The 40888-nt window shown below is 67.1% G+C and carries 51 protein-coding genes, 1 tRNA gene and 1 pseudogene (1 of these 53 cut by a window edge); 51 read left to right on the forward strand and 2 right to left on the reverse strand.

Annotated features, from left to right (window positions below; all coding sequences use genetic code 11):
* Window positions 1-363: the final stretch of a SpoIIE family protein phosphatase gene (locus ACGFI7_RS01990; protein ID WP_393398061.1), read on the forward strand. It extends 1713 nt beyond the left edge of the window; 363 of the gene's 2076 nt are visible here — the last part of the coding sequence; its start codon lies beyond the left edge, outside the window; the stop codon is at window positions 361-363.
* 4 nt (window positions 364-367) lie between these two features.
* Here the strand turns inward: ACGFI7_RS01990 and ACGFI7_RS01995 are convergent, their stop codons facing one another.
* Window positions 368-1576, reverse strand: coding sequence for a pyridoxal phosphate-dependent aminotransferase (locus ACGFI7_RS01995; RefSeq protein ID WP_393398063.1), 1209 nt, complete (start codon window positions 1574-1576; stop codon window positions 368-370).
* 158 nt (window positions 1577-1734) lie between these two features.
* Between ACGFI7_RS01995 and ACGFI7_RS02000 the strand changes: the two genes are divergently transcribed.
* The 50 genes from ACGFI7_RS02000 (at window position 1735) to truA (ending at window position 39832) form a co-directional block, all read left to right on the forward strand.
* Window positions 1735-1807: transfer RNA gene (locus tag ACGFI7_RS02000), tRNA-Trp, on the forward strand.
* Window positions 1808-1883: 76 nt separating this feature from the next.
* Window positions 1884-2123, forward strand: coding sequence for a preprotein translocase subunit SecE (gene secE, locus ACGFI7_RS02005; RefSeq protein ID WP_393398065.1), 240 nt, complete (start codon window positions 1884-1886; stop codon window positions 2121-2123).
* A 67-nt stretch (window positions 2124-2190) separates the two neighbouring features.
* Window positions 2191-2955 (forward strand): transcription termination/antitermination protein NusG, encoded by a 765-nt coding sequence (gene nusG / locus ACGFI7_RS02010; RefSeq protein WP_393398067.1) that lies wholly within the window; start codon window positions 2191-2193, stop codon window positions 2953-2955.
* Between the two features lie 118 nt (window positions 2956-3073).
* Window positions 3074-3505 (forward strand): 50S ribosomal protein L11, encoded by a 432-nt coding sequence (gene rplK, locus ACGFI7_RS02015; RefSeq protein ID WP_393398069.1) that lies wholly within the window; start codon window positions 3074-3076, stop codon window positions 3503-3505.
* Window positions 3506-3564: 59 nt separating this feature from the next.
* A complete protein-coding gene (rplA, locus tag ACGFI7_RS02020; protein WP_393398071.1) occupies window positions 3565-4287 on the forward strand; it encodes a 50S ribosomal protein L1 in 723 nt (240 codons plus the stop codon).
* A 164-nt stretch (window positions 4288-4451) separates the two neighbouring features.
* Window positions 4452-5279, forward strand: coding sequence for an LppX_LprAFG lipoprotein (locus ACGFI7_RS02025; RefSeq protein ID WP_393398073.1), 828 nt, complete (start codon window positions 4452-4454; stop codon window positions 5277-5279).
* Window positions 5280-5519: 240 nt separating this feature from the next.
* A complete protein-coding gene (gene rplJ / locus ACGFI7_RS02030; protein WP_393398075.1) occupies window positions 5520-6044 on the forward strand; it encodes a 50S ribosomal protein L10 in 525 nt (174 codons plus the stop codon).
* Between the two features lie 69 nt (window positions 6045-6113).
* Window positions 6114-6509 (forward strand): 50S ribosomal protein L7/L12, encoded by a 396-nt coding sequence (rplL, locus tag ACGFI7_RS02035; RefSeq protein ID WP_148036772.1) that lies wholly within the window; start codon window positions 6114-6116, stop codon window positions 6507-6509.
* 193 nt (window positions 6510-6702) lie between these two features.
* Window positions 6703-7191 (forward strand): hypothetical protein, encoded by a 489-nt coding sequence (locus tag ACGFI7_RS02040; protein WP_393398077.1) that lies wholly within the window; start codon window positions 6703-6705, stop codon window positions 7189-7191.
* A complete protein-coding gene (locus ACGFI7_RS02045) occupies window positions 7188-7682 on the forward strand; it encodes a hypothetical protein (RefSeq protein ID WP_393398079.1) in 495 nt (164 codons plus the stop codon). Before ACGFI7_RS02040 ends, ACGFI7_RS02045 begins: the two co-directional genes overlap by 4 nt.
* Before the next feature lie 437 nt (window positions 7683-8119).
* Window positions 8120-11599, forward strand: coding sequence for a DNA-directed RNA polymerase subunit beta (rpoB, locus tag ACGFI7_RS02050; protein ID WP_393398081.1), 3480 nt, complete (start codon window positions 8120-8122; stop codon window positions 11597-11599).
* Between the two features lie 17 nt (window positions 11600-11616).
* Window positions 11617-15492: a DNA-directed RNA polymerase subunit beta' gene (locus ACGFI7_RS02055; RefSeq protein ID WP_393398083.1), complete on the forward strand. Its 3876-nt coding sequence runs from the start codon at window positions 11617-11619 to the stop codon at window positions 15490-15492.
* A 458-nt stretch (window positions 15493-15950) separates the two neighbouring features.
* Window positions 15951-16325 (forward strand): 30S ribosomal protein S12, encoded by a 375-nt coding sequence (gene rpsL, locus ACGFI7_RS02060; RefSeq protein WP_049572713.1) that lies wholly within the window; start codon window positions 15951-15953, stop codon window positions 16323-16325.
* A 2-nt stretch (window positions 16326-16327) separates the two neighbouring features.
* Window positions 16328-16798 carry a 30S ribosomal protein S7 gene (gene rpsG, locus ACGFI7_RS02065; RefSeq protein WP_055505082.1) on the forward strand — a complete coding sequence of 157 codons (471 nt, stop codon included), beginning with the start codon at window positions 16328-16330 and terminating at the stop codon, window positions 16796-16798.
* Between the two features lie 90 nt (window positions 16799-16888).
* Window positions 16889-18937 carry an elongation factor G gene (fusA, locus tag ACGFI7_RS02070; RefSeq protein ID WP_393399573.1) on the forward strand — a complete coding sequence of 683 codons (2049 nt, stop codon included), beginning with the start codon at window positions 16889-16891 and terminating at the stop codon, window positions 18935-18937.
* 110 nt (window positions 18938-19047) lie between these two features.
* A complete protein-coding gene (gene tuf, locus ACGFI7_RS02075; RefSeq protein ID WP_270158950.1) occupies window positions 19048-20241 on the forward strand; it encodes an elongation factor Tu in 1194 nt (397 codons plus the stop codon).
* A gap of 261 nt (window positions 20242-20502) precedes the next feature.
* Window positions 20503-20811 (forward strand): 30S ribosomal protein S10, encoded by a 309-nt coding sequence (gene rpsJ / locus ACGFI7_RS02080; protein WP_030912931.1) that lies wholly within the window; start codon window positions 20503-20505, stop codon window positions 20809-20811.
* Between the two features lie 14 nt (window positions 20812-20825).
* Window positions 20826-21479 carry a 50S ribosomal protein L3 gene (gene rplC / locus ACGFI7_RS02085; RefSeq protein ID WP_393398086.1) on the forward strand — a complete coding sequence of 218 codons (654 nt, stop codon included), beginning with the start codon at window positions 20826-20828 and terminating at the stop codon, window positions 21477-21479.
* Window positions 21476-22132, forward strand: a complete 657-nt coding sequence (gene rplD, locus ACGFI7_RS02090; protein WP_393398088.1) for a 50S ribosomal protein L4 — start codon at window positions 21476-21478, stop codon at window positions 22130-22132. Before rplC ends, rplD begins: the two co-directional genes overlap by 4 nt.
* A gap of 35 nt (window positions 22133-22167) precedes the next feature.
* Entirely contained in the window at window positions 22168-22470 is a 303-nt protein-coding gene (gene rplW, locus ACGFI7_RS02095; RefSeq protein ID WP_393399575.1) for a 50S ribosomal protein L23, read from the forward strand.
* A 224-nt stretch (window positions 22471-22694) separates the two neighbouring features.
* Window positions 22695-23528: a 50S ribosomal protein L2 gene (gene rplB, locus ACGFI7_RS02100; protein WP_393398090.1), complete on the forward strand. Its 834-nt coding sequence runs from the start codon at window positions 22695-22697 to the stop codon at window positions 23526-23528.
* Window positions 23529-23539: 11 nt separating this feature from the next.
* Window positions 23540-23818 carry a 30S ribosomal protein S19 gene (gene rpsS, locus ACGFI7_RS02105; RefSeq protein WP_030451498.1) on the forward strand — a complete coding sequence of 93 codons (279 nt, stop codon included), beginning with the start codon at window positions 23540-23542 and terminating at the stop codon, window positions 23816-23818.
* 29 nt (window positions 23819-23847) lie between these two features.
* A complete protein-coding gene (gene rplV / locus ACGFI7_RS02110) occupies window positions 23848-24201 on the forward strand; it encodes a 50S ribosomal protein L22 (RefSeq protein ID WP_020542306.1) in 354 nt (117 codons plus the stop codon).
* Complete coding sequence (rpsC, locus tag ACGFI7_RS02115) at window positions 24201-25037, forward strand: 30S ribosomal protein S3 (RefSeq protein ID WP_393398093.1); 837 nt, start codon at window positions 24201-24203, stop codon at window positions 25035-25037. The genes rplV and rpsC overlap by 1 nt, the downstream gene beginning before the upstream one ends.
* A 2-nt stretch (window positions 25038-25039) precedes the next feature.
* On the forward strand, window positions 25040-25459 hold the full coding sequence (rplP, locus tag ACGFI7_RS02120) for a 50S ribosomal protein L16 (protein WP_393398095.1): 420 nt from the start codon (window positions 25040-25042) through the stop codon (window positions 25457-25459).
* Window positions 25460-25541: 82 nt separating this feature from the next.
* Window positions 25542-25778 (forward strand): 50S ribosomal protein L29, encoded by a 237-nt coding sequence (gene rpmC / locus ACGFI7_RS02125; RefSeq protein ID WP_393398096.1) that lies wholly within the window; start codon window positions 25542-25544, stop codon window positions 25776-25778.
* On the forward strand, window positions 25771-26055 hold the full coding sequence (rpsQ, locus tag ACGFI7_RS02130; RefSeq protein ID WP_393398097.1) for a 30S ribosomal protein S17: 285 nt from the start codon (window positions 25771-25773) through the stop codon (window positions 26053-26055). The genes rpmC and rpsQ overlap by 8 nt, the downstream gene beginning before the upstream one ends.
* 262 nt (window positions 26056-26317) lie before the next feature.
* Window positions 26318-26689, forward strand: coding sequence for a 50S ribosomal protein L14 (gene rplN / locus ACGFI7_RS02135; RefSeq protein ID WP_270155256.1), 372 nt, complete (start codon window positions 26318-26320; stop codon window positions 26687-26689).
* An 8-nt stretch (window positions 26690-26697) separates the two neighbouring features.
* On the forward strand, window positions 26698-27009 hold the full coding sequence (gene rplX, locus ACGFI7_RS02140) for a 50S ribosomal protein L24 (protein ID WP_393399578.1): 312 nt from the start codon (window positions 26698-26700) through the stop codon (window positions 27007-27009).
* Window positions 27009-27584 carry a 50S ribosomal protein L5 gene (rplE, locus tag ACGFI7_RS02145; RefSeq protein ID WP_270155258.1) on the forward strand — a complete coding sequence of 192 codons (576 nt, stop codon included), beginning with the start codon at window positions 27009-27011 and terminating at the stop codon, window positions 27582-27584. Before rplX ends, rplE begins: the two co-directional genes overlap by 1 nt.
* Before the next feature lie 4 nt (window positions 27585-27588).
* A complete protein-coding gene (locus ACGFI7_RS02150; protein ID WP_132337023.1) occupies window positions 27589-27774 on the forward strand; it encodes a type Z 30S ribosomal protein S14 in 186 nt (61 codons plus the stop codon).
* Between the two features lie 184 nt (window positions 27775-27958).
* Window positions 27959-28357, forward strand: a complete 399-nt coding sequence (gene rpsH, locus ACGFI7_RS02155; RefSeq protein ID WP_270155259.1) for a 30S ribosomal protein S8 — start codon at window positions 27959-27961, stop codon at window positions 28355-28357.
* Between the two features lie 16 nt (window positions 28358-28373).
* Window positions 28374-28916: a 50S ribosomal protein L6 gene (rplF, locus tag ACGFI7_RS02160; protein WP_393398101.1), complete on the forward strand. Its 543-nt coding sequence runs from the start codon at window positions 28374-28376 to the stop codon at window positions 28914-28916.
* Between the two features lie 2 nt (window positions 28917-28918).
* The gene (gene rplR, locus ACGFI7_RS02165) at window positions 28919-29302 is read left to right on the forward strand and encodes a 50S ribosomal protein L18 (RefSeq protein ID WP_393398103.1); all 384 of its coding nucleotides are present in this window, start codon (window positions 28919-28921) and stop codon (window positions 29300-29302) included.
* 25 nt (window positions 29303-29327) lie between these two features.
* Window positions 29328-29957, forward strand: a complete 630-nt coding sequence (gene rpsE, locus ACGFI7_RS02170) for a 30S ribosomal protein S5 (RefSeq protein WP_393398105.1) — start codon at window positions 29328-29330, stop codon at window positions 29955-29957.
* A gap of 2 nt (window positions 29958-29959) precedes the next feature.
* Entirely contained in the window at window positions 29960-30142 is a 183-nt protein-coding gene (gene rpmD, locus ACGFI7_RS02175) for a 50S ribosomal protein L30 (RefSeq protein ID WP_080043226.1), read from the forward strand.
* Between the two features lie 2 nt (window positions 30143-30144).
* Complete coding sequence (rplO, locus tag ACGFI7_RS02180) at window positions 30145-30600, forward strand: 50S ribosomal protein L15 (protein WP_393398107.1); 456 nt, start codon at window positions 30145-30147, stop codon at window positions 30598-30600.
* Window positions 30601-30768: 168 nt separating this feature from the next.
* Window positions 30769-32079, forward strand: a complete 1311-nt coding sequence (gene secY / locus ACGFI7_RS02185; RefSeq protein ID WP_393398109.1) for a preprotein translocase subunit SecY — start codon at window positions 30769-30771, stop codon at window positions 32077-32079.
* Entirely contained in the window at window positions 32079-32729 is a 651-nt protein-coding gene (locus tag ACGFI7_RS02190; RefSeq protein ID WP_393398111.1) for an adenylate kinase, read from the forward strand. Before secY ends, ACGFI7_RS02190 begins: the two co-directional genes overlap by 1 nt.
* Window positions 32730-32843: 114 nt before the next feature.
* A complete protein-coding gene (gene map, locus ACGFI7_RS02195; RefSeq protein ID WP_393398113.1) occupies window positions 32844-33647 on the forward strand; it encodes a type I methionyl aminopeptidase in 804 nt (267 codons plus the stop codon).
* Between the two features lie 23 nt (window positions 33648-33670).
* Complete coding sequence (locus tag ACGFI7_RS02200; protein ID WP_393398115.1) at window positions 33671-34096, forward strand: DUF1707 domain-containing protein; 426 nt, start codon at window positions 33671-33673, stop codon at window positions 34094-34096.
* Between the two features lie 111 nt (window positions 34097-34207).
* Window positions 34208-34627, forward strand: a complete 420-nt coding sequence (locus ACGFI7_RS02205) for a hypothetical protein (RefSeq protein WP_393398117.1) — start codon at window positions 34208-34210, stop codon at window positions 34625-34627.
* A 310-nt stretch (window positions 34628-34937) separates the two neighbouring features.
* The gene (gene infA / locus ACGFI7_RS02210) at window positions 34938-35159 is read left to right on the forward strand and encodes a translation initiation factor IF-1 (protein ID WP_012887858.1); all 222 of its coding nucleotides are present in this window, start codon (window positions 34938-34940) and stop codon (window positions 35157-35159) included.
* A 23-nt stretch (window positions 35160-35182) separates the two neighbouring features.
* Window positions 35183-35296, forward strand: a complete 114-nt coding sequence (gene rpmJ / locus ACGFI7_RS02215; RefSeq protein ID WP_003956441.1) for a 50S ribosomal protein L36 — start codon at window positions 35183-35185, stop codon at window positions 35294-35296.
* 218 nt (window positions 35297-35514) lie between these two features.
* Window positions 35515-35895 carry a 30S ribosomal protein S13 gene (gene rpsM, locus ACGFI7_RS02220; RefSeq protein ID WP_393398119.1) on the forward strand — a complete coding sequence of 127 codons (381 nt, stop codon included), beginning with the start codon at window positions 35515-35517 and terminating at the stop codon, window positions 35893-35895.
* Window positions 35896-36006: 111 nt separating this feature from the next.
* Entirely contained in the window at window positions 36007-36411 is a 405-nt protein-coding gene (rpsK, locus tag ACGFI7_RS02225; protein WP_020542285.1) for a 30S ribosomal protein S11, read from the forward strand.
* A 19-nt stretch (window positions 36412-36430) separates the two neighbouring features.
* Window positions 36431-37057, forward strand: coding sequence for a 30S ribosomal protein S4 (rpsD, locus tag ACGFI7_RS02230; protein WP_393398121.1), 627 nt, complete (start codon window positions 36431-36433; stop codon window positions 37055-37057).
* A 105-nt stretch (window positions 37058-37162) separates the two neighbouring features.
* Complete coding sequence (locus ACGFI7_RS02235) at window positions 37163-38179, forward strand: DNA-directed RNA polymerase subunit alpha (RefSeq protein ID WP_055506403.1); 1017 nt, start codon at window positions 37163-37165, stop codon at window positions 38177-38179.
* Window positions 38180-38328: 149 nt separating this feature from the next.
* The gene (gene rplQ, locus ACGFI7_RS02240; RefSeq protein WP_393398123.1) at window positions 38329-38865 is read left to right on the forward strand and encodes a 50S ribosomal protein L17; all 537 of its coding nucleotides are present in this window, start codon (window positions 38329-38331) and stop codon (window positions 38863-38865) included.
* Between the two features lie 109 nt (window positions 38866-38974).
* On the forward strand, window positions 38975-39832 hold the full coding sequence (gene truA, locus ACGFI7_RS02245; protein ID WP_393399580.1) for a tRNA pseudouridine(38-40) synthase TruA: 858 nt from the start codon (window positions 38975-38977) through the stop codon (window positions 39830-39832).
* A gap of 76 nt (window positions 39833-39908) precedes the next feature.
* Here the strand turns inward: truA and ACGFI7_RS02250 are convergent.
* Window positions 39909-40888 (reverse strand): annotated as a pseudogene (locus tag ACGFI7_RS02250) (hypothetical protein); the annotation flags it as partial.

The following is a 40888-nucleotide window of genomic DNA, read 5'->3' on the forward strand; positions in this document are numbered from 1 at the left end:
CTCAGTTTCTCGGTGGCCGGGCACCCGCCCCCGCTGCTGGTCACCGAGGACGGCGAAGGGCGGTTCCTGGAGGCGGCGGTCAACCCCATGCTGGGCGTGCCGTACCTCCAGTCGTTCACCTCCGCGCGCGAGCCGCTGCCCCCGCGCGGCACCCTGCTCTTCTACACCGACGGCCTGGTGGAACGGCCGGGCGAGGACATCGGCGACGGCCTGCTCCGCCTGCGCGACCAGGCCGTCGTGCTGGCCCGCGCCCCGCTGGACGAGTTCTGCGACGAACTGCTGAACGGCATGCCCGTCACGCGGGCCGACGACGTCGCCATGATCGCCCTGCGCGTCTCCGGCGGTCGATCCGCCGGCGCGTGACCCGTCAGTGCGCCTCGGCCAGCAGCTTGCCCAGCCGGCTGACGCCCTCCGCCAGGTCGTCGTCGCCCAGGGCGTACGACAGCCGGAAGTAGCCCGGCGTGCCGAACGCCTCGCCCGGCACCACGGCCACCTCCGCCTCCTCCAGGATCAGCTCGGCCAGCTCCGCCGACGACGCCGGGCGGCGGCCGCGCAGCTCCTTGCCGATCAGGTCCTTGACCGCCGGGTAGGCGTAGAACGCGCCCTTCGGCTCCGGGCAGAGCACGCCCGGGATGTCGTTGAGCATCCGCACCATCGTCTGCCGCCGCCGGTCGAACGCCTCGCGCATCCGCGCCACCGCCGACAGGTCGCCCGAGACCGCCGCCAGCGCGGCCATCTGCGAGACGTTGGCGACGTTGGACGTGGCGTGGGACTGCAGGTTGGCCGCCGCCTTGACCACGTCGGACGGCCCGATCAGCCAGCCGACCCGCCAGCCCGTCATCGCGTACGTCTTGGCCACGCCGTTGAGGATCACGACCCGGTCGCCCAGCTCGGGGACCGCCGTGGCGATGCTGGTGAACTCGGCTCCGCCGTACGTCAGATGCTCGTAGATCTCGTCCGTGATCACCCACAGGCCGTGCTCGGCGGCCCAGCGGCCGATCTCCACCGTCTGCTCGCGCGAGTGGACGGCGCCCGTCGGGTTGGACGGCGAGACGAACAGCAGCGCCTTCGTGCGCTCGGTGCGGGCCGCCTCCAGCTGCTCGACGCCCGCGAGGTAGCCCGTGGTCTCGTCGGTGACGACGTCCACCTGGACGCCCCCGGCCAGCTTGATCGCCTCGGGGTAGGTCGTCCAGTAGGGGGCCACGACCAGCACCTCGTCGCCCGGGTCGAGCAACGTGGCGAACGCCTCGTAGACGGCCTGCTTGCCGCCGTTGGTCACCAGCACCCGCGACGCGTCGACCTCATAGCCGGAGTCGCGCCGCGTCTTGGCGGCGATCGCCTGCTTCAGCTCGGGCAGGCCGCCGGCCGGGGTGTACTTGTGGAAGCGCGGGTCGCGGGCCGCCGCCACAGCTGCCTCGACGATGTAGTCGGGCGTCGGGAAGTCGGGCTCGCCCGCGCCGAAGCCGATGACCGGCCGGCCGGCCGCCTTCATGGCCTTCGCCTTGGCGTCCACGGCGAGAGTCGCGGACTCGGAAATCGCGGATATACGTGTGGAGACACGGCGTCGGGTGGACATGCCTCCATGCTTTCACGCGCGGGTTGACCTGGGCGATCGGGTTTGGGTTCGACGTGGCGGGCAATCTTCCGTACACTTTCGCCAGGTCCTGCAGCCGCATGTCGACGCGGCGTTCGGTCCAGGCAGTGAGTCGGCCAGGGTAATGTGGTTGACGACATAGGGCACTGGCGCAATTGGTAGCGCACCGGTCTCCAAAACCGGCGGTTGGGGGTTCGAGTCCCTCGTGCCCTGCGAGTGCGGTCCGCGCAATAATGGCGTGTAGGCGCCGCAAAGCTGCGTTGGATACGACTGATTTCAGGTGAGGACTGTGGCGATCGACACGCGCGGCGAGACCGCAGGCAAGCCCAGTGGTGAGAAGAAGCGGACTTCTCCGGCCCTCTTCTACCGTCAGGTCGTCGGCGAGCTCCGCAAGGTCATCTGGCCGACCCGCAAGGATCTGGTCACGTACACCACGGTGGTCCTGGTGTTCGTGTTGATCATGGTCGGCATCATCTACGGCCTCGACGCCGGATTCGGCTGGGCCGTCCTGCAGATCTTCGGCGGCTGATCCTGATCGCTTACGGTGCCCGCCTGGCGGAGTCGCCGTTCGATACGACGAAAGAGGAAGAGTCACCGTGTCCGAGTCTTCAGTGCCGGCCGACGAGCCCCGCGAGGAGTGGGACGCCGAGCTGGAAGAGGCCTCCTCCGAGGTCGCTGAGGAGACCGTCGAGGACGTCGCCGACGGCGACGAGGGCGACGAGACCGCAGAGGCGGCCGTGGCCGAGGACGACGGTGACGTCGAGCCCGACGTCGACCCGGTCGAGGAGTTCAAGCGTTCGCTCCGCGGCCTTCCCGGCGAGTGGTACGTGATCCACTCCTACGCCGGTTACGAGAACCGCGTGAAGTCCAACATCGAGAGCCGCAACGTGTCGCTCAACATGGAGGACTACATCTACCAGGTCGAGGTGCCCACGCACACCGTCCAGGAGTTCAAGAGCGGCAAGAAGGTGCCGGTCAAGGAGCGCGTGCTGCCGGGCTACGTCCTGGTGCGCATGGAGCTGACCGACGAGTCCTGGGCCGCGGTGCGCAACACCCCCGGCGTGACCGGCTTCGTCGGCCTGTCCAACAAGCCCAGCCCGCTCAGCCTCGACGAGGTCGCCAAGCTGCTCGCCCCGGAGCCCACCGAGGAGAGCAAGAAGGCCGCCGCCAAGACGCCCTCCGGCCCCGCCGTCGAGTTCGAGATCGGCGAGTCGGTCACCGTCATGGACGGCCCGTTCGCCACGCTGCCCGCCTCGGTCAGCGAGATCAGCCCCGAGTCGCAGAAGCTCAAGGTGCTGGTCTCGATCTTCGGTCGCGAGACCCCGGTCGAGCTGTCGTTCAACCAGGTCTCGAAGATCTGAGCGATCACCTACAATTAAACGTTCGGCCGGCCGCCTGTCGCGAAGGGCGGCCTTCCGACATGTCCGGGCGCACCCGCGTTCCGGAAGGCATCACCCATCAGGACCCGGAGAAGGACACATGCCTCCGAAGAAGAAGATTGCGGCTCTGGTCAAGGTCCAGCTCCCCGCTGGCCAGGCCACGCCCGCCCCGCCGGTCGGTACCGCGCTCGGTCCGCACGGCGTCAACATCATGGACTTCGTCAAGCAGTACAACGCCGCGACGGAGGCCCAGCGGGGCAACATCATCCCCGTTGAGATCACCATTTTCGAAGACCGCAGCTTCACCTTCGTCACGAAGACGCCCCCGGCGCCCGAGCTGATCAAGAAGGCGCTCGGTCTCGACAAGGGCAGCGCCACCCCGCACAGCGCCAAGGTGGGCAAGCTCAGCCGTGAGCAGCTGCGCAGCATCGCCGAGACGAAGATGCCCGACCTCAACGCCAACAGCATCGAGCAGGCCGAGAAGATCATCGCCGGCACCGCCCGGTCCATGGGCATCACCGTCGCCGACTGACACCTTCCCCACCCGTGGGAGGGCCGCTCGCCGGCCCGCACACCACTAGGAGCACAGAAATGCAGCGCAGCAAGGCGCACAAGGACGCGGCCGCCAAGGTCGACCGCGACAAGCTCTACACCCCGGCCGACGCCGCCAGGCTGGCCAAGGAGACGTCCACCACCAAGTTCGACGCCACCGTGGAGGTGGCGCTGCGGCTGGGCGTCGACCCTCGCAAGGCCGACCAGATCGTGCGCGGCACGGTCAACCTCCCGCACGGCACCGGTAAGACCGCCCGGGTCCTGGTCTTCGCGACCGGTGACCGTGCCGAGGCGGCCCGCGAGGCGGGCGCCGACATCGTCGGCGCCGACGAGCTGATCGACGAGATCTCCAAGGGCAACCGGCTCAACGAGTTCGACGCCGTGGTGGCCACGCCGGACCTCATGGGCAAGGTCGGCCGTCTGGGCCGCGTCCTCGGCCCGCGTGGTCTCATGCCCAACCCGAAGACCGGCACCGTGACGCCCGACGTCGCCAAGGCCGTGACGGAGATCAAGGGCGGCAAGATCGAGTTCCGCACCGACCGGCAGGCCAACCTGCACTTCATCATCGGCAAGACGTCGTTCGGCGAGCGCCAGCTCCTGGAGAACTACGCGGCCGCGCTGGACGAGGTGCTGCGGCTCAAGCCGTCGGCGGCCAAGGGCCGTTACATCAAGAAGGTGACGTTCTCCACGACCATGGGCCCCGGTGTCCCGGTCGACCCCAACGTCACCCGCGGCATCGTGGCCGAGCTCGACTCCGCCTGACGATCGTCGAGAAAGGCCCCGGCGCACATCGCGCCGGGGCTTTTCCATGTCCGGACTTGTCCGGGCCTTCCTCGTACGGAATGCCCTCAGGGACATCCCTGGGTTTTCCATGAGAACGTCAGGGAAAGCGCTACGACGAGTCTCCCGACACGTAGGGTCGAAACATGCTGAAGCGCAGGTTTTCTCTTGCCATCGCCGCGACCGCGGCCGCTCTGGCCGCGACAGCGGTCGCCGGCTGTGGAACGAACGCGCAGCCTATTCAGGTGAATCTCGCCGCCTCCGAGGTCCTGGCTCAGACGGCGCAGAAGACGACAGAGGTCAGCTCCTACACGGTCGACGCCGTCGTCGACGTCTCGCACCCGCAGGAGGGCAGCGGCAAGGTCCAGGGCCGCATGCTCTACCAGAGCCGGCCGCAGCTCGCCCTCGATCTGACGATCGACGCGGCCGACCTGGGCGGCCGTGAGCTGCCCGGCGGCGCGCGGGTGATCCTCCAGGGCGACACGGTGTACGTCAAGGTCGAGACACTCAACAAGGTGCTCGGCGCCACCAAGCCGTGGATCAAGGTGTCGCTGACCGAGGCGGGCGACCGCGACCAGGTGAACCAGGTGCTCGCCCAGGTGCAGCAGTTCGATCTGGCCAGCGTGACCAAGATGATCACCACGTCGCAGGACGTCAAGTCCGTCGGCACCGAGAGCGTGGGCGGCACCGACACCACCCACTACAGCGGCACGTTCCCGGTCGAGGCGGCCGTGCAGCAGCTCCCCGCCGACAAGCAGGAGCAGGCCCGGCAGAACCTGGCCGAGCTGAAGGACGTCACGTTCGACATCTGGGTCGCCGCCGACGGCCTGCCCCGCAAGCTCTCCATGAGCGGCGCCAAGGAGGGCGGCAAGCTCGACGCGACGCTGATGTTCAAGGGCTACAACGAGCCTGTCGACATCCAGGCCCCGGCCGCCGACCAGGTCGGTGAGCTGCCGAAGGGCACCACCAACTGAGAACGATTTGGAAACTCGGCGGCCAGCCCGTACTCTGGTCGTTGCCGAAGACCGCCGGTCGTCGCCAGGTGCCTCAAAGCCTGGCGACCGAAGGCTCCACGTCAGGTGGACGACCCGCGCAGGTGTGATGCGAGTTTCCCATATGGTGCATTCCATGTGTGCGAGCCCCGTGTGCGCCCTGCGCCCGGGGCTGTTCTCATGTCAGGGACCTTCACCGGTGGCACCACTGGAAGGAGGCCCATGGCGAGGGCGGATAAGGCGACAGCGGTTGCCGAGCTCAAGCGCGAGTTCGAAGGCAGCGCCGCCGCCGTTCTGACCGAGTACCGCGGTCTCACCGTCGCCCAGCTCAAGCAGCTGCGCACCTCTCTCGGTGAGAATGCGAAGTTCGCCGTGGCGAAGAACACCCTGACCAAGATCGCGGCCAACGAGGCCGGCTACGCGGGTCTCAGCGACCTGCTCACCGGGCCGACCGCGATCGCCTTCGTCAACGGTGACGTTGTCGAGGCCGCCAAGGGTCTGCGTGACTTCGCCAAGGCCAATCCCCTTCTGGTGATCAAGGGCGGCGTCCTCGACGGCAAGACGCTGGACGCCACCGAGATCACCAAGCTCGCCGACCTCGAGTCCCGCGAGGTCCTCCTCGCGAAGCTTGCTGGCGCGATGAAGGCGAAGCAGAGCGCTGCTGCCGCGATGCTCGCCGCGCTGCCCACCAACATGGCTCAGCTGGCCGAGGCCCTTCGCGCCAAGCGCGAAGAGTCGGGCGAGTAGCTCGGGGATTGCCGCAACACCCGCGGTCCCGTTCCTAATTTTTCGCAAGTTCCATACGGAGGAAACATCATGGCGAAGCTCAGCACCGACGAGCTGCTCGACGCGTTCAAGGAGATGACCCTCCTCGAGCTTTCCGAGTTCGTGAAGCAGTTCGAGGAGACCTTCGACGTCAAGGCCGCCGCCCCGGTCGCGGTCGCCGCCGCTCCGGCCGCCGCCGGTGGTGGCGAGGCCGCCGCCGCTGCCGAGGAGCAGGACGAGTTCGACGTCATCCTCGAGGCCGCCGGTGACAAGAAGATCCAGGTCATCAAGGAGATCCGCGCCCTCACGTCCCTCGGCCTGAAGGAGGCCAAGGACCTGGTGGACGGCGCTCCGAAGAACGTCTTCGACGGCAAGGTCAACAAGGAGCAGGCGGAGAAGGCCAAGGCTGCCCTGGAGGGCGCCGGCGCCACCGTCACGGTCAAGTAAGACCGAGCGCTTCGAAAGGGGCGGTCACACCCTGGTGCCGGGTGTGCCGCCCCTTTCGCATGCCCGGGGTCTGTCCGGGCGATCGGCGGCGCCATACCTTTCGGGTCCGGTTCGTACGGTGTGGGGGCGAATGGCGGGTCCCACCGGAAACCCGCGGGTTATGATCCGGCGACCGGCCGGGAGGGGTGAGGCGATGTCACGGGAGTCCCGTGCGGCCGTGCCCGTGCTGGCCGTCCTGGCGGCCCTGCTCGGGGCGGCGGCGGTCTGGCTCGGCGCGCAGGAGCGCGACGCGCAGGCCAGGGCGGACGAGCGCGGGGCCGCGCTGCGGGCCGCGAGCACGCACGCGATGAACCTGCTCTCGCTCCACTACGAGACCGTCGACTCCGACGTGCACCGCATCCTGACCAGCTCCACCGGCGCCGCCAGGACCGCCTACGAGGCGGCCGCCGGCGAACTGGTTCGGACCACCCGCAAGAACAAGGTCGTCCAGGAGGGCGTGGTCCGCGCCGCCGGGCTGGAGTCGATCTCCGGGGACACCGCCAAGGCGCTCGTCGTCGCGGACGTGGTGATCCGCTGGGACGGCTCCGACGACGCCCCCCAGGAGCGCTTCTACCGGTGGCGGATGGACCTGGCCAAGGTTCGGGGCGTCTGGCTGGTGTCGAAGGCGGAGCAGGTCTCGTGAGGGCGGTGACGGCGGTGCTCGGCGTCCTGGTGCTCGCCCTGGGCGTCGCGACGGGCGTGCTCTGGTTCGACTGGCGGGCGCTGCGCGGCGGCGAGGCCGCCGGGGCCGAGGCGATGGCCGCGGCCAAGGCCGTCGCTCCTGAGCTGCTCTCGTACGACTACCGCACGGTCGATCGCGACCTGGCGCGCGCGGGGCAGCACACGACCGGGGCGCTCACCCGGCAGTACGCGGAGCTGTCGGGCTCGCTGGCGACCCGGGCCAAGGAGCGCAAGATGGTCCAGACCGCGTCCGTGGTGGCCGCGGCGGTCGAGCGCGCGGACCCGGGGAGGGTGGAGGTTCTGCTGTTCGTGAACACGGGTACGATCACGGAGGCCGCGGGCAGCGCAGGACCGCGCCAGCAGGTGAGCCGGACCCGTGCCAGGTTCGTCATGATCAAGCAGGGTGACAGGTGGCTGGTCTCGGACCTGTCGACCCTGATCGGGACCGCGTGACCGGTTCGGGCGCGTCACGACCTTCAATTGTTACCAAAAATCAGGTTTAGCGAGTCCTTTGCCACGGGTACTTCCGTCACAGCTACACCGGTTGTCGGCCTGGGTTCGACCCTCGGTGTGACGGAGCGTTAACCGCCCCCGTTCGCGGGTATCGTCTTGGGCCTGGCGGTAGGCGATCAGTCACACAGGGGAGAAAACCCAGCGTCTGAGCCCCTAGACGGCTAAAAGTCGGGCTTGCGGGCTTGACGTATTCGTTCGAACGAGCGATGCTGCGACCAACGTGAAGCATGCAGCGAGAGCGAAGTGGACAGGCGTGTGCCGTTCGGCTACACTGCCCCTTTGCGCTGCCCTTTGACGACCCGCTCCGCTTGCTCACGTTGCGAGGTTGTCTGGCGTGCGTGTAGTCAGTCCGCCGCGAGCCCTCGGAAGGACATCTGTTGGCAGCCTCGCGCAACGCCTCCGCCGTACCCGCCGGTCCCCGTCGCGTCTCTTTTTCGCGTATCCAGGAGCCGCTCGAAGTTCCTGACCTTCTCGCCCTGCAGACCGAGTCGTTCGACTGGTTGCTGGGCAACGAGAAGTGGAAGGCCCGGGTCGAGGCGGCTCGCCAGGCCGGGCGCAAGGACGTCCCGACCCAGTCGGGTCTCGAAGAGATCTTCGAAGAGATCAGTCCGATCGAGGACTTCTCGGGGACCATGTCCTTGTCGTTCCGCGATCACCGGTTCGAGCCGCCCAAGTACTCAGTCGATGAGTGCAAAGACAAGGACATGACCTTCTCCGCCCCGATGTTCGTGACGGCGGAGTTCATCAATAACACCACTGGTGAGATCAAGAGCCAGACGGTGTTCATGGGCGATTTCCCGCTCATGACGCCGAAGGGCACGTTCATCATCAACGGCACCGAGCGGGTCGTGGTCTCGCAGCTGGTGCGTTCGCCGGGGGTCTACTTCGACCGCAGTGTCGACAAGACCTCCGACAAGGATCTGTTCGGCTGCAAGGTGATCCCCTCGCGGGGCGCCTGGCTGGAGTTCGAGATCGACAAGCGCGACAGCGTCGGTGTGCGCATCGACCGCAAGCGCAAGCAGGCCGTGACCGTGCTGCTCAAGGCGCTGGGCTGGACCAGCGAGCAGATTCTGGAGCGGTTCGGCCAGTACGAGTCGATGCGGGCCACGCTGGAGAAGGATCACACCGCCGGTCAGGACGACGCCCTGCTCGACATCTACCGCAAGCTGCGGCCGGGTGAGCCGCCGACCAAGGAGTCGGCGCAGACCCTGCTGGAGAACCTGTACTTCAACCCCAAGCGGTATGACCTGGCGAAGGTCGGCCGCTACAAGATCAACAAGAAGCTCGGCGTCGGCGCCGACATCACCCAGGGCACGCTGACCGAAGAAGACATCGTCGCCACCATCGAGTACATCGTCCGCCTCCACGCGGGCGAGGAGTCGATGCCGGCCGCCCCCGAGGCGCCGATCGACACGGTGATCGTCGAGACCGACGACATCGACCACTTCGGCAACCGCCGCCTGCGCAGCGTCGGCGAGCTCATCCAGAACCAGGTCCGCCTGGGCCTGGCCCGCATGGAGCGCGTCGTCCGCGAGCGCATGACCACGCAGGACGTCGAGGCGATCACGCCGCAGACCCTGATCAACATCCGCCCGGTGGTGGCGTCGATCAAGGAGTTCTTCGGCACCTCCCAGCTGTCGCAGTTCATGGACCAGACCAACCCGCTGGCCGGCCTGACGCACAAGCGGCGGCTGTCCGCGCTCGGCCCCGGTGGTCTGTCCCGTGAGCGGGCCGGCTTCGAGGTCCGCGACGTGCACCCGTCCCACTACGGCCGGATGTGCCCGATCGAGACCCCTGAAGGCCCCAACATCGGCCTCATCGGCTCGCTCGCCTCGTACGGCCGGATCAACGCGTTCGGCTTCGTCGAGACGCCTTACCGCAAGGTCGTCGACGGCAAGGTGACCGAGCAGATCGACTACCTGACCGCCGACGAGGAAGACCGTTACGTCAAGGCGCAGGCCAACACCGCGCTCAACGCCGACGGCTCGTTCGCCGAGTCCCGGGTGCTCGTCCGCACCAAGGGCGGCGAGACCGAGCTGGCCAGGGCCGAGGAAGTCGACTACATCGACGTGTCGCCGCGCCAGATGGTGTCGGTGGCCACCGCGATGATCCCGTTCCTGGAGCACGACGACGCCAACCGCGCGCTCATGGGCTCCAACATGCAGCGTCAGTCGGTGCCGCTGCTCAAGAGCGAGGCGCCGCTGGTCGGCACCGGCATGGAATACCGTGCCGCGACCGACGCCGGTGACGTCATCAGCGCGGAGAAGGCCGGTGTGGTGGAGGAGGTCTCCGCCGACTACATCACCGTGGCCAACGACGACGCCACCCGCACCACCTACCGGGTGGCCAAGTTCAAGCGCTCCAACCAGGGCACCTCGTTCAACCAGAAGCCGATCGTGGCCGAGGGCGACCGGGTCGAGGTCAACCAGGTCATCGCCGACGGCCCCTGCACCGACTCCGGTGAGATGGCGCTGGGCAAGAACCTCCTGGTGGCGTTCATGCCGTGGGAGGGCCACAACTACGAAGACGCGATCATCCTGTCGCAGCGGCTGGTGCAGGACGACGTGCTGTCCTCGATCCACATCGAGGAGCACGAGGTCGACGCCCGTGACACCAAGCTGGGCCCGGAGGAGATCACCCGGGACATCCCGAACGTGTCGGAGGAGGTGCTGGCGGATCTCGACGAGCGCGGCATCATCCGGATCGGCGCCGAGGTGGTGCCCGGCGACATCCTGGTCGGCAAGGTCACCCCGAAGGGTGAGACCGAGCTGACGCCGGAGGAGCGGCTGCTGCGGGCGATCTTCGGGGAGAAGGCCCGGGAGGTCCGTGACACCTCGCTGAAGGTGCCGCACGGTGAGCAGGGCAAGGTCATCGGCGTGCGGGTGTTCTCCCGTGAGGAGGGCGACGAGCTGCCGCCGGGGGTCAACGAGCTGGTGCGCGTGTACGTGGCGCAGAAGCGTAAGATCACCGACGGTGACAAGCTGGCCGGCCGGCACGGCAACAAGGGCGTCATCTCCAAGATCCTGCCGGTGGAGGACATGCCGTTCCTGGAGGACGGCACGCCGGTCGACATCATCCTCAACCCGCTGGGCGTGCCCGGCCGGATGAACGTCGGCCAGGTGCTGGAGACCCATCTGGGGTGGATCGCCGCCCGCGGCTGGGACATCTCCGGCATCGAGGAGGCGTGGGCCGAGCGGCTGCGCGAGAAGGGCTTCGAGAAGGTCGAGGCGCGCACCAACGTCGCCACCCCGGTCTTCGACGGCGCCAACGAGGAAGAGATCGTCGGTCTGCTGCGCAACACCGTCGCCAACCGCGACGGCGACCGGATGGTGGAGGAGACCGGCAAGGCCCGGCTCTTCGACGGCCGGTCCGGCGAGCCTTTCCCGTACCCGATCTCGGTCGGCTACATCTACATCCTCAAGCTGCTCCACCTGGTCGACGACAAGATCCACGCCCGCTCGACCGGCCCGTACTCCATGATCACTCAGCAGCCGCTCGGCGGTAAGGCGCAGTTCGGCGGCCAGCGCTTCGGTGAGATGGAGGTGTGGGCGCTGGAGGCGTACGGCGCCGCCTACGCCCTGCAGGAGCTCCTGACCATCAAGTCCGACGACGTTCTCGGCCGGGTGAAGGTCTACGAGGCCATCGTCAAGGGCGAGAACATCCCCGAGCCCGGTATCCCGGAGTCCTTCAAGGTCCTCATCAAGGAGATGCAGTCGCTCTGCCTCAACGTCGAGGTGCTGTCCAGCGACGGCATGTCGATCGAGATGCGCGACACCGACGAGGACGTCTTCCGCGCCGCGGAGGAGCTCGGTATCGACCTGTCCCGGCGTGAGCCGAGCAGCGTGGAAGAAGTCTGAGGGGGAGATCGCACATAATGCTGGACGTCAACTTCTTCGACGAGCTTCGGATCGGGCTGGCGACGGCCGACGACATCCGTCAGTGGTCGCACGGCGAGGTCAAGAAGCCAGAGACCATCAACTACCGCACCCTCAAGCCGGAGAAGGACGGGCTCTTCTGCGAGAAGATCTTCGGTCCGACCCGCGACTGGGAGTGCTACTGCGGCAAGTACAAGCGCGTCCGGTTCAAGGGCATCATCTGTGAGCGCTGCGGCGTCGAGGTGACCCGGGCCAAGGTGCGCCGTGAGCGGATGGGCCACATCGAGCTGGCCGCCCCCGTCACGCACATCTGGTACTTCAAGGGCGTCCCGTCGCGTCTGGGCTACCTGCTCGACCTGGCCCCGAAGGACCTGGAGAAGGTCATCTACTTCGCGGCCTACATGATCACGCATGTCGACACCGAGATGCGTGAGCGTGACCTGCCCTCGCTGGAGGCGAAGATCTCCGTCGAGCGGCAGCACATCGAGCAGCGCCGCGACGCCGACGTCGAGGCCAGGCAGAAGAAGCTCGAGGGCGACCTGGCCGAGCTCGAGGCCGCCGGCGCCAAGGGCGACCAGCGCCGCAAGGTCCGCGAGGGCGCCGAGCGCGAGATGCGCCAGCTCCGCGACCGGGCCCAGCGTGAGCTGGACCGGCTCGAGGAGGTCTGGAGCAGGTTCAAGAACCTCAAGGTCCAGGACCTCGAGGGCGACGAGCTGCTCTACCGCGAGATGCGCGACCGCTTCGGCCGCTACTTCAAGGGCGGCATGGGCGCGCAGGCCATCCAGGACCGGCTCGCCAGCTTCGACCTCGACGCCGAGGCCGAGAACCTCCGCGAGACGATCCGCAGCGGCAAGGGCCAGAAGAAGGCCCGCGCGCTCAAGCGGCTCAAGGTGGTGTCGGCGTTCCTCAACACCACCAACTCGCCGCGCGGCATGGTCCTCGACTGCATCCCGGTCATCCCGCCGGACCTGCGCCCGATGGTGCAGCTCGACGGTGGCCGGTTCGCGACCTCCGACCTGAACGACCTGTACCGCCGGGTCATCAACCGGAACAACCGCCTCAAGCGTCTGCTCGACCTCGGCGCGCCCGAGATCATCGTGAACAACGAGAAGCGGATGCTGCAGGAGGCCGTCGACGCGCTGTTCGACAACGGCCGTCGCGGCCGTCCGGTCACCGGTCCCGGCAACCGTCCGCTCAAGTCGCTCAGCGACATGCTCAAGGGCAAGCAGGGCCGGTTCCGTCAGAACCTCCTGGGCAAGCGCGTCGACTACTCCGGCCGTTCGGTCATCGTCGTCGGCCCGCAGCTCAAGCTCCACCAGTGCGGCCTGCCCAAGCAGATGGCGCTGGAGCTGTTCAAGCCGTTCGTGATGAAGAGGCTCGTGGACCTCAACCACGCGCAGAACATCAAGTCGGCCAAGCGGATGGTCGAGCGCGCCCGCCCTGTGGTGTGGGACGTGCTCGAAGAGGTCATCACCGAGCACCCGGTGCTGCTCAACCGCGCGCCCACGCTCCACCGTCTGGGCATCCAGGCGTTCGAGCCGCAGCTCGTGGAGGGCAAGGCCATCCAGATCCACCCGCTCGTCTGCACCGCGTTCAACGCGGACTTCGACGGCGACCAGATGGCCGTGCACCTGCCGCTGTCGGCTGAGGCCCAGGCCGAGGCACGCATCCTGATGCTCTCGACCAACAACATCCTCAAGCCGGCCGACGGCAAGCCCGTGACGATGCCCACCCAGGACATGGTCATCGGCCTCTACTGGCTGACCACCATGAAGGAAGGCGCGCGGGGCGAGGGCCGCGTGTTCGGCTCCGTCGCCGAGGCGCAGATGGCCTTCGACCGTCACGAGCTGGAGATCCAGGCGAAGATCCAGATCCGGCTCAAGGACGTCCTGCCGCCGCGTGACTGGGTCGCTCCCGAGGGCTGGGAGCAGGGTGACCCGATCCGCCTGGAGACGACGTTCGGCCGCTGCCTGTTCAACCAGACGCTGCCGATGAGCTACCCGTTCGTCAACTTCCAGGTGGGCAAGAAGCAGCTGTCCACGATCGTCAACGAGCTGGCCGAGACCTACCCGAAGATCGAGGTCGCCAACTCGCTCGACGCGCTCAAGGACGCCGGCTTCCGCTGGGCGACCCGCTCCGGCGTCACGATCTCGATCGAGGACGTCGTCGCGCCGCCGAACAAGACCGAGATCATGGAGAACTACGAGCGCCGCGCCGACAAGGTGCAGCGTGAGTACGAGCGTGGTCTGATCACCGACGAGGAGCGCCGTCAGGAGCTCATCGAGATCTGGACCCACGCCACGGCCGACGTCGAGACCGACATGGTCAACGCCTTCCCGGCGACCAACCCGGTCTGGATGATGGTCAACTCCGGCGCCCGCGGTAACAAGATGCAGGTGCGTCAGATCGCCGGCATCCGCGGCCTGGTCTCCAACACCAAGGGTGAGACGATCCCGCGGCCGATCAAGGCCTCGTTCCGCGAGGGCCTGTCGGTGCTGGAGTACTTCATCTCCACCCACGGTCAGCGGAAGGGTCTGGCCGACACCGCGCTGCGCACCGCCGACTCGGGTTACCTGACCCGTCGTCTGGTGGACGTCGCGCAGGACGTCATCGTCCGCGAGATCGACTGCGGCACCGACCGCGCCGTCCCGCTGGCCGTCGGCGAGCGTGACATGTCCGGCAACCTGGTCAAGGCGGAGAACGCCGAGTCCAACGTGCACGGTCGCATCCTGGCCGAGGACGTCGAGGTCGACGGCAAGGTCATCGTGGCCGCCGGCGCCGACATCAACGACATCCACGTCACCAAGCTGGTCGAGGCCGGCGTGGAGACGGTCCGCACCCGCAGCGCGCTCGTCTGCGAGGCGAAGATCGGTGTCTGCGCCACCTGCTACGGCCGCTCGCTGGCGACCGGCAAGCTGGTGGACGTCGGCGAGGCGGTCGGCATCATCGCCGCCCAGTCGATCGGTGAGCCCGGCACGCAGCTGACGATGCGTACCTTCCACACCGGTGGTGTGGCGGGCGCCGACATCACCCACGGTCTGCCCCGAGTCCAGGAGCTGTTCGAGGCGCGCATCCCCAAGGGTGTCGCCCCGATCTCCGAGGCGGAGGGCCGGGTCCGCATCGACGAGACCGACAAGGCGCGCAAGATCGTCATCGTTCCGGACGACGGCTCCGAGGAGATCGCCTACCCGGTGTCGATGCGTTCGCGCCTGCTCGTCTCCGAGGGTGAGCGGGTGAAGGTCGGCCAGCAGCTGGTGGCCGGTGCGGTCAACCCCAACGAGGTGCTGCGCATCCTCGGCCCGCGGGCCGTGCAGCTGCACCTGGTGGCGGAGGTCCAGCAGGTCTACCGCTCGCAGGGTGTGTCGATCCACGACAAGCACATCGAGATCATCGTGCGGCAGATGCTCAAGCGCGTGAACGTGCTGGAGTCCGGTGACACCGACCTGCTGCCCGGCGAGCTCGTCGAGCGGCCGCGGTTCGAGCAGCTCAACCGCGAGACCGTCGCCGAGGGCGGCGGCCCCGCGGCCGGTCGCCCGGTGCTCATGGGCATCACGAAGGCGTCGCTGGCCACCGAGTCCTGGCTGTCGGCGGCCTCCTTCCAGGAGACCACCAGGGTCCTGACGGACGCGGCGATCCACGCCAAGTCCGACTCGCTCCTGGGCCTAAAGGAGAACGTCATCATCGGTAAGCTCATCCCGGCCGGTACGGGCATGCCCCAGTACCGCAACATCCGGGTCGAGCCGACCGAGGAGGCCAAGGCTGCCATGTACACCGTGGGCGGCTACGACGGCTCCGCGGCCGACTATACGTTCGGCACCGGCAGCGGCGAGGCTGTGCCGCTGGAGGAGTACGACTTCGGTCAGTACAACCGGTAACGCGTCACGGACGAGCGCCCGGCCCCTCGCAGGAGGGTCCGGGCGCTCGCTCGTTCCGGTCTCCGCCCGGGGTGATGTTCCTCGTATGGTCGGCGGCAGACCGGATCTGGCTATATCATGAGGCGCGAGCAGTAGCCGGGCCTCGATGAGGATGGGGCCGTGCGACTCCCGGAGCGAGAAGGCTTACCAGCCTTGTCGCGCCGTTTTGACGTGTCGCGGGGTCCTGGTAACCTAGACCATCGTGCCCGTAGTTTGCGGGCTCTCGACCGTGCGCTCTTTCACGGCAGCGCAGGTCGGCTTCCTAGCTCGTAGTCCTCACGGATGTGTCAGTGCGTAGAGCGCGCGACACGCCCGAGCGCGGGGGCGCGGAAGCAAGGACAATGCGCAGGTCATGACACCGGCAGAACCTGCGAATTGCTAACTGACGTAACACCGGCCAGGCACGAAACGGAGTGGCAGTGCCCACTATTCAGCAGTTGGTCCGCAAGGGCCGGCAGGACAAGGTCTCAAAGACCAAGACTCCTGCCCTCAAGGGGAGTCCGCAGCGGCGCGGCGTGTGCCAGCGCGTTTACACCACGACTCCGAAGAAGCCCAACTCGGCACTGCGCAAGGTGGCCCGTGTGCGGCTCACCAACGGCATCGAGGTCACGGCCTACATCCCCGGTGTGGGTCACAACCTGCAGGAGCACTCCATCGTGCTCGTGCGTGGCGGTCGTGTGAAGGACCTGCCGGGTGTTCGCTACAAGATCATCCGAGGTTCGCTGGACACCCAGGGCGTCCGCAACCGCAAGCAGGCCCGTAGCCGTTACGGCGCGAAGAGGGAGAAGAGCTAACTATGCCTCGCAAGGGTTCTCCTGGCCGTCGTCAGCTCATGGCTGACCCGGTTTACAGTTCGCCGCTGGTCACCGCCCTGATCAACAAGGTGCTTCTGGACGGCAAGCGCTCCATCGCGCAGTCGATCGTCTACGGCGCCCTCGAGGGCTGCAGGGACAAGACGGGCAACGACCCGGTCGTCACCCTCAAGCGCGCGCTCGACAACGTCAAGCCGACCCTCGAGGTCCGCAGCCGTCGCGTCGGTGGCGCGACCTACCAGGTGCCGGTCGAGGTGCGCGCCGCGCGCAGCACCACCCTGGCGCTGCGCTGGCTGGTGCAGTACTCCCGCGCCCGCCGCGAGAAGACCATGACCGAGCGCCTCATGAACGAGCTCCTCGACGCCAGCAACGGTCTCGGGGCGAGCGTGAAGAAGCGCGAGGACACCCACAAGATGGCCGAGTCCAACAAGGCCTTCGCCCACTACCGCTGGTAACCCCGGCGGGTTCGACGAGACGACGAGGACGCGAAGAAAGTGGCCACCACGACCGCTCTTGACCTGGCCAAGGTCCGCAACATCGGGATCATGGCCCATATCGACGCGGGCAAGACAACCACGACCGAGCGCATCCTGTTCTACACCGGCATCAACTACAAGATCGGTGAAGTCCACGAGGGCGCTGCCACGATGGACTGGATGGAGCAGGAGCAGGAGCGCGGCATCACGATCACGTCCGCCGCGACCACCTGTAGCTGGGACGGTCACACCATCAACATCATCGACACCCCGGGCCACGTCGACTTCACCATCGAGGTGGAGAGGTCGCTGCGTGTCCTCGACGGTGCCGTCGCCGTGTTCGACGGTGTGGCGGGTGTCGAGCCGCAGTCGGAGACGGTGTGGCGTCAGGCTGACGGCTACAACGTCCCCCGCATCTGCTTCGTGAACAAGATGGACCGCGTCGGCGCGGAGTTCCACCGCTGCGTCGACATGATGATCAGCAGGCTGGCGGCGACGCCGGCGGTCGTCCAGCTTCCGTGGGGCGTCGAGGCCGACTTCAAGGGCGTCATCGACCTCATCAAGATGAAGGGGCTCATCTGGAGCTCCGAGGCGGCCAAGGGCGAGATGTACGACGTCGTCGACATCCCCGCCGACCACGCCGAAGCCGCTCGCGAGTGGCGTGACCGCCTCATCGAGACCGTCGCCGAGAACGACGACGAGCTGATGGAGCTCTTCCTGGAGGGCACCGAGCCCACCGAGGAGCAGCTGGTGGCGGGCCTGCGCCGCGCCACGCTGGCGAGCGCCATCAACCCGGTCCTGTGTGGCACCGCGTTCAAGAACAAGGGCGTCCAGCCCCTGCTCGACGCGATCGTCGCCTACCTCCCGGCGCCGACCGACATCCCGGCCATCAAGGGCCACGCGGTCGGCGACGAGAGCACCGCGGTCGAGCGGCACGCCGACCCGTCGGAGCCGTTCTCCGCGCTGGCCTTCAAGATCGCCAGCGACCCGCACCTGGGCAAGATCACCTACATCCGCATCTACTCGGGCACGCTCGAGGCCGGTTCACAGGTCATCAACTCTGTGAAGGGCAAGAAGGAGCGGATCGGCAAGATCTACCAGATGCACGCCAACAAGCGCGAAGAGCGCCCGTCGGCGATCGCCGGTCAGATCGTCGCCGTGATGGGTCTGAAGGACACCACCACCGGCGACACCCTGTCCGACCCGACCAAGCAGGTCGTGCTCGAGTCGATGACGTTCCCGGCTCCGGTCATCAACGTCGCCATCGAGCCCAAGACCAAGGGCGACCAGGAGAAGCTGTCCACGGCCATTCAGCGGCTGGCCGAGGAGGACCCGTCCTTCCAGGTCCGTCGTGACGAGGAGACCGGTCAGACGGTCATCTGGGGCATGGGCGAGCTTCACCTGGAGATCCTGGTCGACCGGATGCGCCGCGAGTTCAAGGTCGAGGCGAACGTCGGTCGTCCCCAGGTCGCCTACCGCGAGACCATCCGCCGCAAGGTGGAGAAGGTCGACTACACCCATAAGAAGCAGACCGGTGGTTCCGGTCAGTTCGCGCGGGTGATCATCGACGTCGAGCCGCTGGGTGAGGGCAACGACGGTTACGAGTTCGAGAACAAGGTCACGGGTGGCCGCGTGCCGCGGGAGTACATCCCGTCGGTCGACGCGGGCGCCCAGGAGGCCGCCGAGTTCGGCGTGCTGGCCGGCTACCCGATGGTGGGCGTGAAGGTGACGCTCCAGGACGGTGCCGCGCACGACGTCGACTCCTCCGAGATGGCGTTCAAGATCGCCGGCTCGATGGCCTTCAAGGAGGCCGCGCGCAAGGCTGACGCCGTGCTCCTCGAGCCGATGATGGCCGTCGAGGTCACCACGCCCGAGGACTACATGGGTGACGTCATCGGTGACCTCAACGGTCGCCGGGGGCAGATCCAGGCGATGGACGAGCGGGCCGGCGCCCGTCTCGTCAAGGCGCTCGTCCCGCTGTCTGAGATGTTCGGCTACGTGGGTGACCTGCGTAGCAAGACGCAGGGGCGGGCGAGCTACAGCATGCAGTTCGACTCCTACTCGGAGGTGCCCCCGGGCATCGCCAAGGAGATCGTCGCGAAGGCCCGGGGCGAGTAGTTCCCGGTCCCTGGCGGGACGGTGCGAGCCGTCCCGCCGCCTAGGGGTTCGGGAACACCCGGGCCCGAGTGTGCAGACGAAAGTCAGTCAGATTCTCAAGGAGAGAACCAGTGGGCAAGGCCAAGTTCGAGCGGACAAAGCCGCACATGAACATCGGCACCATTGGGCATATCGACCACGGTAAGACCACGCTGACCGCGGCGATCACCAAGGTGCTCCACGACCGTTTCCCCGAGCTCAACGCGGCTACGCCGTTCGACAAGATCGACAAGGCGCCCGAGGAGAAGGCCCGCGGCATCACGATCTCGATCTCGCACGTCGAGTACCAGACCGACAAGCGCCACTACGCCCACGTGGACTGCCCCGGTCACGCCGACTACGTGAAGAACATGATCACCGGTGCCGCTCAGATGGACGGCGCCATCCTCGTGGTCGCCGCCACCGACGGCCCGATGCCGCAGACGAAGGAGCACGTCCTCCTGGCCCGCCAGGTCGGCGTCCCCTACATCGTCGTGGCCCTCAACAAGGCCGACATGGTCGACGACGAGGAGATCCTGGAGCTCGTCGAGCTCGAGGTCCGCGAGCTCCTGTCCGCGCAGGAGTTCCCCGGCGACGACCTGCCCGTGGTGCGCGTCTCCGCTCTCAAGGCCCTCGAGGGCGACGAGAAGTGGGCCGACAGCATCATCGAGCTGATGAACGCCGTCGACGAGAACGTGCCCGAGCCGCCGCGTGAGACGGAGAAGCCGTTCCTCATGCCGGTCGAGGACGTGTTCTCGATCACCGGTCGCGGCACCGTCGTCACCGGTCGTATCGAGCGCGGCGTCGTCAAGGTCAACGAGCAGGTCGACATCATCGGCATCAAGCCGGAGAAGACGACCACCACCGTCACCAGCATCGAGATGTTCAACAAGATGCTCGACACCGGTGAGGCCGGCGACAACGCCGCCCTGCTGCTCCGCGGCATCAAGCGCGACGAGGTCGAGCGCGGCCAGTGCATCATCAAGCCGGGCACGACCACTCCGCACACCGAGTTCGAGGGCCAGGTCTACATCCTGTCCAAGGACGAGGGCGGCCGCCACACGCCGTTCTTCAACAACTACCGCCCGCAGTTCTACTTCCGTACGACTGACGTGACCGGTGTGGTGAACCTCCCCGAGGGCACCGAGATGGTCATGCCGGGCGACAACACCGAAATGCGCGTTGAGCTGATCCAGCCCATCGCCATGGAGGAAGGCCTGAAGTTCGCGATCCGTGAGGGTGGCCGCACCGTCGGCGCCGGTCGGGTCACGAAGATCCTCAAGTAGCACGACCGCGGGGCGGCGGTCGGCCCCCGAAAGGGGCCGGCCGTCGTACCACGACCGGGGCGGTCCGCCACGAGGCGGGCCGGTCCGGGCCCCACGGGGACAGCCGTGATCCAGCAGTCACTTCGGGACTAGGACCGAAGTTACTGCCGGATCACGGAAGAAAAGACAGATCGAATACGTCTGTCACGTGGGGCACGACCCAACAGCGGCACAAGCCGCACGATACTTTTTCTGACGACAGCGAAGGACACCGAGGCCACTATGGCGGGACAGAAGATCCGCATCCGGCTTAAGGCCTATGACCACGAGGTCATCGACGTTTCGGCCAAGAAGATCGTCGAGACGGTGACGCGGACTGGCGCGAAGGTCGCAGGCCCGGTGCCGCTGCCGACCGAGAAGAACGTGTACTGCGTCATCCGCTCGCCGCACAAGTACAAGGACAGCCGCGAGCACTTCGAGATGCGCACGCACAAGCGGTTGATTGACATCATCGACCCGACGCCCAAGACCGTCGACTCGCTCATGCGGCTCGACCTCCCCGCGGGCGTCGACATTTCGATCAAGCTCTGAGGGAACGCACTGACATGGCTAAGACGATCAAGGGCGTCCTGGGCAAGAAGCTCGGCATGACCCAGGTCTTCGACGCGGACAACCGACTGGTTCCAGTCACCGTGGTCGAGGCCGGTCCGTGCGTGGTGACCCGCGTCCGCACCGCCGAGAAGGACGGCTACTCCGCCATCCAGCTCGGCTTCGGGCAGGTCGACCCCCGGAAGGTCAACAAGCCGCTCGGCGACTACCTGCGTAAGCACGACATCACCCCGCGCCGTTACTTCGCGGAGATCCGCACCGACGACGCGAGCGACTACACGCTCGGCCAGGAGCTGCTGGCCGACACCTTCGAAGCCGGCCAGTTCGTCGACGTGACGGGCAAGAGCAAGGGCAAGGGCTTCGCGGGCGTCATGAAGCGGCACGGCTTCGGTGGTCTGGGCGCGTCGCACGGTACGCAGCGCAAGCACCGGTCGCCGGGTTCCATCGGTGGCTGCGCCACCCCGGGCCGCGTATTCAAGGGCCTGCGCATGGCGGGGCGGATGGGTAACGTCCGCACGACTGTGCAGAGCCTCAAGGTTCACGCCGTGGACGCCGAGAAGGGTCTCATCCTGATCAAGGGTGCGATTCCCGGCGCCAACGGCAGCCTGGTCCTCGTCCGCACCGCTGCCAAGAAGGGGGCCGCGAAGTGACCAGCATCGACGTGCTCGACGCGAGCGGCGCCAAGGCCGGCTCCGTCGAGCTGCCCGAAGACATCTTCGGCGCGAAGGTCAACATCCCGCTGATCCACCAGGTCGTGGTGGCCCAGCAGGCCGCGCGCCGGCAGGGCACGCACAAGGCCAAGACCCGTGGTGAGGTCTCCGGCGGCGGCAAGAAGCCGTACCGGCAGAAGGGCACCGGCCGCGCCCGTCAGGGCTCGACCCGTGCGCCGCAGTTCACCGGCGGTGGCGTCGTCCACGGCCCGGTGCCGCGCGACTACTCGCAGCGGACGCCCAAGAAGATGAAGGCCGCCGCGCTCCGCGGCGCCCTGTCCGACAGGGCGGCCGCCGGCCGCGTGCACGTGGTGAGCAGCCTGGTCGACGGCGAGACGCCGAAGACCCGGGCCGCCCTCCAGGCGCTGCGGGCCATCACCCAGGTCAGGAGCGTCCTCGTCGTGGTCGACGCGGACGACGAGCTGACCTGGATGAGCCTGCGCAACGCGCCTGAGGTCCACCTGCTGGACTCCGGGCAGCTCAACACCTACGACGTGCTCTGCAACGACGCCGTGGTCTTCACGCAGGAGGCGTACGACCAGGTCGTGGCCCGGCTGTCTGCGGGCGCTCGCACTGAGAAGGAAGACGCCTGATGGACAACGCTCAGCCGGTCGCGCGCAAGACGACCATGACGCGGATCGTCGATCCGCGTGACGTCATCATCAAGCCGGTGGTCTCCGAGAAGAGCTACGGCCTGATCGACGAGAACAACAAGTACACGTTCCTGGTGCGGAACACCGCGAACAAGACGCAGATCAAGATCGCGGTGGAGAAGATCTTCGGGGTCAAGGTCACCGGGGTGAACACGATCAACCGGCAGGGCAAGCGCAAGCGCACCCGGACCGGTTTCGGCAAGCGTCCCGACACCAAGCGCGCGATCGTGAGCTTGGCCGAGGGCGACCGGATCGACATCTTCGGGCAGATCGGCTGACGAAGGAAGGCTCCGCCTTCTCTTACCAGCCGCGCGGGGGGTTCTGCCCCCCGCGATCCCCCCGGCCAGGCCGGCGAGGGTTTCGCACGACGGTCAATCCGGCACCTGCGGGTTCGGGCCCCGAAGCCTGGCGGCTTCGAGGTCCGATACGCGGGGGCGCTTGACAGTGAAACTAGAGATCCGGTTCTCCGGAACCGGATTCCGACGAAGGATGAACGAAAAAGATGGGCATCCGTAAGTACAAGCCGACGACTCCGGGTCGTCGCGGCGCGAGTGTCTCGGACTTTTCCGAGATCACCCGCAGCACGCCGGAGAAGTCGCTGCTTGCACCCCTTCACGGCAAGGGCGGCCGCAACGTACACGGCCGGGTCACCGCTCGCCACCAGGGCGGCGGTCACAAGCGCGCCTACCGGATCATCGACTTCCGTAGGCATGACAAGGACGGCATTCCGGCCAAGGTCGCTCACATCGAGTACGACCCCAACCGCACCGCCAACATCGCGCTGCTGCACTACGCCGACGGCGAGAAGCGTTACATCATCGCGCCGACCGGTCTCAAGCAGGGCGACCGCATCGAGAACGGCCCCGCGGCCGACATCAAGCCGGGCAACTGCCTGCCGCTGCGCAACATCCCGACCGGTACCTTCATCCACGCGGTGGAGCTCCGTCCGGGCGGTGGCGCCAAGCTCGGCCGCTCCGCGGGCGCGCAGATCCAGCTGCTCGCCAAGGAGGGCCAGTACGCCACGCTGCGTATGCCCTCGGGCGAGATGCGCATGGTCGACGTGCGCTGCCGCGCGACCGTGGGTCAGGTCGGCAACGCCGAGCAGGCCAACATCAACTGGGGCAAGGCCGGCCGCATGCGCTGGAAGGGCAAGCGCCCGACCGTCCGCGGTGTCGCCATGAACCCCGTCGACCACCCGCACGGTGGTGGTGAGGGCAAGACCTCCGGTGGTCGCCACCCGGTGAACCCGAAGGGCAAGCCCGAGGGCCGCACCCGCCAGCCCAACAAGGCCAGCGACCGCCTGATCATTCGCCGGCGTAGCAAGAAGAAGCGGTAGGAGCAGCCAGAATGCCACGTAGCCTTAAGAAGGGCCCTTTCGTCGACGATCACCTTCAGAAGAAGGTGGACGCGCAGAACGAGAAGGGCACCAAGAACGTCATCAAGACGTGGTCGCGGCGCTCCATGATCGTGCCCGACATGCTCGGTCACACGATCGCCGTGCACGACGGCCGCAAGCACGTCCCGGTGTTCGTCACCGAGTCGATGATCGGTCACAAGCTCGGAGAGTTCGCCCCGACGCGGACGTTCCGCAGCCACGTCAAGGAAGACCGCCGCAGCCGGCGATAGACAGCCTTCAGAAGTAAGAGGAGTAAGCGATGGAAGCCAGGGCTCAGGCGCGGTTCGTCCGCGTCACGCCCCAGAAGGCCCGCCGTGTGGTGGACCTTATTCGCGGGCTGCCCGCTTCGGAGGCGCAGGCCGTGCTGCAGTTCGCTCCCCAGTCGGCGAGCGAGCCGATCTACAAGGTGCTCTCGTCCGCGATGGCGAACGCCGAGCACAATTTCGATCTCGACCCCCAGACGCTGGTCGTCAGCCGCGCGTGGGTCGACGAGGGCCCGACACTGAAGCGGTTCCGTCCGCGTGCTCAGGGTCGTGCCTATCGGATCAACAAGCGGACGAGCCACATCACCGTGATCGTGGAGTCCCGCGAGCCGAAGGGAAGGACCCGATAGTGGGCCAGAAGGTTAACCCGCACGGGTTCCGCCTCGGCATCACGACCGACTTCAAGAGCCGGTGGTACGCCGACAAGCTGTACAAGTCGTACGTCGCCGAGGACGTGGCGATCCGTCGCATGCTGCAGAAGGGCATGGAGCGGGCCGGCATCTCCAAGGTCGAGATCGAGCGTACGACCGACCGCGTCCAGGTCGACATCCACACCGCGCGTCCGGGCATCGTCATCGGCCGCCGCGGCGCGGAGGCCGACCGCATCCGCGGCGACCTGGAGAAGCTGACCAAGAAGCAGGTCCAGCTCAACATCCTCGAGGTGAAGAACCCCGAGACCGACGCCCAGCTCGTCGCGCAGGGCGTGGCCGAGCAGCTCTCCAGCCGTGTCTCGTTCCGTCGGGCCATGCGCAAGGCGATGCAGTCGGCCATGAAGAGCGGCGCCAAGGGCATCCGGGTGCAGTGCTCGGGTCGTCTCGGCGGCGCCGAGATGTCGAGGTCGGAGTTCTACCGCGAGGGCCGGGTGCCGCTGCACACGCTCCGCGCGGACATCGACTACGGCTTCTACGAGGCCCGTACCACCTTCGGCCGGATCGGCGTGAAGGTGTGGATCTACAAGGGTGAGGCCGCGACCAGCCGCGCCGAGCGTGAGGCCGCCGCTGCCGGCGCCCGCGCCGGTCAGCGCCGGGAGCGGGACGACCGGAGGGGCGGCGGCGACCGTCCGCGCCGTTCCGGTGGTGCCCGCCGCGGCGGTGGTCGTGGCGACCGCGCCCCCAGGACTGAGGCGGCCGCGCAGGCCGCCCCCGAGACCGGCCCGGCCGCGCAGCCGGGTGCTGAAGGGAGCTGACCATGCTGATCCCGCGCAGGGTCAAGCACCGCAAGCAGCACCGGCCCACTCGCAGCGGAGCCGCCAAGGGCGGCACCAGGGTCGTGTTCGGCGAGTACGGCATTCAGGCGCTTGAGCACTCCTACGTGACCAACCGCCAGATCGAGTCGGCCCGTATCGCCATGACCCGTCACATCCGCCGTGGTGGCAAGGTGTGGATCAACATCTACCCCGACCGCCCGCTCACCAAGAAGCCGGCCGAGACCCGCATGGGTTCCGGTAAGGGTTCGCCGGAGTGGTGGATCGCCAACGTCAAGCCCGGACGCGTGATGTTCGAGCTGTCAGGCGTGGCGGAGTCGGTCGCGCGTGAGGCACTTACGCGCGCGATCCACAAGCTGCCGATGAAGTGCAAGATCGTTAAGCGCGAAGTGGGTGAGGCGTGATGTTCGCTTCGCGAACCACAAGCCGCCGATGCCGCGCTGATTCAAGCTGCAAGATCGATAAGCGTGAAGTGGGTGAGGCGTGATGGCTAAGGGCCTGACCGCCGGAGAGCTGCGGCTCGAGGACCAGGACACCCTGGTCCAGAAGCTCAAGGAGGCGAAGGAGGAGCTGTTCAACCTCCGCTTCCAGTCGGCGACCGGTCAGTTGGAGAGCCACGGGCGGCTGCGTGCCGTCCGCCGCGAGATCGCCCGTATCTACACCGTGATGCGCGAGCGTGAGCTCGGCATCGTCACGGTCGAGAAGGAGACGAGCGATGGCTGAGACCGAGACCACTGAGACGAACGAGCAGCGGAACTTCCGCAAGGTTCGTGAGGGCCTGGTCGTGAGCGACAAGATGGACAAGACCGTCGTCGTCGCTGTCGAGGACCGGGTCAAGCACCGGCTGTACGGCAAGGTCATCCGCCGTACGACCAAGTACAAGGCGCACGACGAGTCCAACGCCTGCGGCGTGGGCGACCGTGTGCTTCTGATGGAGACCCGCCCCCTCTCCGCCACCAAGCGGTGGAGGGTCGTGGAGATCCTCGAGAAGGCCAAGTAAGGCTTTCTCGGATATACCGCGCCTCGTGGGGGTCGCTCCCCATGACGGCGTCCAAGGACGCGGGGCCGCGAGGCCTCGCGTCGCCTGCGGTGCGGCCCCAGGAGGCGACTCCTCAGGGCTCCCGGTGCCTTCGGGCCCCGGGGGCGTGAGGCGGAGCCTCCTGGCGGTGTGTGGCCGGGGGACCAAGACCATATCGGGTTCCGCCAGGCTCACGAGGAAGCGCGCTTCCCCGTGAGAACCGGCGCGACTAACAGGAGTCAACGTGATCCAGCAGGAGTCGCGGCTCAAGGTCGCCGACAACACGGGTGCCAAGGAGATCCTTTGCATCCGCGTGCTCGGCGGCTCGGGCCGACGCTACGCCGGTATCGGCGACATCATCGTCGCCACTGTCAAGGACGCTCTGCCGGGCAGCACGGGCGTCAAGAAGGGCGATGTCGTCAAGGCCGTCATCGTCCGCACCGCCAAGGAGCGCCGCCGGCCCGACGGCTCCTACATCCGCTTCGACGAGAACGCCGCCGTCATCATCAAGGACAGCGGCGACCCTCGTGGCACCCGTATCTTCGGCCCGGTCGGCCGTGAGCTGCGCGACAAGAAGTTCATGCGCATCATCTCGCTCGCCCCGGAGGTGCTGTAATGCCGAAGCTGCATGTGAAGAAGGGTGACCTCGTCACCGTCATCGCCGGCAAGGACAAGGGCGCCAAGGGCCGGATCATCGCCACGCTGCCGCGCGAGGACCGTGTGGTGGTCGAGGGCGTCAACATGATCAAGAAGCACTCCAAGGAGACCAACCAGGGTCCGCGCGGCGCCAAGAGCGGCGGTGTGCAGACCATGGAGGCTCCCATCCACGTGAGCAACGTGAAGAAGCTCAAGGACGACAGCCCCAAGGACAAGGCCGCCGACAAGCCCGCCGACAAGAAGGCTGACAAGGCCGACGAGACGGGTGAGGACAGCTGATGACTGCTACGACCACTGAGACCGAGCGCCCGACGCCGCGCCTCAAGACGAAGTACCGCGAGGAGATCGCGGCGAAGCTTCGCGAGGAGTTCGGCATCGAGAACGTGATGCAGATCCCCGGCCTGGTGAAGATCAAGGTCAACATGGGTGTCGGCGAGGCGGCCCGTGACTCGAAGCTGATCGAGGGCGCCGTCCGCGACCTCACCGTGATCACCGGTCAGAAGCCGGCCGTCGTCCGGGCCCGCAAGTCCATCGCCCAGTTCAAGCTGCGCGAGGGCATGCCGATCGGCGCGCACGTCACGCTCCGCGGTGACCGCATGTGGGAGTTCCTGGACCGTCTGCTGGCGCTGGCCCTGCCGCGCATCAGGGACTTCCGGGGCCTGTCGCCGAAGCAGTTCGACGGCAACGGCAACTACACGTTCGGCCTGACCGAGCAGGTCATGTTCCACGAGGTCGACCAGGACAAGGTGGACCGGCCGCGGGGCATGGACATCACGATCGTGACCACCGCGAAGAACGACGACCAGGGCCGGGCGCTGCTCAAGCTCCTCGGCTTCCCCTTCAAGGAGGCCTGATCCAATGGCGAAGAAGTCGCTGATCGCCAAGGCGGGGCGCAAGCCGAAGTTCCAGGTGCGCGCCTACACCCGCTGCTCGCGCTGCGGGCGCCCGCGCGCCGTCTACCGGAAGTTCGGCCTGTGCCGCGTGTGCTTCCGCGAGATGGCTCACCGGGGCGAGCTGCCTGGCATCACCAAGTCCAGCTGGTAGTTACCCTTGGGGGGCGGCGTTCGTCGTCCCCCGTCGGGTGACCGACCGTCCCACATATCTGTAAATCGAAAACCGGGAGCTCTCGCCGAGAGCTCCCATGACCGCGCCGAAGGTCCACCGGCAGAGCAGTGCACTCCACTGACACTCGGCCGACTGGAAACCGCGGCGAGGAAGGCCACTGGCCATGACGATGACCGACCCGATCGCAGACATGCTCACGCGTCTGCGTAATGCGAACTCGGCGTACCACGACAGCGTGTCGATGCCGTACTCGAAGATCAAGGCGCACATCGCCGAGATCCTCCAGCAGGAGGGCTACATCCAGGCCTGGACCGTCGAAGACGCCAAGGTCGGGAAGAACCTCGTGGTGGAGCTCAAGTTCGGGCCGAGCCGTGAGCGTTCGCTGGCGGGCCTGCGCCGGGTTTCCAAGCCCGGCCTGCGGGTCTACGCGAAGAAGGACAACCTGCCTCGAGTCCTGGGCGGACTGGGCGTCGCGATCATCTCGACGTCCCACGGTCTCATGACTGACAAGCAGGCCGGCAAGCGTGGTGTGGGCGGGGAAGTCCTCGCCTACGTCTGGTAGAGGGGAGGAACCCAGCATGTCGCGTATCGGACGGCTGCCCATCCCTGTGCCCGGCGGCGTAGACATCACGATCGACGGCCAGGATGTCCAGGTCAAGGGCCCGAAGGGCACGCTCACTCACAAGGTCGCCGACCCCATCAAGGTGGGTCGCGACGACGACGGGGCCATCGAGGTGACCCGTCCCAACGACGAGAACAAGGTCCGTGCTCTGCACGGGCTGTCCCGGACGCTGATCGCCAACATGGTGCAGGGCGTCACGCAGGGCTACTCCAAGTCCCTGGAGATCGTCGGCGTCGGTTACCGCGTCCAGGCCAAGGGCCCGACGCAGCTGGAGTTCTCGCTGGGCTTCAGCCACCCGGTCATCGTGGACGCCCCCGAGGGCGTCACCTTCCGCGTCGAGAAGCCGACCCTGTTCCACGTGGACGGCATCGACAAGCAGAAGGTCGGCGAGGTCGCCGCCAACATCCGCAAGCTGCGCAAGCCCGACCCGTACAAGGGCAAGGGCGTGCGCTACCAGGGCGAACAAATCCGCCGCAAGGTCGGAAAGGCTGGTAAGTAGGCATGGCTCCGAAGACTGCGTTCGGCAAGCACACGGCTGCCCGCACCGTCTCGCGGGCCCGCCGCCACCGCCGCGTCCGCAAGTCGGTCGTCGGTACGGCCCAGCGTCCGCGCCTGGTCGTCAACCGCTCGACCCGCCACATGTTCGTCCAGATCGTGGACGACACGGTCGGGCACACGCTGGTGAGCGCGTCCACCATGGACCCCTCGCTGCGTGCGCTGGAGGCGGACAAGACCGAGAAGGCCAAGAAGGTCGGCGAGCTCCTCGCTCAGCGGGCCAAGGAAGCCGGGATCACCGCTGTCGTGTTCGACCGTGGTGGCAACCGCTACGCCGGGCGCATCGCGGCCCTGGCGGACAGCGCCCGCGAAGGCGGGCTCGAGTTCTGATGGCAACTGAGAAGAGGAACCACTGATGGCTGCAGCTCCGCGTCGCGGTGGCGGCACCGGTGGCGAGCGGCGGGACCGTCGTGACGATCGCCGCGGTGGCGCCGCAGACAAGGGCGTCTCGTACATCGAGCGCGTAGTGAAGATCAACCGAGTGGCCAAGGTCGTGAAGGGTGGTCGTCGCTTCAGCTTCACCGCCCTCGTCGTCGTCGGCGACGGCAACGGCATGGTCGGCGTCGGCTATGGCAAGGCCAAGGAAGTCCCGGCCGCCATCGCCAAGGGCGTCGAAGAGGCGAAGAAGCACTTCTTCAAGGTGCCCCGGATCCAGGGCACGATCCCGCACACGGTGCAGGGCGAGGAGGCGGCCGGTGTCGTCTTCCTGCGTCCGGCGTCCGCCGGTACCGGCGTCATCGCCGGTGGCCCGGTGCGTGCGGTCCTGGAGGCGGCCGGCATCCACGACGTGCTCTCGAAGTCGCTCGGCTCCGACAACCCGATCAACATCGTGCACGCCACCGTGGCGGCTCTGAAGGGCCTCTCCCGGCCCGAGGAGATCGCCGCCCGCCGTGGCCTGCCGATCGAGGACGTGGCTCCGGCCCGGATGCTCAAGGCCCAGCGCGAGGGCATCGCCGAGGCCGCGGCCGCTAAGGCGGTGAGCTAGTCGTGGCACGCCTGAAGATCACTCAGGTTCGCTCGAAGATCGGTGGCAAGCAGAACCAGCGTGACTCGCTGCGCTCGCTTGGCCTGAAGCGAATCGGCGACGTCGTCGTCAAGGAGGACCGCCCCGAGATTCGCGGGATGGTCTCCGTGGTGACGCACCTCGTCGAGGTGGAAGAGGTCGACTAGTCATGACTGACAAGGCTCCGCTCAAGATTCACGACCTGCGTCCCGCCCCCGGCGCCAACAAGCCGAAGGTCCGTAAGGGCCGCGGCGAGGCGTCGAAGGGCAAGACCGCCGGTCGCGGCACCAAGGGCAGCCACGCCCGCACGACGGTCCCCCTCGGCTTCGAGGGTGGCCAGGTGCCGCTGCAGAGGCGTCTGCCGAAGCTCAAGGGCTTCTCCAACGCCATGTTCAAGACGACCTACCAGGTCGTCAACCTCGACAGGCTCGGCGAGCTGTTCCCCGAGGGTGGCGACGTCACCGTCGAGGCGCTGGTCGCCAAGGGCGCTGTCCGCAAGAACCAGCCGGTCAAGGTCCTGGGCACCGGGGAGATCTCGGTCGCGGTGAACGTGCAGGCGCATGCCTTCTCGAACGCCGCGAAGGAGAAGATCGCCGCTGCCGGCGGTTCCGTGACCGAGCTGTAAGAGCAATTACGCGGCGTGGGGGCTCTGACAATGGGCCCCCACGCACGTAGTGCGTTAGAGTTCGCGAGACGGCAGGATTCTGTCCTGCTCGATTTGACCTGAGACTCAGATGGCAGATCCCCGCACCATCGCATACTCACATCGCCTCATAGGCGCGCAGGAGGGACCGTGCTGACCGCGTTTACCCGGGCGTTCCGGACGCCGGACCTGCGCAAGAAGTTGCTCTTCACCCTGGGCATCATCGCGCTGTTCCGTCTCGGCTCGGTTCTTCCGACTCCGGGCGTTCACGTGCAAAACCTGGCGGCCTGCTTCGACCAGGCCCGCGACGGCGCCAACGGAAACGTCTACGGAATGGTGCAGCTGTTCAGCGGCGGCGCCCTGTTGAAACTTTCGGTGTTCGCGCTGGGCATCATGCCCTACATCACCGCGAGCATCATCCTTCAGCTGCTGGTCGTCGTCATTCCGCGACTCGAAGCGCTCAAGAAGGAAGGCCAGGCCGGTCAGGCCAAGATCACGCAGTACACGCGTTACCTGACCATCGCACTCGGCATTCTCCAGTCGACCGCATTCATCGCGCTGGCCCGCTCCGGGCAGTTGTTCCCGAACTGCCAGCAGGACGTGCTGCTCGACCCCGACAACGTCTTCCAGATCGTGACCATGGTCGTCATCATGACCGCGGGCACCTCTGTGATCATGTGGCTGGGCGAGCTCATCACCGACCGCGGCGTCGGCAACGGCATGTCCATCTTGATCTTCACCTCGGTCGTGTCGATCTTCCCGTCCGAGATGGCCAACATCTTCCAGGCGAACAAGTTCACCTTCGCCGCCGTGCTCGTGGTCGGCGTGTTCCTCGTCGCCGCCGTGGTCTTCGTCGAGCAGGCGCAGCGCCGCATCCCGGTGCAGTACGCCAAGCGGATGGTCGGGCGCCGGATGTACGGCGGCACGTCCACCTACATCCCGCTGAAGGTCAACCAGGCCGGCATCATCCCGGTCATCTTCGCCTCGTCGCTGCTCTACCTGCCGCAGCTGATCACGTCGCTGTTCGCGAACGCCGAGAACCCCAACGCGGTCATCCAGTGGATCTCGCAGAACCTCGCCACCGGCGACACGCCGATCTACATGGCGACGTTCTTCCTCCTGATCGTCTTCTTCACCTACTTCTACGTGTCCATCACCTTCAACCCCACTGAAGTCGCCGACAACATGAAGAAGTACGGTGGGTTCATTCCGGGCATCCGTCCGGGCCGGCCGACGGCTGAGTACCTCAACTTCGTGCTCACCCGCCTGACCACGCCCGGTGCGCTCTATCTGGGTCTGATCTCCATGGTCCCGATCGTCGCGCTCGCGGTGGCCGGAGCGAGCCAGAACTTCCCGTTCGGAGGGACGAGCATTCTGATCATGGTTGGTGTCGGCCTGGACACGGTCAAGCAAATCGAGAGCCAGCTGCAGCAGCGTAACTACGAAGGCTTCCTGCGGTAGTGCGTCTCGTTCTCGTCGGGCCCCCTGGAGCGGGTAAAGGGACTCAGGCCCAGTACATCGCATCGAACCTGTCCATCCCGAAGATTTCGACAGGTGACATTTTCCGTGCCAACGTCTCCGGGGGCACGGAGCTAGGCAAGCTCGCCAAGACCTACATGGACCGTGGTGACCTGGTGCCCGACGAGGTCACCATCGCCATGGTCCGTGACCGCCTCTCGGAGGACGACGCGCAGGACGGTTTCCTGCTCGACGGATTTCCTCGCAACGTGCCTCAGGCCGAGATTCTCAAGAAGATGCTCGCCGACTGGGGTCAGGGGCTCGACCTCGTGCTGGAGCTCGTGGTCGACGACGAAGAGGTGGTCAGGCGACTGGCGGGGCGGCGCACGTGCAGCCAGTGCGGGCGCATCTGGCATGTGGAGTTCGACGACAAGCAGGACGACCGGTGCGACGCCTGCGGCGGCACGTTGTTCCAGCGTGACGACGACAAAGAGGAGACCGTCAGGCACCGCCTGGAGGTCTACCAGGAGCAGACCGCACCACTGATCTCCTACTACGCCGACGAGGGCATCCTGGTCGGCGTGGACGCCACGGGGCCGGTGGAGGAGGTCACCCAGCGGGCCATGAACGCTATCAGGCCGTTCCTGGGGTAGTTGGTTCTGCATATAGTTCGCGGAGGTGGCACGGAAGTCTGTGCCACCTCGCGGCTATTGTGGGGGGAATTGGGCTCCCATGTTTGCCCGTTGAAGCCCTTGGGGGTGCCGTACGTGTTCAAAAGAAACAGGCATGGAATTCAGATCAAGTCGCCTGAGCAGCTGGAGAAGATGCGTGCCGCGGGCCTGGTCGTGGGGCGCACGCTCGACCTGCTGAGGCGGTCCGTCGAGCCCGGCATGACGCCGCTCGACCTGGACGTCATCGCGGAGAAGGCGATCAGGGACGAAGGGGCCGTCCCGTCCTTCAAGGGCTATCAGGGCTTTCCCGCCACGATCTGCGCCTCGGTCAACAACGAGGTGGTCCACGGCATCCCGACCGGCGCGCGCAAGCTGCGCGAGGGCGACATCATCTCGATCGACTGCGGCGCCATCCTCGACGGCTGGCACGGCGACTCCGCCGTCACGGTCCCGGTGGGTGAGGCGGACCCGAAGCTGCTGAACCTGATCCGGATCACCGAAGAGGCGATGTGGGCCGGCATCAGGGCGCTCCAGCCGGGCCGGCACCTCTCCGACATCGGCAACGCGATCGAGCGCTACGTCAAGTCGCAGGGCAGGTTCGGCATCCCACCGGAGTACGGAGGCCACGGCATCGGCACGGAGATGCACATGGACCCGTGGATCGCCAACCACGGCAAGGGGGGCCGGGGCCCGATCCTGGAAGCCGGCATGTGCCTGGCCATCGAGCCCATGGTCAACCTCGGGTCGGAGCGGACCCGGGTGCTGGCGGACGACTGGACCGTGGTCACGGTCGACGGCAAAGCCTCCGCACACTTCGAACACAGCGTCGCGGTGACACATAATGGTCCTTGGGTGCTAACTGCTCTTGATGGGGGCAAAGAGCGCCTACCGCAGCATTAGCCGCAAGTCCGGGAGTGGTGGGTATGGCGCAGAGCCCCGAGATGCGAGCGTCCGACGTCGATCGTGATCGGGTGGCCGCCGTGTTGCGCGAGCACACCGCCGAAGGCCGCATCACGATGGACGAGTTCAACGAGCGGCTCGAAGCGCTGTACAAGAGCAAGACCTATGGCGAACTCGCCAAGCTCACCGCCGATCTGCCGGATGTCGACCTGCGCAACCGCCCGGCGAAGATCCCCGAGCAGCAGGTCGCCCTGCGCGGCGCGCATGCCGGGATGGTGGCGGCGTGGAGCGCGTGGGCCCTGGCCAGCTCGATCAACTGGGTCATCTGGTTCATCGTCAGCGTCACCTCGGGGGATTTCGTCTATCCGTGGCCGCTCTGGGTCATGGGCCCGTGGGGCGTGATCCTGCTGGTCAGCACCATTGCCGGGGCCGGCAGACGGGAAAAGTGAAAAGGGCTCTTTCTGTGCACTAGTGCACTCTGCGCATTCGTCCACAGAAAGAAAGCGCGCGGATTCCTAACGTCATTGGTGTCGAGAAACACCACTCACGGAGGAAACGACATGCGCAAGGTCCTTGCAGCCGCCGCCCTCGCCGGTTCGATGACCGTCACCGGTCTCGCTCTCGCCCCCGCCGCCCAGGCAGCCTCCGCGCCGGCCACCGCGCAGGCGACGGCCGCCACCGCCACCGCCGGCAACTGGGGCAAGTACTACTCCAGCAACAAGAAGGCCTACACGTACGGGAAGACCTGGAAGTTCAAGGGCAAGGTCTACACGAAGTGGTACGGCAAGGAGTTCACCTCCAAGCACGGCTACGTCTGGTTCCGGTACGAGTACAAGAGCGGCAAGACCGGCAAGCACTACTACCGCTGGAACGGCTCCACCAGCCACACCTGGAGCAAGAAGAACATCAAGAAGCTGTACACCTACACCTGCTGGGGCGGCCCGACCAAGTACTGCGGTTCGGTGCACCGCATCTACTAGCAGCCATATCTCTCCCCGCACCAGGAAGGCCCGCCGCTCCCCGGCGGGCCTTCCGTCATGCCGGGGGCGGGGCGCGCGGCAAGATGGTCCGAGGCGGCGGAGGATTCAGGTAGACTGAGTCGTGGTTGTGTCGGGACACCCGGCACGCGTTTCGCGTTTTTCGCCGTGGTGTCGTACACTCCTTAGTCGGCTCACTATGACCAACACGCGTCGGCGCCCCTTGCCGGTCGCCGCTCTCTCCGAAGCGTGGGGTCGCGGCTGCTTAGTGAACCGGAGCCTCAGACGATCGATCAGTGAAACGCGAGGGATTTTGGCCAAGAAAGACGGCGCCATCGAGATCGAGGGCACTGTGGTTGAGTCGCTCCCGAACGCCATGTTCCGGGTGCAGCTCGACAACGGCCATAAGGTCCTGGCCCACATCAGCGGACGGATGCGGATGCACTATATCCGGATTCTGCCGGACGACCGGGTAGTCGTGGAACTGAGCCCCTATGACCTGAGTCGTGGGCGGATCGTCTACCGATACAAGTAAGACGTCTGAGGACACAAAGGATTATGAAGGTAAAGCCGAGCGTCAAGAAGATCTGCGACAAGTGCAAGGTGATTCGCCGGCACGGTCGCGTCATGGTGATCTGCGACAACCTGCGCCACAAGCAGCGTCAGGGCTAGTCGCCGCAAGGCTTCTCCGAGTCCGCCCCGCACAGGGTGCGGGCTCGACGCATGAGAAGTCTGATTCGTAAGCGCGTGTCACACCCGAGCAGGCAGGCCTCATCAGAGACCTGGACCACTTGGGAGACCCCCGGTCGGAGGCCGGGGCCCTCCACCCCGGGCATGGGGAGGGGAAGTGGCGCGCAAGACCTCCGCCACAACGAAGGAGAATGCCCGCCATGGCTCGCCTGGTTGGCGTCGACCTCCCCCGCGACAAGCGGCTGGAGATCGCTCTCACCTACATTTACGGCATCGGCCGCACCCGCGCCCAGGAGATCCTCCAGGCCACCGGTGTGAGCCCCGACCTCCGTGTGCACCAGCTCTCCGACCAAGAGCTCGTCCCGATGCGTGACTACATCGAGGCGAACTACAAGATCGAGGGTGACCTGCGCCGCGAGGTCCAGGCCGACATCCGGCGAAAGATCGAGATCGGCTGTTACCAGGGCATCCGGCACCGCAAGGGCCTGCCCGTCCACGGCCAGCGCACGCAGACCAACGCGCGCACCCGCAAGGGCAAGAAGAAGACCGTGGCCGGCAAGAAGAAGCCCGGTAAGAAGTAGTAGTCCACCGGAGCGCGAACGGTCGCTAGCTCGTGTGACGAGCGAAGGCCGAGCGAGCGCGACCACTAAGCACAGCCGCGGACCGAAGACCTCAGGAGTTGAAGGCAAGCAATGCCTCCTAAGAGCCGCCAAGGCGCACCGAAGAAGGTGCGCCGCAAGGAGAAGAAGAACGTCGCTCACGGGCACGCCCACATCAAGAGCACGTTCAACAACACGATCGTCTCGATCACCGACCCCAACGGGAACGTGATCTCCTGGGCCAGCGCGGGCCACGTGGGCTTCAAGGGCTCCCGTAAGTCCACCCCGTTCGCCGCTCAGATGGCCGCCGAGAACGCCGCCCGCCGCGCCATGGAGCACGGCATGCGCAAGGTCGACGTCTTCGTCAAGGGTCCCGGCTCCGGCCGGGAGACCGCGATCCGCTCCCTCCAGGCCACCGGCCTCGAGGTGGGCTCGATCCAGGACGTCACCCCGGTTCCGCACAACGGCTGCCGGCCGCCGAAGCGCCGCCGCGTCTGATTCCAGGAGATAGTGAGAAATGGCTCGTTACACGGGCGCGGACTGCAAGCTCTGCCGCAGGGAGAAGACCAAGCTCTTCCTCAAGGGCAGCAAGTGCGAGTCCGCCAAGTGCCCCATCGAGATCCGTCCTTACCCGCCGGGTGAGCACGGCCGCGGACGCCCCAAGGAGTCCGAGTACCAGCTTCAGCTTCGCGAGAAGCAGAAGACCCGCCGCATCTACGGCGTCCTCGAGAAGCAGTTCCGCAACTACTACGAGGAAGCCGCCGGCAAGAGCGGCAAGTCGGGTGAGGTCCTCCTCCAGATCCTGGAGAGCCGCCTCGACAACGTCGTCTACCGCGCCGGTTTCGCGCAGTCGCGTGACGCCGCCCGCCAGCAGGTCCGCCACGGCCACATCATGGTCAACGGCAAGAAGGTGGACATCCCGTCCTACCGCGTGCGCGAGCACGACATCATCGAGGTGCGCGAGACCAAGCGCAGCCTGATGCCGTACGAGGTGGCCCGCGCCACCGCCGGCGAGCGCACCGTCCCGGCCTGGCTGGGCGTCGTGCCGGACAAGCTCCGCATCCTGGTGCACCAGCTGCCCGTCCGGCAGCAGATCGACACCCAGGTGCAGGAGCAGCTCATCGTCGAGTACTACTCCAAGTAGTCGCTCGCCGTCCTGGTTCTCGTACGGATCCCGTACGAGAACTAGGCTGTTTATCGGAGTGGCGTCATATAGCGGGCGCCACACGAAAAAGGGGAGAACCCGCTCATGCTGATCGCTCAGCGCCCGACTCTTCTCGAAGAGTCCATCGACGAGACACGCTCCCGGTTCGTCATCGAGCCGCTGGAGCCGGGCTTCGGCTACACCATCGGCAACTCGCTCCGCCGCACGCTGCTGTCGTCCATCCCGGGCGCCGCCGTGACGAGCATCCGGATCGAGGGCGTGCTGCACGAGTTCTCGACCGTTCCCGGGGTCAAGGAAGACGTCACCGACATCATCCTCAACCTCAAGGAGCTCGTCGTCTCCTCCGAGCACGACGAGCCGGTCGTGATGTACCTGCGCAAGCAGGGCCCGGGTGAGGTCACCGCCGCCGACATCGCGCCGCCGGCCGGTGTCGAGGTGCACAACCCCGAGCTGCGCATCGCCACGCTCAACAGCAAGGCGAAGCTGGAGATGGAGCTGACGGTCGAGCGCGGCCGCGGTTACGTCTCCGCCGCGCAGAACAAGCAGCCCGGCCAGGAGATCGGCCGCATCCCGATCGACTCGATCTACTCCCCGGTTCTCAAGGTCACTTACAAGGTCGAGGCGACCCGAGTCGAGCAGCGCACCGACTTCGACCGTCTCATCCTGGACGTCGAGACCAAGCCGGCGATGAAGCCCCGCGACGCGGTGGCCTCCGCCGGAAAGACCCTCGTCGAGCTCTTCGGCCTGGCCCGCGAGCTCAACGTCGAGGCCGAGGGCATCGACATCGGCCCGTCGCCGACCGACGCCGCGCTGGCCGCCGACCTGGCGCTGCCGATCGAGGAGCTCAACCTCACCGTCCGCTCGTACAACTGCCTCAAGCGCGAGGGCATCCACACCGTGGGCGAGCTGGTCGCGCGGAGCGAGCAGGACCTGCTCGACATCCGCAACTTCGGCGCCAAGTCGATCGAAGAGGTCAAGCAGAAGCTGCATGAGATGTCGCTGGCGCTCAAGGACTCCCCGCCCGGGTTCGACCCGAGCGCGGTGGCCGGTGGCGGCTACGACGACGACGACAGCGCGTACGTCGAGACCGAGCAGTACTGATCCCGGGGCCCTCGTGACGAGGGCCCGGGAGAGGTCGCGCCGGTGCGACGCACCGGCGCGGTCTTCGCATCGCGGGGGGCCGTCCGTGGCCACCCGCCCGACCCCGGTACCTGGCACGGCCGGGGCGGTTAACTCACAAGGAGAGAGCAATGCCCAAGCCCACCAAGGGCGCACGTCTTGGCGGCAGCCCGGCGCACGAGCGGCTGATCCTGGCCAACCTGGCCACCGATCTGTTCCGCCACGGCAAGATCCGCACGACGGTCACCAAGGCCAAGCGTCTCCGCCCGCTGGCGGAGCGTTTGATCACCAAGGCGAAGAAGGGCGACATCCACAACCGTCGCCAGGTGCTCACTGTCGTCAAGGACAAGGGCGTCGTCCACCACCTCTTCACCGAGATCGCGACGACGTTCGCCGAGCGTCCCGGCGGCTACACCCGGATCACCAAGATCGGCGCGCGTAAGGGCGACAACGCCCCGATGGCCGTCATCGAGCTGGTGACCGAGCCGCTGAACACGGTCACCCGCACCACGGCTCCGGCCGCCGCCGCTGCTCCCGCCGCTCCGGCGGAGGAGGAGAAGGCTGAGGCGACGACCGAGGAGTCGGCCGCCGCCGAGTCGGCCGAGGCCAAGAGCGACGAGACCGCCGACGCCGCCGAGGCGCCGGAGGCGAAGAAGGACGAGGCCTGATCCTCCAGGCTGACGGGCCCGGACCTCTTCATCGGGGGTTCGGGCCCTTTGTCGTCTCCGGGCTGTCTTGGTCCGGGGTCATTTCGTGCGCGTCGGCGTGGAGGTGATCGTGGTTCGGCTGCGGCTGGATCTCGGGTACGACGGGAGCGGGTTTTCCGGCTGGGCCCGCCAGCCCGGGCTGCGTACCGTGCAGGGGGAGATCGAGCAGGCGCTCGGCCGGATCCTCCGGCTGGCCGGGCCGGCGCTGACCGTCGCCGGGCGCACCGACGCCGGGGTGCACGCGCGCGGGCAGGTGGCGCATCTCGACGTGCCGGACGAGGCGCTGGCGGGGCTCGACGGGAACCGGCCCGGGCAGTTGGGGACGGATGAGAGGCTCGCTGCGCTGGTGCGGAGGCTCGGGGGTGTCCTTTCACCGAATGTGCGGGTTTTTCGGGTCTCGGTGGCTCCTGAAGGCTTTGACGCCCGGTTCTCCGCTTTGTCCCGTCGGTACGCGTACCGGGTGAGCGACGCCCCCGGCGGCGGCGACCCGCTGCGACGGCACGAGGTGCTCTGGCACAACCGGCCACTCGACCTGGACGCCATGAACGCCGCCGCCGCCCGCCTGCTCGGCGAGCACGACTTCGCCGCCTTCTGCAAGAAACGCGAGGGCGCCACCACGATCAGGGAGCTGCAGCGGCTCGACTGGGCGCGCGAACCCGACGGGGTGCTGGCCGCGACCGTGGTGGCCGACGCGTTCTGCCACTCGATGGTACGAGCCCTCGTCGGCTCCCTCCTGGCCGCGGGCGACGGCCGTCGCCCGGTCGAATGGCCCGGCCAGGTGCTCACCGCCGGCGTACGCGACACCGGCGTGCACGTGGCGCCCGCCCACGGGCTGTGCCTGGAGGAGGTGCGCTACCCGCCGGACGGGGAACTGGCGGATCGCGCGAGTACGACGCGGCGCGTACGTACTTTGACCCCGGACGCGTGAGGCCGCCGGCTGGTGTGCGCGCCCCGGATGGGGAGCCTGCGGTCCGTGCGAGGGCGCGCCCGCCGGGGGTGTGGGGTTAGTTGTCGGTGATGCGGCGCTCCAGGACCTTGGCGGTTTCGTCGCGGAACTCGCTGCTCACCTTGACGAGGGTCTTCTCCTTGCCGCTGGGTGTGCGGCCGTCGGCGTGGGTGGCGTAGCTGAAGACGAGGTAGCGGCCCCACACCAGGCCGGCCGCGTAGCCGCCGGCGATGTTCACCCGGTCGCCGCCTGACCCGTCAGGACCCGCCAGGCCGCGGAACCAGAGGTTGCGGCTGAGGTCCTTGGTCTGGTCGACGCGGAGCGCGGCGTCCTTGCTGGGCAGGACCGCGATGCCGGTGGTCACCGCGTAGCGGCGCTTGCGGTCGACGTACGTCGCCCGCAGCACACGGCTGCACTTCTGCTCCTCCAACGCCTCGGCGAAGGGTCCCGCCGCGGCGTCCGAGCAGTCGTCGGTCATGTTCGACTTGATCCTGGTGAAGGTGGCTCCCGCCGCGTCCACCTTCTTCTCCGGGAACGCCTCCTTGAGTGACAGCGCCTTCGGATCGGTGATCTCCGAGTTGAGCATGGACGTGCCCGACGGCTGGGCCGGGGTGGTGACCGAGGGGGCGGCGGTCGGGCTCGTGGTGGGACCGGTGGTCGGCGCGCTCGCGGTCACCCCGGTGGGCGCCGACGAGTTGGCGGACCGGACGGCGAAGAACCCGCCCGTGGCGACACCGGCGAGCACCAGCACCCCGAGCGTGGCGAACAACGCCCGCTTGCTCTTCGCGGGTTCCTGCACCTGGATCGACGCGAACGGCGGCTGCCTGAAGGGACCGCCGCCGTCACCCTCCCGCAGCGGGGCCAGCTCACCCTGCCGGGGCACCCGCCCGGCGAGTTCTCCCTGTACGGGGACTTCCCTGGGCGCGGGTGGCAGCCCGGCGGGCCCTTTCCTGCCGGGCAGGGGCGCGACAGGGCCGCCATGGGGGGACTCCCGGGGTGGGACGACACCGCCCTGGGGCGCGCGTGGAGCGCCTTCGG

It is taken from the genome of Nonomuraea sp. NPDC048826 (assembly GCF_043198225.1).
In the GTDB taxonomy this organism is placed as follows: Bacteria; Actinomycetota; Actinomycetes; order Streptosporangiales; family Streptosporangiaceae; genus Nonomuraea.

Coding starts and splice junctions, on each gene's coding strand:
- ACGFI7_RS01995 (WP_393398063.1), bottom strand. CDS start 1,576: ATGTCCACCCGACGCCGTGTCTCCACACGTATATCCGCGATTTCCGAG.
- rplK (WP_393398069.1), top strand. CDS start 3,074: ATGCCTCCGAAGAAGAAGATTGCGGCTCTGGTCAAGGTCCAGCTCCCC.
- rplA (WP_393398071.1), top strand. CDS start 3,565: ATGCAGCGCAGCAAGGCGCACAAGGACGCGGCCGCCAAGGTCGACCGC.
- ACGFI7_RS02025 (WP_393398073.1), top strand. CDS start 4,452: ATGCTGAAGCGCAGGTTTTCTCTTGCCATCGCCGCGACCGCGGCCGCT.
- rplJ (WP_393398075.1), top strand. CDS start 5,520: ATGGCGAGGGCGGATAAGGCGACAGCGGTTGCCGAGCTCAAGCGCGAG.
- rplL (WP_148036772.1), top strand. CDS start 6,114: ATGGCGAAGCTCAGCACCGACGAGCTGCTCGACGCGTTCAAGGAGATG.
- ACGFI7_RS02040 (WP_393398077.1), top strand. CDS start 6,703: ATGTCACGGGAGTCCCGTGCGGCCGTGCCCGTGCTGGCCGTCCTGGCG.
- ACGFI7_RS02055 (WP_393398083.1), top strand. CDS start 11,617: ATGCTGGACGTCAACTTCTTCGACGAGCTTCGGATCGGGCTGGCGACG.
- rpsG (WP_055505082.1), top strand. CDS start 16,328: ATGCCTCGCAAGGGTTCTCCTGGCCGTCGTCAGCTCATGGCTGACCCG.
- fusA (WP_393399573.1), top strand. CDS start 16,889: ATGGCCCATATCGACGCGGGCAAGACAACCACGACCGAGCGCATCCTG.
- rpsJ (WP_030912931.1), top strand. CDS start 20,503: ATGGCGGGACAGAAGATCCGCATCCGGCTTAAGGCCTATGACCACGAG.
- rplC (WP_393398086.1), top strand. CDS start 20,826: ATGGCTAAGACGATCAAGGGCGTCCTGGGCAAGAAGCTCGGCATGACC.
- rplW (WP_393399575.1), top strand. CDS start 22,168: ATGACGCGGATCGTCGATCCGCGTGACGTCATCATCAAGCCGGTGGTC.
- rplB (WP_393398090.1), top strand. CDS start 22,695: ATGGGCATCCGTAAGTACAAGCCGACGACTCCGGGTCGTCGCGGCGCG.
- rpsS (WP_030451498.1), top strand. CDS start 23,540: ATGCCACGTAGCCTTAAGAAGGGCCCTTTCGTCGACGATCACCTTCAG.
- rplV (WP_020542306.1), top strand. CDS start 23,848: ATGGAAGCCAGGGCTCAGGCGCGGTTCGTCCGCGTCACGCCCCAGAAG.
- rplP (WP_393398095.1), top strand. CDS start 25,040: ATGCTGATCCCGCGCAGGGTCAAGCACCGCAAGCAGCACCGGCCCACT.
- rpmC (WP_393398096.1), top strand. CDS start 25,542: ATGGCTAAGGGCCTGACCGCCGGAGAGCTGCGGCTCGAGGACCAGGAC.
- rpsQ (WP_393398097.1), top strand. CDS start 25,771: ATGGCTGAGACCGAGACCACTGAGACGAACGAGCAGCGGAACTTCCGC.
- rplE (WP_270155258.1), top strand. CDS start 27,009: ATGACTGCTACGACCACTGAGACCGAGCGCCCGACGCCGCGCCTCAAG.
- ACGFI7_RS02150 (WP_132337023.1), top strand. CDS start 27,589: ATGGCGAAGAAGTCGCTGATCGCCAAGGCGGGGCGCAAGCCGAAGTTC.
- rpsH (WP_270155259.1), top strand. CDS start 27,959: ATGACGATGACCGACCCGATCGCAGACATGCTCACGCGTCTGCGTAAT.
- rplF (WP_393398101.1), top strand. CDS start 28,374: ATGTCGCGTATCGGACGGCTGCCCATCCCTGTGCCCGGCGGCGTAGAC.
- rplR (WP_393398103.1), top strand. CDS start 28,919: ATGGCTCCGAAGACTGCGTTCGGCAAGCACACGGCTGCCCGCACCGTC.
- rpsE (WP_393398105.1), top strand. CDS start 29,328: ATGGCTGCAGCTCCGCGTCGCGGTGGCGGCACCGGTGGCGAGCGGCGG.
- rplO (WP_393398107.1), top strand. CDS start 30,145: ATGACTGACAAGGCTCCGCTCAAGATTCACGACCTGCGTCCCGCCCCC.
- ACGFI7_RS02200 (WP_393398115.1), top strand. CDS start 33,671: ATGGCGCAGAGCCCCGAGATGCGAGCGTCCGACGTCGATCGTGATCGG.
- ACGFI7_RS02205 (WP_393398117.1), top strand. CDS start 34,208: ATGCGCAAGGTCCTTGCAGCCGCCGCCCTCGCCGGTTCGATGACCGTC.
- rpmJ (WP_003956441.1), top strand. CDS start 35,183: ATGAAGGTAAAGCCGAGCGTCAAGAAGATCTGCGACAAGTGCAAGGTG.
- rpsM (WP_393398119.1), top strand. CDS start 35,515: ATGGCTCGCCTGGTTGGCGTCGACCTCCCCCGCGACAAGCGGCTGGAG.
- rpsK (WP_020542285.1), top strand. CDS start 36,007: ATGCCTCCTAAGAGCCGCCAAGGCGCACCGAAGAAGGTGCGCCGCAAG.
- rpsD (WP_393398121.1), top strand. CDS start 36,431: ATGGCTCGTTACACGGGCGCGGACTGCAAGCTCTGCCGCAGGGAGAAG.
- ACGFI7_RS02235 (WP_055506403.1), top strand. CDS start 37,163: ATGCTGATCGCTCAGCGCCCGACTCTTCTCGAAGAGTCCATCGACGAG.
- rplQ (WP_393398123.1), top strand. CDS start 38,329: ATGCCCAAGCCCACCAAGGGCGCACGTCTTGGCGGCAGCCCGGCGCAC.